Source organism: Kiloniella sp., from assembly GCF_048270245.1.
In the GTDB taxonomy this organism is placed as follows: domain Bacteria; phylum Pseudomonadota; class Alphaproteobacteria; order Kiloniellales; family Kiloniellaceae; genus Kiloniella.
In genome coordinates, this window is sequence record NZ_JBLWTH010000003.1 from 115,343 (window position 1) to 173,013 (window position 57,671).

Genomic DNA, 57,671 nt, shown 5'->3' on the forward strand with positions numbered 1-57,671 from the left:
TGAAGATGAACAAGGGGATTGCGGCCAAATCAGAGTTCGTCATCATGGGGAAAATACGTGACGGGATAATGTTCAACATGATCTGATCGCCAACCAGATACACAAAAACAACCCCAAGTCCCCCGGTGACAAAGGCCAAAGGTAGCCCCATCATCAACAGAACAAACAGACTGCCAAACATAATGTAGGTTAGTGTGCTGATATCCGTATCGGCCAAAATTCCCGCAGAACGGAAAAGAAAATATTCATCTTCATAAGGATCAAAGAAGAGAACATTAACGAGCTCCACACCTAATACAAAGAACGCCACAAGGGTTGAAACCACCATAAAAACAGTGCCGTAGCGTCCGATTGAATTGTTAAGTGGCGAAGGTGCACCCATTTTATTTTGCTGTGAAGAAATACCGTTAACATCAGCCATTAAGCTGCCCTCCCTGCCCTAATGAGCGAAAGGTCATGATGTCTTTTGTCAGTTTAGCTATACCAGCAAATAAAATCAGTACCCCACCCAACAACATCATTGCTTTCACAGGCCAGTACTGGATTGCCCATGTTTCAACGGTTGTTTCATTCATTTGATAAGACTGTTCAAAGAACGTCGCTGACGTACCAACCAGTGCAAGGATAAACACAAAGAAAAAGACGGATGTGAAAATATCCATCCCGACACGCCCCCTCAATGGAAGTTTGATGTAAAGAACATCCACCCGGACATGCCCCTCTTCTTTCAACGTAAATGCGCCAGATATCAAATATTGCATCCCAAATAAAAGAAAGCTGGCTTCATGCACCCAGATCGTCGGCATGTTAAAAAGATAACGCATAATAACTTCGTAAAAATACGCAATAACCGCGTTCACAGTCCAAAAAGCACAAAGATATCCCGAGGCAACGCTGATTTTATCTATGGTACGGGTAAAAGCATTTTCTTTATACTGAATGACCTCCGCCTCGTCCTGAGGAAGACTAACTCCATCTGTGTCTTGTCGTGGTTTTCCTTTGTGCTTTTCCTGTACATTTGCCCAATAAATCAAGACCAGCGGCATTACAGCCAACCACGTCCAGTAAAGCCAATGCGGCAACACGAAACCAAAATCTGGTCCGTCCGTCATGGGTACCTCCCAAATACTTCAGATAAAATGACGAGCTGATAATCAAGCCTGTGCGAACAAACAGAATAGTTGGCCCCTTCAGAACCAACTATTCTGTCGTCTGCATTGTCAGCAAGGATGACAAACTTAAATTAAGATTACAGGCTCTGCCCTTTAATATCAGAGGCAGAGATATACCCCATAATACCGTTCATCATATAGTCGAGCTGGATCTTGAACACAGCAGATGCATCAGCATCCTTTTTCGCCCACTTATACCAAATCGGGATCGCTGCTTGACGGAATTTGTCCAGATCGGCCTGTCCCATACGAGACACAGAACTGCCACTGTCTGTGAATTTCTTCAGAGCCTCTACATTACGTTTTTGGATAGAAACATAATGATCAAGGGAGTAGGTTTTAACCTGATCTTCGACAAACTGTTGCATGGCAGGAGAAAGCTTGTCCCAAGCCCGTTTATTAACAGTCAAATCCATCAAATCAACAGGTTGATAAACAGACATTAATCCCGGAGGGCCAAACAGGATATGTTTTGTAACCTGCCCAAAACCTAGATCCCAGTTGACCGCAGGCCCGACATAATCAGCCGCATCAATTGTACCTTTTTCCAGCGCTGGGAAAATATCAGACCCCGGTAGGCTTACAGTACTGGCCCCAAAAGATTGGAACACTTCTGAAACCATGCCACCGGGAACCCTTAGCTTCAGCCCCTTGAAATCTTCGACACTACTGACAGGCACTTTAGAATGAATAATATTTGCATCATGTTGAATAGGCCCGACATAGACCAAACCAAACTTGGCATAGATCTCTCTTGCCTTTTCCAACATCCCCAATCCATAGAACATCGTGTCCCACTGTGCTGGCTGATCAGGGCCAACTGGATAAGATGATAAGAAAACAGAGGCCGGAATTTTCCCTGCCCAATAGAGCGTAAAGGGGTTCATTCCCTGTAGAACTCCGTTTCGAACGGAATCAAACAAGGCATTATTATCAGCAGCAACAGATTTAGCGGCAAAAGGTTGAATAGATAATTCGCCACCAGAACGTTCTTCAAAACTTTTACACCACTCTTCAAACAAGGTGTAACCAGTCGTCCCCGCATCCCAAGTCGATTGTACTTTCCACTTGTGTCCTGCCGCCGCATTCGCATCACTGATAAATGGCGCTGATAGTGTAGCCCCACCCGCAACAGCCGCCGTCGTGCCCGCAAACTTTAAAAAGGAGCGCCGAGTTGAAGTGTTTTGGGTATCAGATGTTTTTCCCTTTGGTGACAGGTCTTTATTGATCTTATTGTTCACTTGTTAGTCCTCCCATTGATTCAGTTCAATTTTATTAGTTGCTTTTATAAATAATGTACTGAGCTTCATTTTTTAAATAAAGACTAGTATACCCACTTATAAATAGCTAGAAGGGAGCGATATTGTTAAAACAACAATGTCCAATAAAAATATCCAAAATTTTGCAATTTACTATCAATCAAATCAATAGAATATACCTTTAATAAAAATAAGTTTTTTTCTAAGACTAACCATTTAAATTACAAATGAATTCCTAATATAACTTGAAACTTAGAAATTGATTATTTAACACTTAAAATCAAATAATATGTGCCAAACATTCTCAAATAATGTTAATCAATACACATACTCAATTTTATGTACGCATTTTGATCTTCTGAAATCGTCCCATGAAAGCAATTTTGATCAAAACATACCTGCCAAATTGGGTATAATTCGCAACGCGGACCTCTATTTTCTATCTGCAAAGCTTCACCGATTATAAATAATTCCATTTCTCAAAGGATTTCCTTGTGAGCAACGCGTCTCAACCCCAGCAAAATTTCTTTCTCTCTGGTTCTTTGCCTCTTTTATTCGTTAAAACAGCAACGCCAATTATTCTGGTTATGCTGGTTAACGGCTTATTTACAGTGGTTGATGCTTATTTTCTCGGTGAATTTGTGGGGGCCGACGCCCTGACAGCAGTCACCATGATGTTCCCCGTTTTCATGCTCATTGTTGCATTATCAACATGGGTATCAGGTGGTTTCTCCTCTGTCCTTGCCCGTCTACTGGGGGCCAGAGAATTTGGCAAAGCCAGCACAGCTTTTACCAGCGCTTATATGCTTTCTGGGGTTGTCTGTCTTATTCTCATCGCCATTTTCAGCTTTGGCGGCGACCAGATGATCCAGTGGGTCACCAAGGGATCAGACACATTAAGCGCGATGGGATATACCTATATATCCATTCTTATTTATGGATCCCCACTCATCTTTATCCTAACCATCAGTGTCGATGCTTTCAGGTGCGAAGGCAAACTCGGCTTCATGACCTTTATCTCGGTTCTCTCGACCTTGTTAAATGTGCTGTTTAACTACCTGCTTATTGTCCAAATGGATCTGGGGGTCGCTGGCTCTGCTTATGGCACCTTGCTCGCGCAAACGCTTTCATTGATCGCGGTTATTCTTTATCGCTACAACACATCATCAGCTATTTCCCTTATATTCTCACCCGTTGAAAGAATTACATCCTTTTGGCGCGACTTCCTTGCCTTGGGTGCCCCGCAAAGTCTTTCCTATCTGGGGATTTCCTTGTCATCCGGCGCGGTATTTTATTCGCTTCAAAAGTGGGGTGGCAGCAATTACGAAGCCACCGTGACAGCCTATGGCATCACAACACGTATCCTCACCTTCAGCTTCCTGCCATTACTTGGGTTGAACCTTGGCTTTCAAACCATTGCCGGGAACAACCAGGGCGCGCAATTATTTCCGCGCGTTAATAACAGTCTAAAAATTGCCATCTTTACTTCTTTCACCTATTGCCTGTCATTACAATTGATCTTCCATTTTATGGCGGGGCCTTTGGGATCAATATTTGTCGATGCCCCAAAAATCATTGCCGAAACGGCACGTATACTACCGCTAATCACCCTGTTTTACTTCTTGTTCGGCCCTAGCCTGATTTTATCGGGTTTTTTCCAAGCTATTGGCGACGCGAAAAGATCTGCCCTTATCAGTCTGACAAGAACCTATCTTTTCTCTATTCCACTGACCTTTGTACTTCCCTTATATTTTGGCGAAGTGGGGATCTGGTATGTTGGACCCGTAACTGAAATTCTCATGACAATCCTGACCCTGATTATACTTTCTCATAATGCAACACGAACTGGATACAAGTTGGGGTTATTCAGAACAGATCCCGCACCTTCATAAGTTGAAATTTTCGTATAAAATTTAAATAATACCAGCCAAGGGGAGCCCAATTATTTGCGTTCCCCTTGTAACTTCTGTTACGTTTTATTTTCCTATTCAGGTACAAGCTCTTCCTCCTTCATTTAATCAAGAAAAGAGCTTTAAAAAAGTTTGTTGTTGTAAGAGGACGAGAATTGCCAAACCCGGAATCCTTATTCACGGACTTCAAGCTTGATTCAGCAGAGCTCCTGGAAGCTATCTTTACGGCTTCGGGTACTTATTTCGTCATCACCGATCCCCAAACTGGCCTAATCCACGCCATTAGTGATGCTTGGCTTAAAACCCTGAAGTACAAAAGGGAAGAGATCGTGGGACGAACATCTCAAGAGCTCAATATCTGGTTAGGTCCAGAAAAACGGGCCGAGATGATCCGACGCATAAAAACCGACAAAACTGTCAACCGTTTTCATGCTTGTTTAAGGGGCAAAGACGGATCATTACATGATTTTTCAGTCTCAATTCAATCCGTTGTTCTTAAGAAAAAAAACTACCTCTTATTTTGCGGGTATGACATTACCGAAGAAATAAAAGTTAAAAATTCGGCGGTATCTTCACGAAAAATGCTGGTTGATGCGCTGGAAGCAATGAGCGAAGGTTTTGTGCTCTACGATCCGAATGGGTTGTTGGTTATATGTAACAGTAAATTCAAAGAGTTTTATCACTACAGTGATGACGAAACAAAACAGGGTGTTGTTGGATACGAGCTTGGTAAGCTCGATATAGAAAGAGGCACCGTTATAGTTGCCGAAGAAAATAAAGCCGACTATCTCAACCGACGTGCTGACCTTGCCAAAGGCCCGCCACAATCAACCTTCGTCAAGCTTAGGGATGGTCGATATCTTCTTCTAAGTGATCGTGTCACGGAAGATGGTTACATCGTCAGCATACAAAAAGACATTACCGACATTAAAGAAGCTGAGTTCGCCATGATGCGAGCAAGGGACGAAGCCCACATTGCCAACAATACCAAGTCTGAATTCCTGGCCCACATGAGCCACGAGTTACGAACACCATTGAATTCCATCCTTGGCTTTACACAGGTCATGCGAGATGAATTACTTGGTGATCTCGGCCATCCCAGATACCGGGAATACATCAACGATGTTCACCATTCCGGCGAACACCTTCTTAACTTGATCAACGACGTTCTGGATATATCCAAAGTTGAATCAGGGAAGTTTGAGCTGAATGAAGATGTGCTGGACCTGAAGGATACCATTTCCGCGTGTATGCAAATCATACGTGGGCGACAGGATGCTGCAACACTGAACATCAAGATAACGGTTCCCGATGAAAAAATTTATTTTCGGGGCGATGAGCGCATCATGCGCCAAATCCTGCTCAACCTACTTACCAATGCCGTAAAATTCACCCCGAGTGACGGTAAAGTTCTTCTCGACCTTAAAAAGAACAGTGATCACAGCATCAAACTGATCATCAGTGATACCGGATGTGGCATTGAAGAGAACGATATTCCGGTCGTGCTCGCGCCCTTTGGGCAAGCCCGCATTAATGCTCGTACAGCACACGAGGGAACCGGGCTTGGCCTATCTCTCAGCAAAATGCTAACCGAACTTCATGATGGAACTCTGGGACTGACAAGCAAAATTAATAAAGGCACACAAGTTACATTAAGTTTTCCAGCTGAAAGGTATGTTGATCCTGCATCAATATAAGTTCTGGCTAAGTTTTGGCCAAGGTTATGAAAGATCCCTTCGTTTCCCCCAGCCATAACTATGACGATCGAATAAAAAACATACTTCTTTACTCATTATTTACAGAAAAAACTGGGGCAAAGTGTAAAGCGATATATATAATCATCTTAGAAAATACAAATACCTAACGTCACGGATAACAGCGCTTGCCAGTTTCAGATATTGTCCTAACCATTTCTGCCCTTCTTATCGTCATCGCCTGTACTCAGCCGTTGGCCAGAAGAACAGGTCTGCCCTTTACCGTGGTACTAGGCTTTATCGGTGTCATTATTGCCTCTGGTGCAAGCTGGCTTCTCCACACCCGCCTGACGGATCAGTTTAACGAAGTCGCTGCACTGGTCGTCAACATACCCGTCTCATCAGCAACGTTTCTCGATGTTCTATTGCCGATCCTGCTCTTTCAAGGGGCTATCACCATTGATGTCAGACGGCTGGCAAAAGACACTGTCCCCGTTATATTCCTTGCCGTTTTGGGTGTTTTTGTCGCGATTGCCTTAATCGGCGGGGCTGTATCCCTAGTATCTAGCGCGCCCCTTGTGGTCTGCCTTTTGTTCGGGGCCATTGTTGCCACCACTGATCCCAGCGCGGTTATCAGCCTTTTCCGGGATCTTGGTGCCCCTGAACGTCTGACCCGATTGGTCGAAGGCGAAAGCCTTTTGAACGATGCCACGGCCATTGCCGCTTTTGGCGCGTTTCTTACTCTTATTATTTCAGGTGGCGGCTATGAATCCGGTCTTCTCGTCCAACAACTTGGGTTTGCGTTTCTTGGCGGGATAATCACGGGTACAATCTGTGGCCGCATAGCGATCTCTCTGATTTCTTGGCTTAGCTCTTTTCGTTCTGCCCAGCTAACAATTACCGTCGCCTTACCTTTTGTAATCTATATTCTGGCCAAGAACTATATCGAGATATCCGGTGTTGTCGCTGTGGTCACCAGCGGCCTTGTCCTCAGCGCCATGGCACGTCCCCGGTTTGAACCGGAAACCTTCAAGTTCTTTCAAGAAACCTTAGAACAACTGGCATGGTGGGCAACCGGTCTGGTCTTTATTCTTGCCGCCCTTGTTGTGCCGGATCTGCTATCGGATTTTGCCTTTGCCGACCTATTGATTATTCTCACAGCAGTTATCGCTGCGCTGGTTGCAAGGGCCTTGATCTTGTTTGGATTTTTCCCGTTTTTAACAGCGTTAAAAATCACGCAGCCCGTTGATAACCCCACAAAAACGGTCATTGTCTGGGGGGGCCTACGCGGTGCTGTTACACTTGCCCTTGCCTTGTCCGTCACAGAAAACCCATTGATAGATCGTGAAACACAGCGCTTCATTGCGATACAGGCCACTGGTTTTGCTCTGTTTACCCTATTGATACAGGGGACAACATTAACGGCCTTGATGAAATGGCTAAAACTTGACCAGCTTGCCCCGATCGAACGGGCCTTTCGGGTTCAAGTCTTAACTCAATCCCTGTCAACGGTACAATCCAGCCTAAATAGTTTTGCCAGCCGTTTTCAACTCGACCCAAAATTGACCCGGCAAACAGCCGAACAATATATCAACCGCCTGTCACGCATCGCAGATGACAAATCATATGAACACGAAATTAACGACAACGATCGACTGATCATTGGCCTGGTGGCCTTAACCAATCAAGAAAAGTCGCTTTTATTTGATCAACGAATAAGCGGCATTCTCCGCCATGATCTTGTCGATAGATATTTACTTGTCATCGAAGACATGATCGATGCATCACGGGAAAGCGGCCGCGAAGGATATATTTCAGCAGCAAAAAAACCTTACCGACACAGCACACGGTTCAAGTTGTTAAGCTGGGCACATACTCATCTGGACTTTAATCGCCCAATCGCATCGCATATTGGTAAACACTTTCATTTTTTACTGATCAACCGCATTCTTGTATTAGAACTGAAAAGCTTCCTTGATCGAAGACTTCAAAGCCTGTTGGGAACACAGACTGTTACGCTGTTACAGGAAATCCTTGATCAACGACTGGGCAGCATTGAACGACACTTGGCGGCATTACGTCTGCAATACCCTAAATTTGCCCGAACCCTTGATCGACGAATATTGGAACGCATCGCCTACAGGGATGAATTGGAACAAATAAAAAACCTTCGCGAAGCCGGAATAATAAGTATTGATTTGGCACGAAGCCTGACAAGCGAAGCAAATTTCTTTCATGCCACAAGGCGATCGCAAACCCATGTTGATATCAAGGCAAAAACTGTTGAGCTTTTAACATCTTTTCCAGTATTCAAAGATCTGGACATTTCTGAATTAACCCAGGTAACGAAAGAACTACAAACCCGCGTTCTCGCTGATGGAGCCTACGTCTTCAAAAAAGGAGACCGCGCCGATGGCCTCTATTTCATCGAAAGCGGCGCAGTAGAGATTAGCGTAGGAGAAGACATTCACCGTCTTGGCCATGGCGATTTCTTTGGCGAAATGGCTCTTCTCAACGAAACCAGCAGAAGTGCATCGGTTAAATCCATTAGCTATTCCCATCTGCTATTACTGGAAAAAGATACGTTTCACGAATTAGCCCGAACTCATCCAGATTGGCGCAGCTCTCTTAGCGAGGTTGCCACAAAACGAAACAGCATGAATAGAGAAACAAAAACCGATTTGAAAACCGATTGATTTTTCTAATCGGCCCCTATGATATAGACCGACCAAGGAACGCCCCGAGAATTAAACAGAAAGTTTCCACGTGGCCAAAACCAGCATAAAAAGCCCCAAAAAGGCCCGGGAAAGAGACCTCGTTCGTGGCAGCCTGCCCGACCATTTCAAAGCCTTGGCAATTCCCGCTGGCACAGGGATGCTGTTTAATACCCTTTACAATGTCGTAGATACCTTTTTTGCCGGCATGATTTCGACAGATGCACAGGCCGGGCTGTCGGTTTCCTTTACCGTATTTTTTATCCTCATCGCCTTTGGCATTGGTCTGGGACAGGGTATTTCAGCCCTTGTGGGCACAGCCATCGGGGCCAGCCCCACCATTCGGACAGAAACCCAACCAGCCAACCATAAACCCGAAGATCATAAGCCCAAGGACCATAAATCACAGAATAGTAAGAACCTAAACCAGACAACTCGGGGCCAGATAACTGGGAATCACACAACCGAGGATCATGGTTTTCGCGCCCAAGATATTACCCCCGCCAAAAACACCTCATCACCCAAGGATATCGCGGCACAGGGTCTCAGCTTTGCCACTCTCTTCTCTTTCCTGCTCTGCGCGGTTGGTTATTACACCATCCCCCATTTGCTGGATTTACTCGGAGTTTTCAACGGCTATCGAGGTTTAGCCCATGATTACCTGATCCTTATTCTCTTTGCCGCGCCAGCCTTTATGATCGCGTTTGCCGCCAACGGTATCCTAAGCGCCCAAGGGGACACGGTGACAAACCGCAATGCCTTGATCGGGGGATTTGTTGCAAATTGCGCTTTGAACCCACTGTTCATTTTCGGTGCTTTTGGCATTCCGGGGCTTGGCTTTGATGGCCTCGCCATATCAACGGCTATTATCGAATGGGTTGTGGCCTTCTATCTTCTGTCTCATGTCTTGAAATCACGAGCAATGGCACTGACAAAGCTGTCCTGCTTCATCCCCCATCCGAAGATCATCAAAGACATCGTGGCACAGGGGGCACCCGCAAGCCTGAATTTCCTGACCATCACCGTGGGCGTTTTTGTGATCCAGTATTTCTTGCAGCCCTTTGGCGCAACCGCCGTCGCGGCCTATGGCATTGCCCTGCGTATAGAACAACTTATCCTGCTCCCCGGCCTGGGTCTGACAATCGTTCTCTTGCCCATCATTGCCCAAAACCACGGCGCCAAGGAACTCGACAGAGTGCGCTATGCCTTTTGGTGGTGCGTGCGAACAGGCATCGGCATGATGCTGATCGGTGCGCTGTTACTCCTGCTCGGCGGCAAGTTCTTGCTGGGCCTCTTCACTCAGGACCCAGACGTCATCTCCACCGGATTTGACTACCTACTCCTCGCCGCCCCCATGCTGCCCGCCTACCTGACCCTCTTTGCCATGATGTCCTTTTTCCAAGGCATCAAACGCCCGATCTGGACCGTATGGATCGGAATCTACAGACAAATCTTCGCCTCGGCAGGTTTCGCCGCCCTCTTCATCTATGTCTTGAACTGGGGCACATGGGGCGTCTGGGCCGCCGTCTTCACCGCCGTCTGGAGCGGCCTCCTACTCTCGTCGATTATCCTGATCATCGTTGCTAGAAAAAGCATTCAGGGATTGGGTGGGTCTGGGATATTGAGGACGTATGAGTGTTAGGTAAATCTAGAGTTTGATTTAGCCGCTTTGTACCAGAAGCGGACATTAAGTTTAGTTCAGAAGCAGTTGTTATTCAGAAATAGTGGATTAGCTAAAATTGGAGCTAGTAATCAATAAAATCCCAAGGAATCTCTTTTTTAAAAATAGCGATGCATTCTTGCATTAACTCAAGTGATATATCTTTCTTATAAGCCGTTATAGTCCTAGTTCTTTCGGTATCATCTCGAAATATTTCTACTACTAAATCATCGTCTCGATATACTTCAACGCCAATACCGTCGCGGTCCCTTACATCGCTCGCGATTTCTACTCTATCTTTCTTGAATTCCATTTAAAGTTTTTCTCACGCTACTAAGGTTCAGAACACTCAGGGAATATGTAATTATGTGAACATTCGTTTGATAAGAGCATTGATTAAAACTCTATTTCGGAATCCCCGCCCTTTATCGAACTCTTTATCATGTTCTTCAGGCTTCCATTCTACACCATCCCAGTGACGCCAAAGTAGCGTAATAACATCACTAGGATTATGATGTGAATTGGATAGTTTAGAAATGCGAAAAGGTAAGACTCCGGGCATTTTATTATATTCTCTTTCAACCCATTTTCTCACCTCTTTACATTCCATACTACCCCATTCTGTACAGGTCAGTATTGAATGTGCCCATTTATAATAACCATTGTCGAAAGTTACGTAACCAAGTTCAAGAAGGGCCTCAAATATATCTATCAGGTAATTACCGACTTCATTTTGAGGTTTCTCAATCATAAAAAAGGATAAATCTTCAGCAGTGGCAGATACCATGTGTCCTGGCCATTGTGACGAAATTTCAACAAAACTTGTTAAAGCCTCATAGAGATGGCGACGTGTAAAGTTTTGAAAGCCGTCAATATATGTCTTTACTTCTTTGAGAGCGATCCTAGCCCTGAAAATTTTCTCGTAGTCATCATAAAGAAAAATATCAATTTCGGTTAGATATTCGCAAGCCCACTCCCAATGTGCCGAGTGCCCATCATCAAATTCTCCGATTGTATCGGTTTTACAGCCCCAACAGATCTGGGTATAAAGATATTCCGTAAGAAGTACGCAGAGTTTTCGTTCCTTTTCAGAAATAACCTTTGGAATATAACTATCATCTGATGTGTAAGGTTCCCAATCGGGAAACTGCTGTCTCATACCTTTAAAGCCAAGATCATCCAATATAGGCCGTGGGCCGCGTATCGTGTTTGAGGAAGAAAGATCCAAGTGTGATTCATCTTTATGAATAGGTAATGAACCATCAGTGCTCTGCTCGTTAGCTTTGTTAATTCCGAATATATTTTGAATGTATTTTAAAATATTTGCCTCCTTACTCTGAAATAGAAAATAGCATATCTCCTACTAACATACTGTATTTCGGCTTGCGCCTAAAATCCGGTCATTGGCGCGGGCGCCGCGAGAGTTCACTTTGTCTGCATTGTTGCCATTCGACTTGGGTGACGTTTAGGACCGCTTTGGGTCGATAGCGGAAGCTCGAATAGCAAATTAAACATTATATAAAATAGCCCAATGCACAACCTTAAGTGTCATTGAAACATCTTTTAAAACAATAATCTTCTTGAGACTAAACAGGTTGATTCAGCTATAGCCATTTCCAAAACTGGATCAGTACACCTTAAACCTATCATCCGAACTGCTCGTCCCCCTACCCTCCAAAAGCACCACGGATATAGATCGCCAATTCTTCTGCCAGAACCTTATTCGGGCCGTCGGCGAGGTACATGTTGATGCTGCATCGGGGTAGGGTTGGGAGTTCGCCACGGTGGTCGATGACTTCGATGCTAGGGTCACTGAAGGTTGAGAGTTCGGGGCGGACTGCGAAGTCTGCGGCGACGGCGACCGAGGTGGAATCTTCGCTGTCCGTATCGACCGCGTCCAGCCAGGGAATATTCGCCTTTTCCAAGGCATCAATCATGGACCGCCGGAAGGCACAGCCGCGCACCATCGCGACGGGTAAAGGGCGCGCCATCCATGCATGGCCCTTTACTGCGCCCGTCCACAACAGCGGCTGCACAGTCAACAGTTCACCATTGGCAGGCAATTTCTGGTCTTTGTCATAGACCTCTGTCGTTAAGATCAAATCTTGCTGGCCGTGTTCGATTTCAGTGGCCAGATCAATTGATCCCGCCGTTTTCAGTTTGACCTGCACGCGGGGAAAATCACGGTTGAACTGTTTAAGAACACTTGGAATATGCGGTCTGATGACATCACCCGGCACACCAAGACAGATACTGCCTTCGTATTTGGGGGCCGTTAACCTGCCCCAGATTTCATCGTTCAATTCCAGCATGGACCGGGCATAGCCAAGCAACTGGTCGCCCTCTGCGGTCGGCCGGATGCCGCGCCCGCTATTACGATCCAGCAAGGGCAGACCAACACTTTCTTCCAATCGTTTGATCTGCATGCTGATTGTCGACTGCGTCATATGCAGCTTGTTCGCCGCGGCTGTCATACCACCGGTTTCACTGACCGCGATAAAGCTGCGTAGTGTTCCAAGGTCAAAATTTCTCAATCGACTGCCTTTCCCGTGTTCGTCTGATATTAGAAAATCACGCTATCAATTTTTGTGATGATATTCATCAATACTATTCACTTCCATAATACTAAACCCGTGACAATATATCAATAACATTGATCACAACCGCCAATACCATCACATTTTGTAATGGAGGATAAAATGCTAAAACAAACCGGTCATAGCTTGAGCACATGTCATACAGTGGGCACTAACGGCGCTTGCGGGGCTTCTTTTTCTCAAGATCAAAAGACCTTCTCATCAAGCACAAAAGAAGCGGCAACAGTATTAGATCGTCTCCTTGCCCGAACTCGTAATTGGTTGGCAACGGCTTTTGAAGTTCGGAAAGAGCGCCGCGTTTTGGCAGACCTGACACCCGAACAACGAGAAGATGTCGGCTTGACTAAAGAACAGGTTCATCAGGAAAGTAGCCGTGCCTATTGGGACCTACCAACGGATCGTGTGGAATAAACGCCTTATAAACACCGTACGATAAAAAAATTAGATCGCACTGCTTTCTTTGCGCTGAATGCCAGAGAGAACAGAATGATCTAATAGGAACAAGCGTTAAGTTGAACGGCAATACCTTGCCTTACCTTGCTTCACCTTGTTTTTGGGCTAAACAAACCTGCTGTTTGATTATGCTAAAACAAAACCCGATAGGATTTCTCCTATCGGGTTTTCTAAATATACACGGTATCGAAAACATCAAGCCTTGATCAACTGGCCTTAGAAACTCACCGAGTTTGATTAAAGAAGCTCTTCGTGATCTTCGTCTTCTGTCGTACCGCCTTTGAGCTTGGACGCCAAAGATGCTTCGAGGAACATATCAATATCACCGTTTAGCACAGCACCAGAATTACTGGTTTCGGCCCCTGTACGCAGGTCTTTCACCATTTGATATGGCTGTAGAACGTAAGATCTGATCTGCCGCCCCCAACCGATCTCGGTTTTTGAATCTGCTTCGGCCTGTGCAACTTCTTCACGCTTTTGCATTTCGTGTTCGAACAAGCGCGATTTCAACATGTTCATCGCAGTCGCACGGTTTTTATGCTGAGAACGGTCATTCTGACACTGCACCACGATACCCGTTGGTTCGTGGACGATACGGATTGCTGAATCAGTGGTGTTCACGTGCTGCCCACCCGCGCCGGAAGCACGGAAGGTATCAACGCGAATATCCTTGTCCAGAATTTCGATATCAAAGCTGTCATCAATAACCGGATAAACCCACGCAGAGCTAAAGGATGTATGACGACGGGCTTGTGAATCATAAGGTGAAATCCGCACAAGGCGATGAACGCCAGCTTCGGTTTTCAACCAGCCATAGGCATTATGCCCCTTGATCATTACTGTCGCAGATTTCAAGCCGGCTTCTTCACCGCTGCTTTCTTCCAGCCATTCGACCTTATAGCCATGCTGTTCGGACCACCGCGTGTACATGCGTAAAAGCATTTCTGCCCAATCCTGCGCCTCTGTCCCGCCAGCACCAGCATTAACCTGTAGGTAACAGTCATTGGCATCGGCTTCACCAGACAGCAAGCTTTCCAGCTGTTTTTTATCCGCCAGTTCTTTCAGGGCGAAAATCTGGCTTTCACCTTCATCAACAGAATCCTGATCGCCTTCGTCATCGCCCATTTCGATCAGCAAGGTGGCTTCTTCCACATCGCTTTCGATCTTGCGCACAGCCGCAATCGACTGTTCCAGATGGGTACGCTCTTTCATCAGCGCTTGGGCAAGCTGCTGATCATTCCAGAGTTCAGGGTCTTCAGCACGAACGTTAAGTTCGTCTAATCGTCTAAGTGCGGCATCCCAGTCAAAGATGCCTCCTCAGCAGGATCAGCGACTGTTCAATATCGCTAATCGCCGCTTCGATCTCGGCGCGCATGTTTATACGGCCTCCTCATCAGCTAGGTTTTAAAATAAATAGTTCGGTTTTTTCTAACCGTTTCGTCTTCTACCTGTTTCAGGCGGGTTAGTACAACCCCTCGGTTGTTAATCCATCGGTTACAGACAAAAGCGGATTGTCATTCTCTTCGTCAGCGCCTGAAAAATTAGGCGATGGCACGTTTCCTGGCTTGAAAGCCTCAACGATGACATTGCTATCATTCACCCCGGCAAGACGGCCTGTTTCAGCGTTAATTCTGACCAGCCTGATACCCGCCGGAACACGGAAAGGCGTTGCAGGGGCATCTTTCAAGGCTTCTTCCATAAAGGATTTGAAGATTGGCGCGGCAGCACTTGCGCCCTGTTCTCTGGCCCCCAGCGTTTTCGGGTTATCAAAGCCCACATAGGCCCCGACCGCCAAATCCGGAGAGAAACCAAGGAACCAGGCATCAAAGCTTTTGTTGGTTGTCCCCGTTTTCCCGCCTAGTGGTTTGCCAATAGATTTAATTCTGCGCCCTGTACCACGTTGCACCACACCCTCTAACATAGACACAACCTGATATGCGGATGCGGGATCAACGATCTGTTCACGTGTATCCGGCAATGTGGGGACAGACTGGTTCTGCCACTCACCGTCGCTAACACAGGGTAAACAATTTCGGGAATCGTGCCGGAAAACCGTTTTCCCGCGCCGATCTTGAATACGATCAACCAATGTTGGTTCAATCCGCTTACCGCCATTAACCAGCATTGCATAAGCCGTGGTCATCTGTAGCAAGGATGTTTCCCCGGCCCCCAACGACATGGACAGCACAGGTTTCATATTGTTCTCAATGCCAAAACGCCTGACATATTCAACAATTTTGTCCATGCCAACATTCTGGGCCAGACGAACGGTCATCAGGTTGCGGGATTTTTCCAAACCAACCCGCATACGGGTCGGTCCATAGAATTTTTTGGTATAGTTCGCTGGTTTCCATTTACCAAGACCTGCCCCCTGATCTAAGGAGAACGGTGCATCCTGAATAAGCGTTGCAGGGGTATAACCATTATCCAGACCGCTGAGATAAATAAACGGTTTAATCGCAGAACCCGGCTGTCTGATTGCCTGTGTTGCGCGGTTGAAAGAACTCCGTGCAAAGGAAAAACCGCCCGACATCGCCAAGATTCTACCCGTATGCGGATCAATAGCGATAAGTCCCCCGTTCACATCCGGGATCTGACGCAGGGCAAAAGTATTTTCGGGATAGTCATTTCCCTTTGGTGTCTTGGTAACACCCTCGACAAGAACAACATCCCCCAGTGACAACACATGCCCCGGTGTACTCGGCACGCCGCCAAAGCGTTGATTTTTGAGCCACTTACGCGCCCACTTCAACTCGCTCATAGGAATAGTGCCACGCGTACCGTCAACAAGACCGATGGAAACGGACTTTTTACCAACCTCTAAAACCGCAGCAAGCTGCCAAGGTTCAGCCCCCTTTGGTATGGGGATCGCTTCCAGCTGTATTTTCCATCCGTCCGGCGATTCCGGGTCATAAGTCGCAACCGGACCTCGCCACCCATGACGGCGATCGTATTCAATCAAGCCATCGCGCAAACTTTTCTGCGCAATCTTTTGCAGCCTTGGCTGCAACGTCGTGCGAACAGACAAGCCGCCTTCGTAAAGCCCGTCTTCCCCATAAAGGTCGATCAACTCACGGCGCACTTCTTCTGAAAAATAAGGTGCGTCAATAACTTCGGTTCGATCCCGCTTGATCACCTTTAACGGGGATTGCCATGCAGTTTCAGCTTCGGCCTGGGTAATTTTACCGTTTTCAAGCATGCGTCCAATAACCCAGTTACGCCGCGCGAGGGCTGCGCCGTGACGACGTACAGGGTGATAGTTGGACGGTGCTTTTGGTAGTGCAGCCAGATAGGCCGCTTCTGCAATTGTTAACTCATCAAGGGATTTGTTGAAATAGTTCAACGAAGCCGCCGCGACACCATAAGATCGATAGCCAAGAAAGATCTCGTTCAGGTACAAATCCAGAATACGCTCTTTTTCAAAAGCATGCTCAATTCGATAGGTCAGAATTGCTTCTTTGATTTTACGTTCATAAGAAACTTCGTTGGTAAGCAAAAAGTTCTTTGCGACCTGTTGTGTAATCGTCGACGCACCAATCAACCGTTTGCCTGACCCAATGTTTTTGATGTTGGTCAGCATGGCACGGGCAAGCGAAAAATAATTCAACCCACCGTGGGTATAAAAATCTTTGTCTTCCGCAGAAAGAAAGGCGTCTTTAACACGGGTCGGGATCGCCGTGATAGGGACATAAATACGCTTTTCCTTGGCGTATTCTTCCATCAAGCGTCCATCACCCGCATGGACACGGGTTACGGTTGGCGGATCGTAATCTTTAAGATCTGTATGTTCCGGCAGACCTTTGCCATATTCGTAAAAGGCATAGAGAACCACGCCCCCGCCAGCAATTGCCATCACAATTCCCAGACCAAACAAATAGCCTAATATCTTCAGAAACTTCACGCCTTAAATCCTAACCAGCATCAATGCATACTCGGCAAATCTGCCTCAAAACTATGACAATCATATGGCAAAATAGACAATCGCCTGCCACACTTTTTGCCCCCCACAACGTCAAACAGGAACGATCATGGGATAAATTCTTTCCCGTTATTATAACAGAAAGCGCAGAGAAGCCAGTTATTGCGCGTTATAACTTTCCAGTTTACCGAAATATTGATCGACTGCCCGGCCAATTGCGGCCACCAATTTTTCCTTGTGCTTGTCGCTTCTCAGTAATCGTTCTTCCTGTCTGTTCGACATGTAACCAAGCTCTACCAATACAGACGGAATTATGGGTGATTTCAACACGGCAAAACCTGCTGAGCGATGGGGACGTCCCAACAGCTTGGCTTCCCTTTTCATCTCACCGACCAAAACGTTTGCAAACTGCTTGCCTTGATTATTGGTTTCGCGTTGCGCCAGATCGATTAAAATTTTGCTGACATCTGCAGATTGTTCGCTCAAATCAAAGCCTATGATAATATCAGCTTTGTTCTCTTTTGCGGCCAAGGCTTCGGCTTCTTTATCCGACCCGTTTTCAGACAGGCTATAAACCGAGAAACCGCGAACCCGGCTCGACGGATGCTTGTTCGCGTGCAGAGAGATAAAAAGATCTCCATGGGCTTTTTGCGCGATTCCAACCCGTTGTCGAAGGGCCAAAGATGTATCCGTGTTCCGGGTCATAACAACCTTGTAACGCCCTTTACTCTCCAGAATTTTTTTCAGGCTTTGTGCATAACTCAGGGCGAGCTTCTTTTCTTGTATACCCGATACGCCAATAGCACCGGGATCAACGCCCCCATGGCCGGCATCAACAACGATGATCTTTTTTGCATTCTTCGGCTTTTTAGGGGCGGTCAAAGCGGGTGCGATCGGCGTTGCCGCCACCTGTGTTTCTTCCTTTAGCGGCGTCGCGGATGTCAGCTGACGTTTCTGTTCACCCGATGACTTATAGGTTGCCGCGGTAATACGTTTGATATCCACGACCAGCCGATGTTTATGCCCGTCTTTTGGCGGCAGCAAAAAGGCCGAAGTAATAGAAACAGGATATCGTGCATCCAGAACCACGCGACTAATATTCGGTTCAAACAAACCAAAACGGAGTGCCTGCACAGCCCCTGTTGCCCTAGGAACCTTGTTCTTAGGCACCTTCCAGTTCAATTTGGGAAGGTCAATAACAATGCGGTACGGATCAGGAAGCGTGAAAATCCGATAGGCCGGTTCTTCGGATAATTCCATTACAAAACGTGTCTTATCCGGATGCTTTCCGATTCGTATCGCATCCAGATCAGAACTCTGTGCACCCACTGTTACGAAAAGAGCAACCAAGGTCAGGAAAAGTCCCGCCAGTCTGGTACAGCTAAAAAACCTAACGTTCATGCGCTCTTTATCTCAAATATCACTGTTTAACACCAAGCTATTTTCGGTTTGATTCAAGTATGTTACTCGAAAAACATACTCAAAACAGACCCCTATTATCACGTAATTTTAAAATGAATCCAAAAAAGTGAAATTACCTTCTAGCACAGAGGGAGCGGTCCTGTTAGTCTACAGGCAGAAAATTCTACGCTGATAGCGGGACAATATCTCAACTTACAGCGTGTACTAATGCCTCAGGAGGCTCTGTTAGCCAGAAGCTTCAGATTTCGGTCTTTATAAAAGACGCCCTGAGAAGCAAGTACAACAAGCCAAACTGATGGGGCAAGGTTTTACAAAAACAACTACCCCCTCAACACTTTTTAACTTAATCGAATCACCTGAATTTTATGGGTGATTCTCAAGCGAGAGCGTTCCCGTTCTAAACTACGGATACGCAGGATAAAGAAACGGTAATGAACGCTCTTGGTCATATAAATTCATCGACAATGATGTTCCGTGCGCCGCCTTTGATACGGCTTACCAAAGGCGCAGGCCGCACGCTGGAGTTACTCACGAATGGCAAAGCGTATGCTAATCGATGCCACCCACCCGGAAGAAGTTCGGGTAGTGGTACACAACGAAAACAAACTTGAAGACTTTGATTTTGAAACCCAATCCAAGAAACAATTAAAAGGAAATATCTATCTCGCTCGTGTAACCCGTGTTGAACCATCCCTCCAAGCTGCATTCGTAGAATACGGTGGAAACAGGCATGGTTTTCTTCCCTTCAGCGAAATCCATCCGGACTATTATCGTGTTCCGGTTGCCGATCGCGATAGCATCATGGCTGAAGAAGCTGTTATTGATGTTCAGGAAGAAGATGAGAGCAATACGCCACCAGCAGAAGAAGATACTTCTGATGTTTCTTCAACCTCCCTCGAGAGTGTAGAAAAGCAACAAGACGACACCATTGAAGAAATCGCCGGGGAAACCTCTGTCGATAGCATCAATGAAGACGAGTCTGACTTTGAAACGAAAACGAAGTCTCGTGTAAACCTCATGAAGCGTTACAAAATTCAAGAGGTCATCAAACGTCGTCAGGTTATTCTGGTACAGGTCGCAAAAGAAGAGCGCGGCAACAAAGGCGCTGCGCTAACCACATACCTGTCACTTGCTGGTAGATATTCGGTTCTGATGCCCAACACCAATAAAGGTGGCGGGATTAGCCGTAAAATCAGTAATCCAAATGACCGTAAACGTCTAAAAGATATTCTTTCCGAATTGAAAATCCCCGAAGGGATTGCTGTGATCGTTCGTACTGCTGGTAGCCAGCGTACGAAAATGGAAATCAAACGCGATTACGAATACCTTATTCGCCTTTGGAATGAAATTCGCGAAAACACGCTAAAATCCGAAGCGCCGAGCCTGATTTACGAAGAAGCGAACCTGATTAAACGGGCGATGCGCGATCTCTATACCAGTGATATGGAAGAGATTTTGGTCGAAGGTGACCGCGGATACAAAATGGCCAAAAGCTGTATGCGTTCTTTGATGCCAAGCCATGCCAAGAAGGTTAAGCACTACAAGGGCATGCAGGTTCCGCTCTACCACCGTTTTCAGGTAGAGACACAGATTGATGCCATGCATAACCCAATTGTACAGCTTAAATCAGGCGGATATTTGGTTATCAACCCAACCGAAGCGTTGGTGGCCGTCGATGTCAACTCTGGACGCGCAACCAAAGAACGTCATATCGAAGAAACTGCTTTCAAAACCAATCAGGAAGCAGCCGATGAAGTCGCACGACAGGTACGCCTGCGTGATCTGGCCGGACTTCTGGTTATTGACTTCATCGATATGGATGACCAAAAACACAACCGCGAAGTAGAGCGGCGTCTAAAAGACGCCATGCAAGCGGATCGGGCACGTATCCAGTTGGGGCGGATCAGCCCCTTTGGATTGCTGGAAATGTCCCGCCAAAGATTGCGCCCAAGCATTGTTGAAAATTCAACTGTAGCTTGCCCGCACTGTGACGGGATAGGAACAGTACGAACCACAGAATCTGCGGCGCTTCATGCGCTTCGTGCGCTGGAAGAAGACGGCATTCGTAAAGGCAGCGGCAAAATTGCTCTCTACGTCCCGACCGAAGTTGCCCTTTACATTCTCAATCAAAAACGTTCACGCCTGATAGACATTGAACAACGATATAAGTTCGCCGTTGATATCAATGCTGATGACAGTATCGTTATTCCGAACTTCCGTTTGGAACGACTGGTTGCCAATAACGACGGGCCAGTTGATGAAATCATGCCGCTTGAGCCTGTAAAATCGACACAGGTGAAATCGACAAGAAAGCTTGATGAAGAGCGTTCGGAACGCCCAGAACGTAATAACGACCGTCAAGATGGGGACCTTAAGCGTCGACGTCGCCGCCGTCGCCGCAAAGACCGTCCTGAATCTTCGGATCCTGACGGCGAAATTAATCTGGATTCAAGCCTCGACGATGCCCAGACGGATGGCCAGATCGCTGATAGCGATCAGGATGCCGCACGTAATGAGGACGGATTTGACGATGATGGACGTCCACGCAAGCGCCGTCGCCGCGGGAAACGTGGTGGCCGCAGAAGAACCAGACGCCCTGAGGGTGAAGAAGAACTACAAGACGGTTCTGAAGCCCAGGAAAATGCGGGTGCTGTAGAATTTGACACCAGTCAGGGTACAGAGAACACGTCCGAAGTTAGCGCAGAAGCAACAAATGAAGCAGCTGTGTCTACGGAAGACAAAACATCTGATGACGAAAAACCAAAACGTCGTCGCGGCCCGCGTCGCAGAAAACCCGTATCAACGGACACATCTGTAAAAGAAGATGCACCGCAAGACAGTGTCGACACATCAGAACACTCTGCGTCTGATGCAGCATCTGCTGATACAGCATCTTCTGGCAAGGACGTCAGCGAAAACACTTCTTCTGACGAAGCACAGCCCACTTCCGATGCTGAAGAAAAGCCAAAGAAGCCTCGCGCACCACGCAAACGGGCGACGACGACAAGGCGCCCACGCAAGAAGGTCGAAGCTGAAGCCGCAGATACGCCAGCAGAGACAGCAACTGATGTGACACCGGAACCAACCGCTGCCGCAGAAGAAAAAGAGACTGTTGCTGCCGCCGCTGCTGTAAAATCTGAAAAGACATCAGAGGACGCGCCAAAGGCTAAACCACGACCCCGGGCAAAAGCCGCAACAAAAACTGGACGTCCCGTTGGACGCCCCAGAAAGAAAGCAGCTCCGGCAACCAAGGCAACGATAGAGAAGACAACAAAATCTTCTTCTAAAGTCAAAACCATTCCGATTGAAACCCCCGTTTCAAAACCGGAAACCAAGTCAGAGCCGAAAGCTTCAGCCCCCAAAACTGTCGCAGAAGTTGCCGTAAAAAGCCCCCCCGCTAAAGCGGAGACTGCCGCACCTGCTCAACCCTCTGGGCCCAAGAAAAAAGGCTGGTGGAGCAGAATAACTGGCAACTGATCCAGTTAGCGCTAACACATAGAAAAAGCCCCGGATTTATTAATCCGGGGCTTTTTATTTTCTGGTTACTCTCTGATTATTTCAGGTAACGCAACAAACAGCTTATCGCCAGCTTTTAAGGCGCTTCACTGCTTCAAGCATTGTTTGTTCCGTTCCGGCAAAAGAGAACCGCATAAAGTGGCTTCCATTAAAAGGGTCAAAATCAACCCCTGGTGTCGCCGCTATACCTGTTTCAGTCAAAAGGCGGGAACAGAAAGACTGACTGTCATTGGTACGCTTGCTGATATCAGCATAGATATAGAACCCGCCGTCAGCTGGTGCCAAATTATCAAAACCGACGCTTGGAAGCTCGTTCAACAATATTTCCCGATTACGGGTGTATTGTGCCACATAACTCTCGAGAACATCATAGCACTTAAAGACTGCAGCACCCGCTATTTGAGATAATGTCGGCGGGGATATAAAGAAATTTTGAGCAAGACATTCCTCTGCACGCAACATGTCTTCGGGTAGGATCATCCACCCCAGCCGCCATCCTGTCATAGAGAAATACTTAGAAAAGGAGTTGATGATAAATGCATCATCGGTGAATTTCAGAGCTGTCGTTTCCTGCGTACCATAACTAATACCGTGATATATCTCATCAGAAATCAACCGGATCTCATTCGCATCACAGTAATCTATAATGCTTTTCAAAGCCTCTTCACTCAGCATTGTACCTGCCGGATTAGATGGGCTGGCAATGATAACACCATCCAATTCGCCTTGCGCTGCCAACAGCTCGGCCGTTGGCTGAAAGCGTTCTTTTGGACCGACCTCAATCAGGACAGGTTCGATATCCAGCGCGACGAGGATATTACGGTATGCAGGATACCCCGGTGCTGCTAATGCAACCCGGTCACCGGGGTTAAACGCAGCAAGAAAAGACAACAGGAAACCCGCCGAAGATCCCGTCGTCACCATAACACGTCTGGGATCAACTTTTTGCTTGTACAGATGCATATAGTGATCTGCAATTCCCTGTCGCAACTCGGGAATCCCCATCGCATCTGTATAGCCAATCATCTCAGTATCCAGGGCTGATTTGACTGTCTCTAGAACATAATCAGGGGCTGGTGTTGCTGGCTGACCAAGAGAAAGATGAAGAATGTCTTCACCCGCCGCAGCACGTTCATTTGCTGCGCGTAAAACATCCATCACAATAAAGGGGGGAATATCCCCCCTGTTCGAAAGCTTCAATGCCATACTTCTGTCCTATCGTGCCAAACGGCTCAAACCATACCCGCGTTTATCCGCGGCAGAACTACAGGTTTCAGGATTAAACTTTAAACTTTTTGCACAATGGCTAGAATTAACACGGCCAAATTCCGGGGCTGGTCTTGCATCATGACCCTTGCTTTTAAGGCTTTCAATGATGTCACTAGGACTATCTTTCTCGTAAAACACAACATCCGGCTTACCGCTATGATGTAATCGGGCAGAAGACTCAGCTTCCCTTAGCGCGACTTCCCCCAACAAGGTATCCGCCATGACTTTCCCCAATGCAGAGGCACTGACAGCTCCGCCCGCAGATGTACCGGCATATCGGGAAAAAGTGGTTGGATCGTTTGCAACAACAACACTAACAACCGTATCCAAACCATCCGCAGCAGACCTAGGTGGTGAAGGTAAAACAACCCCCATGTCCTGAAGCATACGGCCCGAACCGAACAGGCCGTTCAAGGTAAAGCTACAGGCAATAGCATTGTTATATTTATCAATAACAGAAAAACCAGCTGCATAGGGATTTCCAGACGCAGCTATTGGCTGGAATGGCAATGCAGATACTGGTGTCGACTTACCCGAACTATAGCTTTCAAATACATTTTCCAGCGCTTCTTCACCAAGGGTTGCCTCTACGGGAATTTGCCCCGAGGCTACACCAGCACGCACAACGTGCGCTCTTTTCAATGCTTCGACAAACATGTGCGCTCTCTCACCTTGAGAAGCCTCACCGTAGCTATCGCTCACATGCAGTTGCCCCAACAGGTTTGCCGTCACAAGCGCACTACCGGAATAGTCACCAGAGAAATAGGCCAGATCATCTTTGACCTGTACGGTAAGTGGCTCTTCAAAAGTTGGTAGATAATTTCGAATTTCATCACTGGTTAAGGGCAGACCTGCATTTGTTGACGCTTCGGCATAGCGCCTGGTCAACGCCCCGGCGTACAAATATCCTGCCCCCTGAGCTCTCAATCCCCCAAGAAGTCCTGATAATTCAGCTTGGACAAGTTTATCGCCTTCGCGCGGCAGCTTGCCGTCTTCGCGTGCAAACTTGCTCAGAAGTTCTGCATTAACACCCAGTCGTTGATTAGCAAGGGCCAGATCATAGGCAAAGGAACGGCTAACAGGGTTTCCAAAGCGTGCCAGATTCTCTCCGTATGCAACAAGCTGCTGCCAACGAACAGACCCGTATTTAGCATGCAGCGCAGCCATTACACGGGGGGCTTTTGGAATCACACCACCAGACGCAGACGATTTCGGAAGAAAATTCAAGGCAACAGCTTTGTTTTCTTCCTTGTCATAATAAGAACACGCCCCGCCCGCAGCAATACCAACACGCGATGGCATGGTAACCGCCATGGTAAAATACATTGCAACAGCTGTATCCGCAGCAGTCGCGCCATTGCCCAACAGCTCGCGTCCAACCTGCGCAGCCCTTGGCTCATCTGCTGATACAACGCCAGCAAAACCTTCGACAACTTGAAGATTTCCTTTTGCAGTTTCATCCGCAGTTTCACAAGCTGAGAGTAGCATTCCCCCCAAACATGCTGTTAAGATAGCGGAATGAAGTTTTGTTTTACCGAAAAAGGTGTCTTGCATTACTGACGCTTTGCCCCCAATTGACTATACGAAATCTTATAAACTTGTGAGAACTGTCCGTTGAATGAACGACCAGCCCGCCTGATTTTACGCATCATTGCTTTTATTGCCACTGTTACTTTTACCTTTCCGGCAAAAGCACAGGGGTTGAACCTGATCCGTGACGCAGAAACAGAACATGCTCTGAGGGTTTATTCCACCCCAATCTTCCAAGCTGCTGGTATCAGCCCGCAAAGTGTAAGTATTTTCATCGTCAATGACAAAAGCCTTAATGCCTTTGTTACATCAGGTAACAAGATGTTTATCAATACGGGCCTGTTAATCAAGGCCAAAACACCTTCGGAAGTAATTGGCGTGATTGCGCACGAAACCGGACACCTTGCCGGTGGCCACGTTGCATTCCGTGGCGACAGCGTGGACAAAGCGCTGGTTACAACCTTTGCCAGTTACTTGCTGGGTGTTGGGGCCGCACTGGCCACAGGCAAAAGTGAAGCAGCTGGCGTTATTATTGGGGCGGGGCAATCATTGGCCCTTAGAAACTTCCTAAGTTATACCCGTCAACAAGAATCCGCCGCTGATCAGGCCGCAGTAAAGTATCTACGCGCAACAGAGCAATCCGCCGCAGGTCTTCGGGATTTTATGGGTGTTCTTCGAGGGCAAGAAGTACTCCTCAGCCAAAATCAGGACCCGTACCTGCGTAGTCACCCCCTCTCACAGCAAAGATACAACTTTCTGGATAATGAAGTTCTGAAATCACCATATTCTGATAAAGCCGATTCGCCAGAAATCATCCAGCTTCATAAAAGGATTGTTGCCAAACTTGTCGGCTTTTTAGATTCTTCAACTAAAGTGCTCCGAAAATACCCGCCGGAAGACATGTCGCAAGAAGGGCGATATGCCCGTGCTATTTCCTATTATCGCTCTACGGATATAGACAATGCCCTGAGGGAACTCGACAGCTTGCTGGTTGATTATCCGAACGACCCTTATTTTTTGGAACTCAAAGGTCAAATCCTGTTTGAGTTTGCCCGTGGACAAGAAGCCGCCCCCTATCTTCAAAAGGCTGTGGAACTGGCCCCGGATGCAGCACCAATAAAAACGTTGTACGTGCGCGTACTTGTTGAAGAGAATAATCCTGAAAAGGACACGATAGCCCTGGAACATATTCAAACCATTCTGGCACAGGAACCGAATAACGCAGGCGTTTGGCGACAGGCGGCAATCATCTATGGACGCCGTGGTGACAAGGGCATGACAACACTGGCCCTCGCCGAAGCCGCCTATGGCAGAGGAAAATATGCCGAAGCCGTTATCCAGTCGGGACGCGCACGCGATTTGCTCCCCAAAGGATCACCTGCTTGGTTACGCGCTTCGGATCTGAACAGCACGGCTGAACGTAAAGACAAGAAGCGCAAGAACAATTAACCGAATTCAAATATCCTCACACACAAGCGCAGAACGTTATCGCTCCAACTAACGTTCTTTGCCGTTCACATTAAAGTTCTTTGCATGTTCGTAGGGATTTCATCATTATCGCCACATTATGTGTCATTAAGAAAAGTCGAAACCAATGTTCCTAAGTAAAAAAAATCATCCGTCCTATAACTGGGCAACTCTTCGCAAATCAGTTTTAGCTAGCAGTATTGCCCTATCCACAACAATTGCCCTGGGAACAATTGGCCACGCACAGGACGCCACAGATAGTTCAACGGTTTTTCCCTTGAAAACGGAAGAACAAACAAAGGCCTTTGAAGAAGCTGTCAAAGAGTATCTCTTGCAAAACCCAGAGGTCATAATCGACTCACTTACCCGCTATCAAGAGCTACAGGCCCAACGCGAAGAAGAGCAAAAGCAGTTTGCGATTACCAGCAACGTAGAAGATCTCCACAACTCCCCGACGTCTCCCGTCTTAGGGAACCCTGATGGTGATGTTGTACTTGTTGAATTCTTTGATTACCGCTGCCCCTATTGCCACAAAGCAGCCTCTATCGTTAAACAACTTGTCGAGGATGATCCCAACCTGAAAGTTGTTATGAAAGAATTTCCGATCCTCAGCCCGGAATCCATGATTGCCGCTCGTGCTGCACTGGCCGCGATGAAACAGGGGAAATACGACGCATATCACTTTGCTTTGATGGACAGTGCTTCGGACCTTTCCCAAGACAGACTTTTTGCCCTGGCAGAAGATCTTGATCTGGACTTAGATCAATTCAAGGATGACATGAAAGCCGAAGAAGTTGGGCAGGAAATCCTTAGCACCCGTGCTCTAGCACAACGAATTGGCGCAAACGGCACCCCCGCATTCATCGTCGGAACAACAAGCGTCCCGCCGAACACCAGCTTCGAAGAATTCAAAGCACTCATACAGAGTATCCGCACAAAAAAAGCTAGCTAACCCTGTATTCCAGCTAACCCCGTATTAATGATACACTCCCGTTAAGGGGAGCATCTCACGGGACGTTTGCCCGTATAATTCCCCTGGATAACCCCCCGGGGAATTCGCCCAGATTTCTCCCCTGTGGCCGCCCCGTGAACCATACGGGACACATACAGAAATTACCCTGAAAATCGTATGGACAGCCACACCTGATTTTTGTTGTCTCTCTTACGGTTAAGTTAATCTAACGGATTGAAAAAAAGCGACAACAAATGACGCAATTGATTGCACGATCTGCACTGCTATGTTACCCCTAATCAATTCATTTAACTGAAATGAATGGTGCATACCTTTGCCGTCAGTGTTGCTTTTAAACGGACCCAATTTGAATTTGCTGGGGACCCGTGAACCAGAAATTTATGGTTCTGAAACCTTAGAAGACCTTAATACGCTTTGTCACAAACGTGCCAAGGCTCTTGGGCTTTCTTTGGCGTGCAAGCAATCCAATTGGGAAGGTCAGCTTATTGACTGGATCCACGACGCGCGTGATACACACAAAGGTATCATCATCAATCCGGGTGCACTTACCCATACATCAATCGGATTACTAGATGCTCTAAAGGGTATCGGGTTACCCGTTATTGAGGTACATATCTCTAACATCCATCGTCGCGAAAGTTTTCGACATCAATCCTATGTATCACAAGCAGCCCTTGGGGTTATTTGTGGTCTGGGGCGTCAAGGCTATCTTTTGGCTATGGATGCGATGGCTAACGTTTTAAACAGCGAACAAGATTTATAATGTCTAAACTTGAAGTAAATGAGAAGGTTATCCGTACCCTCGCCGGCTTGCTGGATGAAACGGACCTGAGCGAAATTGAATATGAAGCAGACGGTCACCGTATCCGCCTTGTCAGAGGCGGAACAGTTGTTCACGCTGCTGCCCCAGTTGCTGTTGCACCTGCCGCCGCTGCCGCTGCACCTGCAGCAAGTGACGCTGGCGGCGTACCTGCAAACGCCATTACCTCACCAATGGTTGGAACGGCTTATCTCTCAGGAGAACCTGGCGCCCCGACTTTTGTAAAGGTAGGCGACAGCGTAACAGAGGGTCAGACGCTTCTTATTCTCGAAGCAATGAAAGTCATGAACCCGCTGCCTAGCCCTAAATCAGGCGTCGTAAAACAGATCCTCGTCAGTGACGGTCAGCCAATCGAATTTGGCGAGCCACTGATGGTTATTGAATAATAGCTGACACAAGAAGGCTTCATGTTCAAAAAGATCCTCATTGCCAATCGCGGCGAAATTGCCCTTAGAATTCTTCGGGCTTGTCGCGATATGGGCATCGAAACTGTTGCAGTCCATTCCACAATAGATTCCGACGCAATGCACGTTCGCCTTGCCGATGAGTCCGTTTGTATTGGCCCAGCACCAAGCAAAGACAGTTACCTCAACATTCCAGCGATTCTTTCTGCTGCAACAATGACTGGTGCTGATGCGATTCATCCCGGCGTTGGCTTTCTTTCAGAGAATGCTGATTTTGCCGAAATGGTTGAAGAGCACGGTTTTACCTTTATTGGTCCCTCCCCCGAACACATTCGGATTATGGGTGACAAAGTTGCTGCGAAAGAAACTGCAATCAAGCTGGGTATTCCGGTAGTTCCTGGATCAGATGGCGCACTTGAGAGTGCCGAAGATGGTATTAAAATTGCCAAGGAAATAGGCTATCCTGTCCTAATCAAAGCCCGTTCTGGTGGCGGTGGTCGTGGCATGAAAGTCGCCAATAACGATGATGAACTTCGTCAAGGTTTCCGGCTGGCACGTACCGAAGCAAAGTCTGCCTTTGGCGATGACGTTGTCTATATGGAAAAATATCTGGGTACACCCCGGCATATTGAAATCCAGTTACTAGGTGATGGTCAAGGCGGCGCGATCCACGTGGGTGAACGCGATTGCTCTCTTCAACGGCGTCACCAAAAGGTTCTGGAAGAAGCTCCATCACCGATGCTGACCGATGAAGAGCGTGAGCGTATTGGTAAAATCTCTGCTGATGCGATGCTCGGCTTCGGCTATAAAAGTGCTGGCACCATTGAATATCTCTATGAAAATGGTGAATTCTATTTCATCGAGATGAATACACGTATTCAAGTAGAGCATACGATTTCAGAAGCCATCAGTGGCATTGACCTTATGCGGGAAATGATCCGCGTTGCTGCTGGCGAAAAGCTGAGCCACACTCAAGAAGAAGTTGTCCTGAAAGGGCACGCGATTGAGTGCCGGATTAATGCTGAGCACCCCTTCAACTTTATGCCATCCCCAGGTCTGATCAAAGGTTACCATGCCCCTGGCGGCCTTGGTGTTCGTGTTGATGCAGCGATCTATGCAGGATATAAAATTCCACCAACATATGATAGCATGATCGCCAAGCTGATTGTTCATGGGGACGATCGTGCTGATTGCATTATGAAAACAAGGCGTGCCCTGCAAGAGTACGTGATTGATGGTGTAAACACGTCAATTCCACTACATATGGAATTGGTAAATAACGAAGAGTTTCAATCCGGTGTCTATGATATCCACTGGTTGGAAAAATTTGTTGATAGCTTGAATAAAGGGTAAAAACTGGACAGGCATTCCCCGAATAAGTGTTGAAGCATAATTTTCTGGGCATAGGTGTTCATGGAGATCACAGCAGATCTACTCTTAAAAGCATATACCATTGGGGTATTTCCAATGGCAGAAAGTCATGATTCTCTGGATTTACATTGGATAGATCCAGAGAATCGCGGCATTCTTCCTCTGGATAAAATCCACATCTCTCGCTCTTTGCGAAAAATACTAAAAAAAAATCCTTTCGAAGTCCGCTGCAATACATCTTTCGCAGATGTATTGGAAATGTGCGCCGCAACAACATCACAGCGACCAGATACTTGGATCAATCCCCTTATTAAGAAAATATACACTCAACTTCACGAACGCGGGTTTGCGCATTCTGTGGAATGTTGGCTTGATGGCAAGCTTATCGGCGGCCTTTACGGCGTCTCACTCGGTGGTGCTTTTTTTGGTGAAAGCATGTTCTCTCGCCGTAGTAATGCCAGCAAAGTTGCTCTTATTCATCTGGCAGCCCGCCTTGTGAAGGGGAACTATACCCTGCTGGACACACAGTTCACGACAGAACATCTAAGCCAGTTTGGCACAATTGAAATAGATCGTGAGATTTATAAAAAATGCCTATTTGAAGCGATGCAAGCCCCCGCTCGTTTTCCCTTGGAGCTTTCAGAGGATGAACTGTCAGGCTTTATTGAAAGCTGCAAGGGCAATCGTCCAGCCATTTTCACAGACGAATAATCTTATTCGTCACAATTGAAAACACCCATTTCTAACTTTAGATAGCTATTATCTTAGCAAGATAAGTCCTACCCTTGGAACCAAGATGTAAAAAATGAAGTACATCTAATTCTGCCACGAATACAATGGCTCTCTTCGCACAGGTAAAAACTAGTATCTACATCCTCTGCGAGAAGTATGATTACTATAGGTTATTTATTCAACTGCTGCATTTGGCGTTTTTTTGTTCACGAGCATAACGGCCAAAAAGATTAATCCAGTAGCAAAATAATCAACCATTCGAATATCCTCACCTACGATTACAGCCCCGATAATTAAAGCAACCACGGGCGGAATATAGGTTACAGAAGACGCAGAAATGGCTCCCAATTTATCGATGATGTAATAATAAATAAGATAGGCAAGGCCCGTTCCAAGCAAGCCCAGACCAACAACAAGACCAATCGCGACATGTAGATCACCTCGAATATTTCCAATACCTTCATAATCTGTAATCGCACACAGGACCAGCAATGCCACCCCTAACTGATAAGTGGTTAATGCCGCTGAAGATATTTTGAGTGGCAAGACGTATCTTTTGGCATACACAAAAGATGCCCCGATACTCAGCGACCCAAATACCATGTAAATTACACCTTCAATATTCGTTGAAGCTAGGTCGCCAGAAAAAGGGTTCGCAATGAGGAATACGCTAAGTAACCCTAAGAACAGGCCAATGGTCCTGTTCATTGAGATACGCTCTTCGGAAATAAAGAACAGTCCTAATAAGAGCGCAAAAATAGGAATCGTCCCACTAAGTGCACCAGCCACACCGGAAAGCAGAAGAGACGATCCTTTGGCGAAGCCATAATAATAGGCTACAGTTGCCAATAATGACATCACAAAAAAATGCCCTATGTGTTTCATATGAGATAGTTTTATTGCTTTTGTCACATAGGCATAAAAGAAAATTGGCAGGAACCCAAATAAGACCCTTAGCAGAACAATTTGTGAAGAAGTAATCAGCTCAGAAGCCATTTTCATATAAATAAAATTACTGCCCCAAATAACTCCTAGTGCCAAAAAAGCTATCATAGGTAAATATTTCATACACTTCCCCTCAATGACTCGCCAAGAATCATTCACACTGTTGGAATTGCCTTCACTTTTATAGATTTGCAGAATTACGACAAACGATTTATCCTACCCGATAAAATAGTTTTTCTATTTTATCTTAAGAGCTAAAGAACACATGATTTACAAGTCAATGCCTCCACTAAGATCACTCGTTGCCTTCGAAGCTGCTGTTCGACACGCAAGCTTTAAGCTGGCTGCTGAAGAGATGTGCGTCACACCAGGCGCAGTGTCTCAACAGGTTCAAAAATTGGAACATTGGCTAGGACATCGGCTGTTTGTGCGTGAAATCCGCCAGCTAAAAGTAACTGACCAAGGTATGAGCTACTACAGTCGTGTTGCTCCGGCGTTAGAACAGATAAACTCAGCTAGCAAGAGCTTTCGAGAGAAGCAGTCAAATACTGTTTGTCTATCTTTATCACAAACTTTGGCTGCCAAATGGTTAGGGCCTCGTTTAGAGGATTTTGTCAGTCAACATCCCAACATTGAAGTTCACATAAATGCCTCAAATACCCCTGTAAATTTCAATGAAGAATCCGTAGATTTAGCGATAAGGCACTTTGACGGAAAGGATTCATCACTAAATATACAATTAGTTCATGATGATGAAGTGAGATTATTTTGCACCCCCCAATACCGTGAAGCGGTCGGGCTTAAACACCCGAACCAGCTCACCAAAACAACAATTATCATTACCAGCCCATATCCGTTCTGGGACGATTGGTTAAGCGCGTTTACGTCTATCGATACAGAAGCCAGAAAAGAAATCACAGCATTACATTTTGACCAAACCTTATTGGCCATTGATGCAGCGAAACGAAGCCAAGGAGTGATCTTAAGTAATGCTTTGATGGTACAAGATGAACTGAAGCAAGGGGAGTTAATCGAGCCCTTTCCGCAAAGACTTTCATTGGAAAAAAGCTACTACCTCGTTCATCCGAATAATCCGCCGCTTAGTAATACAGGCCGCGCCCTCAAAAATTGGCTGCTTGAAAAATTTTCCACATCGGATGCGAACAAAGGTCTTTGAGACTGTTTGGCATGACGACTTAAATAGATTAATAAACTGCCCCAAAAGCGACAAAAATAATCATTACTGCATACGTTGAGTGACAACAAACCTGACAAAGCAAAACAGAAACCACGAGATACACAGAGGTTTTACCTCTCAATCATCGACTAAAACGTATTACGATCAGAGAATTATAGGCTTAAGCGGCTATTCAGTTGCCTGAACGCCTTCAGCCTTGCCTTCTTCTTCAGCCTTTTTTGCTTCAGCGGCCCGTGCCTCATCCAATGACATACAGTTCACCACCCATATATCGTAAACTGGGTGTTCCATTGCCGACACGGCAGGGGATGACGCAAACATCCATCCGGTAAACATCCGTGTGGCTTCGACATTTTCTTTATGATCATCAATTTCAAGGAAGGATGCTGATTCAGGCATTTCTTCCGGCCGGCTTTTACGACACTCTCTTGCTGTAATCTCGAGAGACCCAAAACGTACTGGCTGGTTTACTGGCACATGCAATTCTGAAACGCGCGCTGTAATCTTGTTGAGGCCTTGTAGGACAGCAACTTCATGAGAAATCATTTCAGCACGTGCAGATAGAGGCGACAGCCCTATGAGTGTTGCGGCAATTGCACCGCTTAAGGATGCTATAGCTGACAGGGACGCAATTCGAACCGTCGTTATTTTTTTCGCGATCAGTAACAAGCTACAAATTTCCCTCTGATGATCCTATCAGTGTTTTTTTGAGGCGTAAGGATTAACCAGGTCATCAACAATTGCCCTTAGGACTTCACGAAGTTGATCTTCATCCCCCCCCATAAGAACCGCGTCTTCCAACGCATCTTGTGAAAGTTCTCTTATTTCTTCGAGATTTTCATTCAAGACTTTGATCTTTTCAAGGCAAGAAAGAGGCTCGCCGTCGGGTTGACGCCAGACAGTTGTCGATTTGCTCTTATCCGTCATGCTGAAATTCCCTCAGGACATCTTTTGGGATACTGACCGTTTTTAACTGTTATCTTTTAATTGTTGTCGGCCGAAGAAAAAACAAAACGACCGAGAAGATCCATAAGATTTACAGATCCCTGAGTATCGATAATAAGGCCACCTGCTTCGATGTAATCATCTTCACCGCCGGGCTCAAGACTAACAAAATTCCCCCCCAACAGGCTATCTGATAAAATACGTGCAGACGTCCCCTTGGGAAGCTTAACGTCTTCATCGATCAAAAGTGTGACAACAGCAAAATACGTATCTTTATCCAGTTCCTGACGAAGAACTGTCCCAACCTTTACACCCGCAATTTCGACATCTGTGCCCGAGACCAGACCATTGGCATTATCAAACTCGGCAACCACCTCGTACCCATTAGAAGAGCCACCAGAACTACTGCTAAAGGCAAAGAAGCCAAAGGAAACAGCAACAAGCAAGACAAGCCCGCCAATAATCGTTTCAACAATACTTCTATTCATCAAGCTCACCTACAGGGGAAAGTTAAGTTAAAAAGTTAGCGGCAAAGATCACGTCAATTTAATCTCTACCTAAAAAAGGACCAGAGTTTATTCAGGCTGCCAGGCATCGTAATCACTAGAAACCCGCGGGCGCTCACCAGCTTTTAGCATACTGCCTTTTGGGCGGTAAGCTTCTGCTGTTCCAGTTTTATTTGGCTGGTGCTCTTGCTGCCATTCATGTTTGGCATAACCACCTTCAGGTGGAAGTTCATCCGTTGTATGATGAATCCAGGCATGCCAGTCAGCAGAAACACGACTGGCTTCCGGTTCACCATTATAAATAACCCAGCGACGTTCGGACCGCAGGCTATTTTTATGCACTTCACTGCCACCCTTGGTGCGATAGAACTTGTTGCCGTCCTGATCTTGTCCAACCAGCTCGCCTTTGAGCCATGTGAACAGACGAGTTCCAAGAGGAGTTCCAGCCATATCTCTTCCTTAATTGAATTGGGTTCAACCCTATTCTTATATATCTGTCTTATGAACAGCTACTTAAGGTAACTGATCTTTTTCGGTAAATAATAAGTAGCGCCATCAAAACACGACTTATCTTTCTGCGCTGAATATTACACTGCAACCCCTTTCAGTCCAGTCCAAAGGGCGCAAAAATGACGTAATTTTTACTCAGCTATGCCTCTTGGTCATCTTTTGGGACGACAGTAAGCCCTTCAGGTTCACAAATAGCTTTCCAGTCCCCCTCTTCAACCTGATAACCTTCTTCGGCAATATCCTGATTTCTTGCTATCTGATCGGCGGGGTTAAATAGCCTTGCTGGTACAGAAGAAACACCAGCTTCAAGAGCTTTGATCATATCAGGGTAAAGCTGTGGCAGATCCAAAACCAGTATTGTACAGCCAGGGACCTGTTTGTCCGTTTTGGTTAAGGCACTCACAACCAGCTCACCAATATTCCCCGGTGTAATTCCTTGGACAAAGGCGTCATGACTGACAGGAAGACCATACAGTTCAATATACAAATCTTCTTCGGCTCCGGGGACGCCAACAATCCCCCGGCTACTGCCATAAAGCTCTGTCAGGATCTGACCTTCGTCAGAAACCGGATCGACAACAAAGGTAGCAAAACAGGCCAAGCCATCTTCCACGGCGTCTTCAACAAGCTGACCTAACCCGACGAGATCACAAACATTTGTGATAACGGCAAGTCCCATTCCCTGTTCACGTGCCTTATGTGTTGCCTTCTCGACGGCCTGAATACCCGCGACTGCCAGCGACTGCCAATTCGCATCAAGAAACGCAGCATTATCTTTCTCGGACAGCAATTCAATCTTTGTCATGTCTGTCTGGCTATAAGCGGATTTATTTTTAGCCAGAAAGCGAATGCCACACCGATGAAGGCGCTCTGCCCATTGCACCATAGCAGCGGCACGATCAAGTGTAATTTCCTGCGCGCCTCTGGCTTCCAGACAATCTTCAAGTCTGTCACGAAAATCTGATAAACTAACTCTCATTCAGTCGTCTTTCATCCCGGTCTTTGGACCTTATTGATACCCTGTTTTTATCTCAGCCCTAAATAACATAGAGCGTCAAACGATACACGCCTCTATATTGAGTTAAAAAAATGCTCCCCCCCAAAAAATGCCGCCCAAAGGCGTTTATTTAGCGGATTTAACTTTCCACAACGGCTTTCCCCTGACCTAATCATGATGAAAACATGCCATGACCAAGAAAAGTATCAAGCGAAGACTTTCTAGGGTTAAATCATATACCTTTACCCTAACGCCTCATAAACACTGACAGAATCTGAAGAGCAGAACCGTGAGCAACATAGCAATTAAAAAACCTCCCCTCTTCGGGATCCTCACAGGCCTTGTTGGCGGAGCCTCTTTTGGGCTGATCACCCCTATTTTTCCCTTTGCCTACACGATCGGGGTAACAGCTAGTAGCGCAACCATCATTAGGTTTGTTCTTGGCAGTATCATCATGATCACAATCCTGCTTGCCAGCAAAACGACATTTTCCGTGCCCAGAAATAAAATGATCCCACTTTGCATGATGGGCCTTTTTATCTTCAGCGTCACAGTCTGTTATCTTTCAGCAGTCATTTATATCCCGGTGAGCTTGGCTGCGATCCTGTTTTATACCTACCCGGTGATTGTCACCGTTATCGACCCGCTTTTGCAAAGGCGGTGGCCCAACCCTGTACAACTGGGACTTTCTCTTCTTGCTTTTATAGGGATTACAATTGCATTAGGGCCAAACATCAATGAACTGGATTGGCGCGGAGTTTTCTTCGTTCTTGGCGCATCCCTGTCTATAACAGGAACTCTGATTGTGAGCAGATCAGTCGTGACACACGTTCCGAACCTGACAATTGTCTTCTATGTCAATATCGTCGCAACCGCGCTGACCTGCCTGTACCTTCTTGTTGATGACAATATCACCTTACCGCACGAGTGGACAAACCTGACAGTTGGCTGGTCTTTGTCCATTGCAATTGCCTTGCTTTATCTTTTGGCCACCCTAGGACAAATCGCGACGGTCAATTTTGTCGGCCCGTCCCGGACAGCGATGCTCTTTAATATAGAACCTGTTGTTTCTATTATTACAGCAGTTCTTATTTTGAACGAAACGTTAAACCTGTCTCAAATTATAGGGTCTATTCTTGTTTTAGCAGCCGTAGTTATTTCCTGTTACCGCCCCGTCAGGGTTCCCACAGCTTAGGCTATATACCCAACACTTCTAATCACAGGCACCTGATCCTCTCACCAAAGCTATTCACTTAAATTTTATGTAATTACAACCTATTGGCATTAGCTAGAAAATTCAGATGCTTATCACTTATCGGGCCAAGAACAGATCGTTCTTAGATAAATGTAATCTTATATTTTTCTTTTTCCTGACACGAATCGGTAATGAAAAAACGTTAAAATTATTTCTGAATTAAGCGACTTAGATTCGAAGTTGCCCGAGATCTTTTTTGCACATTTTTAAATAAATAAAATAGCATTTTATATATCCTTCAAAGAGTTTGATTTTCCCGCCACTTTTCAGCCACAATAGATTTTCTCCTCTACTCATCAACAGATTTATCCACAGGCTTATGCCAGACCGTCGGCACAAAAAATAGTGTGTCAATACGCAAAATACGGGTGACGACAACCAAATATTGTGGTTAAATCACTTCAGATCAACAAAATGTGCTTTTACTCGCAGAAACCCGCAGAGTCCTAGACTTGTGGGCAACGCGATACGAGCGAGCTTCGGGATAGGATATCAACACCCCTATCTTCGGGATTTTGTCAATGAGTTTTGTATTATTAAAAGGGGATACGGCATGCGCATCGCACGTCGCTTTACAGAAGCCGGAAAAGACGTCTACGACGCAATTGAATTTCGCTATACAACCAGTGAAATCAAAAATCCGGATGGCTCTATCGTCTTCCAGGCTAAGGATATTGAGGTCCCGGCCAGTTGGAGCCAAGTGGCTTGTGACATTATTGCGCAAAAATACTTCCGCAAGCGCGGTATCCCCCAAAGACTAAAAAGAATAGAAGAAAACTCTGTCCCGTCATGGTTGTGGCGCTCAGAACCTGATCATGATGCAATGTCTGACATCCCCGAAGACGAACGCATCATTGGCGAAACTTCTGCCAAACAGGTTTTTGACCGTCTTGCAGGCACTTGGACTTATTGGGGCTGGAAAGGTGGCTACTTCGACAGCGAAGAAGACGCCCGTACATATTTTGATGAAATGCGCTACATGCTCACCAATCAAATGACAGCGCCAAACTCTCCACAGTGGTTCAACACTGGCTTGCATTGGGCCTATGGTATTGATGGTCCCGGGCAGGGCCACCACTATGTAGATTACAAATCAGGCAAACTCACCAAGTCAAAGTCATCTTACGAGCATCCACAACCACACGCCTGTTTCATTCAGTCTGTTGATGATGATCTCGTAAACGAAAACGGGATCATGGATCTTTGGGTTCGTGAAGCGCGTCTGTTTAAATACGGTTCTGGTACTGGCACAAACTTCTCACGCGTTCGTGGCTCGGCAGAACCTCTTTCCGGTGGTGGTAAGTCTTCCGGTTTGATGAGCTTTTTGAAAATTGGTGACCGCGCGGCGGGTGCTATCAAATCAGGTGGCACCACACGTCGCGCTGCTAAGATGGTAACCGTTGATCTGGACCACCCGGATATCGAAGAATACATCAACTGGAAAGTTGTAGAAGAACAGAAAGTTGCTGCACTGGTTGCTGGTTCTAAAATCTGCCAGACACACCTGACCAAAATCATGGCTGCCTGCAATACAGATCAACTTTCAGGCAAAGACCGTGTTGATCCGCGCAAGAACACGACACTGAAGGCAGCCATTAAAGCAGCACGCAGTCACGAAGTGCCCATGAGCTACGTTCAGCGTGTTCTTCAATTCGCGGGACAAGGCTTCACAAACATTGAATTCGAAACCTACAACACAGACTGGGATTCTGATGCTTATCTGACAGTATCCGGCCAGAACTCAAACAACTCTGTGCGTGTTGCCAACGGCTTCTTCCAAAAGCTAGAAGAAGACAGTGACTGGGACCTTATCCGCCGTTCTGATGGAAAAGTACAAAAAACCGTCAAAGCGCGCGATCTTTGGGATCAAATTTCACACGCAGCTTGGGCCTGTGCCGATCCCGGCATCCAATACGACACCACGATTAACGAGTGGCATACCTGCCCTAAATCTGGTCGCATCAACGGTTCTAACCCGTGTTCCGAATACATGTTCCTGGATGATACTGCTTGTAACTTGGCATCCATGAACCTGATGACCTTCCTGCGCGAAGATGGCAGCTTTGATATCGAAGCTTACACCCACACAACACGTCTGTGGACCATCGCACTGGAAATCTCTGTTTTGATGGCACAATTCCCATCAAAAGCCATTGCTCAATATTCTTATGAATTCCGTACACTGGGCCTTGGCTTTGCCAACATCGGCGGCATGTTAATGTCCGCGGGCGTTTCCTATGATTCAGACGAAGGCCGCGCCATCTGCGCAACCCTAAGTGCGATCATGACCGGTACAGCCTATGCCACATCCGCTGAAATGGCGGGTGAACTCGGCGCGTTCAAACGCTATGATCTTAACAAAAAAGACATGCTGCGCGTGATGCGTAATCACCGTCGTGCAGCTTATGGCGAAGCCGCTGGTTACGAAGAACTCGAAGTTCTGCCCGTGCCAATCGTTGCCAAAGACTGCCCAGATCAAAACATGGTCGAAGCTGCCAAAGCAGCTTGGGATCAGGCGCTAGAGCTTGGTGAGAAACACGGTTATCGTAACGCACAAACCACTGTGATTGCGCCAACAGGGACAATCGGTCTTGTTATGGATTGCGATACCACAGGCATCGAACCTGACTTCGCCCTCGTGAAGTTCAAAAAACTTGCTGGCGGTGGTTATTTCAAAATCATTAACCGCACAGTACCGGGTGCTTTGAGCAACCTTGGTTACAGTGAAGAACAAATCAGCGAGATCATCAAGTTTGCAGTTGGTCACGGTACGCTGAAAGATGCACCGGGCATCAACCATAAAACTCTCAAAGCCAAAGGCTTTACAGACGAAGCCATCGCAGCCGTTGAATCCGGCCTAGGTAGTGCCTTTGATATCAAGTTCATTTTCAACAAATGGACCCTTGGTGATGACCTTTGCAAAGATGTATTGGGCTTCAAGGAAGAACAGCTCAATGACATGAACTTTGACATGCTTGTTGAACTTGGCTTCAACCGCAAAGACATTGAAGCTGCCAACATCTATTGCACAGGGGCCATGACCCTCGAAGGTGCACCGCACCTTAAAGACGAACACCTACCGATTTTCGATTGCGCGAACCCATGCGGTAAAACTGGCAAACGTTTCCTTTCAGCCGAAAGCCACATTCGTATGATGGCGGCGTCACAACCATTTATTTCTGGTGCGATTTCCAAAACAATCAACATGCCGGCAAATGCAGTCATCGATGATTGTAAAGACGCTTACATGCTGTCTTGGAAACTCGGCCTAAAAGCCAATGCGCTGTACCGCGATGGGTCCAAACTGTCTCAGCCTCTTTCTTCTGGTGTTCTTCTTGAACTCGATGAAGACGAACAGGATGAAATGGAAGAAGCATCTTCCGCTAAGCGTGTTGAGATTGTTGCCGAACGCATCATCGAACGCGTTATAGAGAAAACCATTACCGAGCGTAAAAAGCTTCCATCTCGTCGTAAGGGCTACACACAAAAAGCCATCGTTGGTGGCCACAAAGTGTATCTGCGTACAGGCGAGTACGAAGATGGTGAACTTGGTGAAATTTTTGTTGATATGCACAAAGAAGGCGCGGCCTTCCGTAGCTTGATGAACAACTTCGCCATCGCGATTTCTATCGGTCTGCAATACGGTGTTCCATTAGAAGAGTACGTCGAAGCCTATACATTCACTCGCTTTGAGCCATCAGGTATGGTCGAAGGCAACGACGTGATCAAAATGGCAACGTCTATTCTTGATTACCTCTTCCGCGAATTGGCTGTTTCCTATCTTGGCCGTAATGATCTGGCCCATGTAGAACCAGCAGACATCACACCAGATACGCTGGGCAGAGGTGACGGCCAAAGCACGCCACCAAAGCCGGAAGATGCCGTGGCAGAAACTGTCCGTCGCGTTGCTTCCACCGGATATGTTCGGAACAAGCTCGTTGTTGTGAACGGTGGTCGCCCAGCGGAAGAACTCGTGGCCTCTGCGGCAACAGCCGAAGCAACACAAGAAGTAGCAGCCCCGGCGCAGACAGAAACTGTTGTGCAAACCACCACAACAAAATCTGCCAACCCACGCATGGAAAAAGTTCGTGAAGCCCGCATGAAAGGCTACGAAGGCGACTCTTGCCCTGAATGTGGAAACTTTACCCTTGTCCGTAACGGTACTTGCCTAAAATGCGACACCTGCGGCGGGACAACAGGTTGCTCCTAACGGAGCAGTTTTTCAGTCATCACGGTGGGGGGCATCGTGTGGGATGACTGATAGAGGTACGGTGAGCGCGACAAGATCCAGATCTCTCTTGTCGCTTCCCGCTTCTTCGCAGCAAAAAGGGTGGCTTAACGCCACCCTTTTTGTATTTTACGTTTCGTATCAAGATGATAAATTTTAATCGTTGCCTAAATCTGCTTTCTTGAATATTTCAACAGCCCAATCAACAAAGACTCTTACACGCGGAGAGAGTTGACGATTTTGCGGATAAAATGCAGCAAGCGGCATCGGAGAAGGAGGACAATCAGACAGCACCTCTTTCAAATTCCCCTGTTTAATATCATCAAAAAATCGATACCGAGGAGCCTGTACCAGACCGTATCCCATAAGTGCTAATTCATGAATAGTTTCAGAATCATTAGCTACTAACTGAGATTTTAACAGCACAGTTTTTATCCCTTCAGATGTTTGAAACTCAAGTGGCAAAGGCTTGCCCGTACGCGATGACATAAAAGCAATCATACGGTGCCCATCAAGATCATCCAGCGTTTTGGGAACTCCATATCTGTCCAAATATTCAGGACTCGCACAGGTGGTTTCAGGAAGATGTGTCAACTGGCGCATGATCATTCCGCTTTCATCAGGTATTCCCGCACGGATCACACAATCAACACCTTCTTTAACAAGATTTACCAAGCGATTACTTTGTCCGAGATGCAGTTCTATTTTAGGATATTTTGCGAAAAAATTCGACAAATGTGGTAAAAGAAAAGTACGCGTCAGTGTTCCATGCGCATCTATACGCAAAACCCCCGAAGGTTCATCACCACGTAAAGCATCCTCTGCTTCTTCTATATCCGCCAGAATTAATAAGCATCGTTCATAATAGGCTTTACCATCAAGTGTTGGCGAAACGTGCCTTGTAGTTCGATCTAAAAGTCGCACACCCAGATCTTGTTCCAAACGTTGGATAACATCAGTCGCTGTTGAGCGCGGAATATTTAAATCTTTTGCAGCAGCAGTGAAACTGCCTCGCTCAATCACCCTGCTGAGCAACCGCATTGCATTTAGTCGATCTGCCATTTGTTCAGAATAACCGGATTATCATTTCAATAATACCCTAATTATCCAGCTCTTAAATTTATTTATATTAAACAAATAGAAGGAGGAAACATGACGACAAAACAAAAAACAGCAATCGTAACTGGAGCAGGCAAGGGGATAGGAGCGGAAATTGCACTACAACTTGCTGCTGATGGATATTCGATCATCGTAAATTATATCCACGATCAACTAACAGCTCAGAAAACGATTACCAACATTATCGAAAACAAAGGTAAAGCGATAGCCATACAGGGCGATGTCAGCGACACACAGATGATGATCAAACTTTTTGATGCGGCAGAAGAAAATTTTAGCCAAGTAACCACTCTGATTAACAATGCAGGGGTCATGCGAAATTCAACAATAGAAGAGGCAAGTGATTCAGATTTCGACCTTCATTCCCAGGTGAATTTTGGGAGCACCTTCAGAGGTATGAGAGAGGCTGCTAAAAGATTAAGCGATAAGGGACGTATCATCAATATTTCCTCTAGCGTTGTTGGATTATATCAACCCTCATACGGTCTTTATGCTGCTTCTAAGGCGGCAATAGAAGCGATGACCCCAGTATTGGCCAAAGAACTTGCCCCAAAAGGAATTACGGTAAACACCGTTTCGCCAGGTCCTATTGAAACTGATTTTTTAACGGCAGGAAAATCAGACGAGTTGATTCAAAAGATAATTCAATCAATTCCATTGGGGCGACTTGGTACGCCCAATGATATTGCCGCTATCGTTTCATTTCTTGCCGGACCAGATAGTGGCTGGATTACTGGACAAACCATTCGCGCAAACGGTGGCGCAATTTAGACACAAAAACATCTACAACAAAAAAAGAACTAGAATATACCATTTGCAAACTTCAAATTATCAGAGTCATCTCTGACTATCAGGCAGAAAGAGGATCTGGTCCATAAAACAACCGATCTATTAGTCAGCTATTTCGGGGAAAGTTGTCAGACCGACGACAATGGTACTCATCGAAGAAGTAAAAGACGGAAGATATGGACGAGCGGATGAAGTCTTTATCATGCCAGATGAATATCGCGTAGATAAATAAAATAAGCCCAGTGACAGAATAAGTTACTGGGCTTATTTTTACGCTGTTAACAATAAAACTATTAGAAACGTGAAGAATATATTTTTCTTATTCACAAGGTTCAAAATGATGAGTAATAAAATTATTCTCACATTTACGTCCCTTTATTTACCCCCTAAGATTCGCAAAGATCAGTAGAACATAAACGACACAATGTTCCTCAAATGCGATAACTGAGTTTAAAAAACCTATTTTTCTGTGCTCTTTTGCGAACTTTGCTTGCGTCTCTAAGCAGGAGCGATAAAATTCGCGCAGTTTTTAAAGTTGGGAAGAGCAAAATACAAATTACGTATGGGAAAACCATGGATCTGTTTGCTCTTGTACAGGCTTAAGAACACGTCCCCGGAATTAAACGAGATCCCTGTGTAAAGGGGCGCGTTCTTAGAAGATAACATTAAAAATCATAAGGATAGAGCCATGACTGGTACAGTTGATGCCCGTTTGAAAGAACTTGGAATTGAAGTCCCTCAGCCTGCGAAAGCAGTTGCAAACTATGTCGGTTACGTAACATCCGGCAACACCGTTTTTATATCTGGTCAGATCACGATCAAAGATGGCGAAGTCCTCTACAAGGGTAAGCTTGGCGACACCATGTCTGTCGAAGAAGGCCAGGAAGCGGCCCGTCTTTGCGGTATCAACATCATTGCCCAGCTTTACGCAGCAACAGATGGCAATCTCGATCGCGTTAAGCGCATCGTCAAACTTGGTGGTTTTGTAAACTCCACACCTGACTTTGTTGATCAGCCAAAAGTCATCAATGGCGTGTCGGACTTGATGGTTGAAGTCTTCGGTGACAAAGGTGTTCATGCACGTGCCGCCGTTTCAGCGCCTAGCCTGCCACTTGGCATTGCTGTTGAAGTCGATTGTGTTGCTGAAATCGACTAAGCTATTCATTACTAGCTAAAAGCTTTATCGGCTAAAGGCTAAAGAAGAAATCACGATAGCAAAAGGCAGGCTTCGCAGCCTGCCTTTTGCTTATTAAAAGCTCAGAAAGTCGAGATCTTAATCAAATTCCTCTCTTCTCCGTCTAAAGCCTTGTATCCACAAGCCTATCTTCCTATTTTTAGCGAACTGTATTTTCTTACCCCGCCTTGATTAACCAGGTCTTGAATGAGCCAATTGCGTGTTGAAGTTCACCCCGGCATAAATAGTATTCCCTCAGAAGCTTGGGATCGCTGTGCCCAGAACGATGCGCCGGATAATAATCCCTTTATTTCCCACGCCTTCCTATCTGCATTAGAAGAAAGCGGCTCGGTCAGTGCCGAGACTGGATGGCAACCTCAGCACCTCACGATCATGAACGATGACGGCGTTATCATTGCCTGTGCGCCACTTTATCTGAAAAGCCATTCTTACGGCGAATACGTCTTTGATTGGAGCTGGGCAAATGCTTACGAGCGTGCGGGACGCGCCTATTACCCAAAACTGCAATCAGCGGTTCCCTTTAGCCCGGTAACAGGCAAACGATTGCTCATCGCCCCGACCACATCAGAAGAGGTGAAAGAACTTCGCCTATCCCTCATCAACGCCATGCTGCAAATTCTACAACAGTACGAAGCGTCATCCCTGCACCTGACTTTTACCACAGAACAGGAATGGCACGAGCTTAAAGACGCCGGACTACTCGCACGCACCGGAATGCAATATCACTGGGAAAATAACGACTACCAGAGCTTTGATGATTTCCTTGCTGCGCTGTCTTCCCGCAAGCGTAAGGCCATCAAAAAGGAACGCCGCGAAGCACACAGTCACGGTCTGGAAATTAAGACCCTGACGGGGGGGGATCTGACGCCAGAAATTTGCGATCAGTTCTATCAACTCTATCTCAGCACAGTCGATAAAAAACACGCACACGATTACCTCAACCGCGATTTCTTTCAGCTTTTGGGATCAAAACTGGGCAACAAAGTTATCTTGAGTACCGCATGGGACCAATCATACGCCAGCCCAATAATGGTGGCTGGTGCCCTCAATCTGGTCGGCGGCGATACACTCTATGGCCGCAACTGGGGGTCCCACGGTCATTACCCAAACCTGCACTTTGAGCTGTGTTACTATCAGGCAATCGACTATGCCATCACCCATGGCCTCAAGCGGGTCGAAGCCGGGGCGCAGGGAGAGCATAAAATACAGCGTGGTTACCTGCCGACTAAAACGTACAGCCTCCACGGCATTTCCGATCCCAATTTCCGCGATGCCATCGCCCGCTTTTTACAAAGTGAAAACCCGGCAGTTGACCGCGAAATCGAAATGCTCAACGAAATCGGCCCCTTCAGAAAGTAACAGCGTTACTTGTTCTAATAACGAATAGATACTCAATTAGAACAAAGTAAAAGTTTGGATTTTAGCGCTTTATATAGCGATAATGCCCCGTCATTTTGTAATCGAACAACATATCTTCAATTTGTGGTCCGAAACCGATGTTGTGAACGACCAGGGGCACACCCTTGGATGATTTTTGATTACTGATAATACCGATATGCGGCAGTAATCCGCTTTTATTCAGGTTCCATGTGACCAAATCGCCCGGTAAATAATCTTCAGGTGCTTCTGACAAAGGTAAGGATTGACCATCGCGGGTAAAGAAAACTCGTAAATTTGGAACACGGCGATGGTCGATGTTTCGATCCGTTGTTTTCAATCCCCATATCTTGGGATAGCTGGCAAAGTTGGCCCGCATATCTTCGTGTACCAGCTTTTGCAAATCAATCCCTAGCGCCCGATAGCTTCGGATCACCACATCGGTACAAACACCAATGTTCGCAGGCACATCACCACCGGGATAGGCAATTGAGTGATAGCTACCATCATAAACAACATTCTGTGTTGTGCGGTCCAAAGCAGCCTCGGCAAGACTTTGTCCCGTCATGGTCTCGGCCCAGACAGAGCTAGAGAAAATCAAAGACGCGCCAATACATACAGTTGAAAGAACACCCCGCGTTATCATCATATCCCCCTTCAAGTTTGGTGTCGGTTCAATCTCACTAGAAAAAGCCTGGCCGATAGATTTGCTTAAACTGTGGCAAGTTTGCGCCATTTTTCCTTGGATTGCCCCAATCAGTTCAAACAATCAGCCCAAAGCCCTTCTATCTCTTTCTTCATTACTTCTTTTTATCAATTTTCAGTGCGTCTTTTGAGATGCTCCAATTGCAGATTTCCTTTAAGGGGGAGGAAAAATGATCGACTTTACCACTGTACTGGTCATTCTGGCCGTCGTTCTATTTTTAGGTGTTTGCGCCATCATCGGACTGGTCTGTCTGCGCTGGCTCTATGGCCGCTATGCGCAACAGGCTTCTGGATTAACGGGAGATCTAGGAGGAAAAATTGCCAATAGTAATCCGTTGATGATCAAAGCTGTTATTATCGGGTTCCTGACCTTGATGATGCTCATCCCCACCGCGCTCGTTCATGATCTAATGCAGGAAAGGCACAGCCTTTATCGTTCGGTTCTTCATGAAACCGATCAGGAATGGGGACAGGAACAAACCCTTGCCGCGCCCATTCTTGTTATTCCCTATACAACAGAAACCCGTATTACAGACAGCAACGGTAAGGACCGGATTATCGCTGGCCAGGACAAACTGGTTGTACTCCCCGATCAACTAAAACTCGACAGTGATCTCACCCATGACTTTAGAGAGCGTTCCATCTATAAAAGTCTTGTTTATACCGCTGACATCAAAGGGTCAGCAAACTTTCGTCTCGATCCACCACCGATAAAGAACCTACAAAAAATTCACTATGACCAAGCCTATATTGCCATTGCCTTAACGGATAACAGCGGTATCGGTTCCTCACCAGCAGTTCGTGTGAATGGTAAAAAACTAGAGCTGATGCCCGGTACTGGCTTGCAAACACCTTATCTTGTCAGCGGTTTTTCTGCCAAGCTTGATCCATCACAGGATCTCACTGATTTTTCCGTACAATTTGACACCTCGCTACGCGGTAGTCGCAATATCAGGGCAATTCCTTTGGGTATGAACACCCAGATAAACATTTCCGCTGACTGGCCCCACCCAAGCTTTCGACAGTTCCTGCCCAAAAGCCGTGATATCACCAATGATAGCTTTAATGCCACCTGGGAAGTCAGTCACCTGTCCCGAAATTACCCTCAGGTTTTCCGGGCATCAGATGATATAAACTTGGGCGAAATCATTGCCGAAGCACAGCTTTTTGAGCCAGTGTCCCACTACGGCACGTCTATACGTGCAGCGAAGTACGGTATTATGTTCGTTGCCCTGACATACCTTATGTTGCTGGTGTTCGAGTTCACCCGTGGTATCCGCTTGCATCTGGTGCAGTACCTATTGGTCGGGGTTTCTCTGTCCGTGTTCTATCTAATACTACTGACGCTGTCCGAGCACATCAGCTTTAGCTTGTCATATTCCCTCGCCGCAGCTGTGACTGTCATATCGATTGCCAGTTATATCACCGCAGCCACCAAAGGTCGCACCAACGGCCTCGCCATCGGCTTCCTACTATCTGCCCTCTATGGCTTCCTCTATTCAATCCTTCAAATGGAAGACTACGCCCTGACGATGGGCAGCGGCTTACTTCTCATTGTTCTGCTGGCCATGATGTACATGACCCGAAATTTGAACAAAGGCTCTACCCTTGATCCAGTCCTTGATAAGGAAGATCCTGCCATAGATAACTCACAGCAAGTTATGGAAACTTAGGCATCTAGCTGGAACGGGGGAAAGCCCCCCTTCCAGCGACACTAAAGTGCACAGTCTTCGTCGCTAGAAAAAACACAATATAGAAACCATAAAAAAAGGCCCCGCAAATGCAGGGCCATTTTTATAGCAGAAACTTCTAAGCCTTTTGCTTACGCCGAGACTTCTTTGCTCCTGGCTTTTTTGTTTCATCCGGGAAGCTAAAGCTTGGTTTATTGTCCTTGATATCAATGCGGACAACACCACCACGGGTCAGCTTGCCAAACAGAAGTTCTTCGGCCAGCGGTTTTTTGATTTCGTTCTGGATAACACGGGCCAGTGGCCGTGCCCCATAGAGCGGATCATACCCTTCCGTTGCCAGCCACTTCTTGGCTTTCGGTGACAGCTCAAAGGTAACCTGACGGTCAGCAAGCTGGGTTTCAAGCTCCATAATGAACTTGTCGACCACCTTGGCCATAACCACAGGGGATAGGTTCTTAAAGGGAATGATTGCATCCAGACGGTTTCTGAATTCCGGTGTGAAGATCTTGTTCACAGCCTCTTCATCATCCCCAATACGCACTTCTCGGCCGAAACCAATCGCGGGCTTTGCCATATCCGCTGCACCAGCATTAGAGGTCATGATCAGGATCACGTTACGGAAATCAATGGTCTTGCCATTGTTATCGGTCAATCGACCGTTATCCATAACCTGCAACAGGATATTGAAGATATCCGGATGCGCCTTTTCAATTTCATCCAGCAACAGAATGCAATGCGGCGTCTTATCTATAGCATCAGTCAGAAGACCGCCCTGATCAAATCCGACATAACCCGGAGGCGCCCCGATCAAACGAGAAACTGCATGACGTTCCATATATTCGGACATATCAAAACGCGTTAACTCAACACCCAGTGAATGAGACAGCTGTTTTGCGACCTCTGTCTTACCGACACCAGTTGGGCCAGTGAAAAGATAACTACCAATCGGTTTTTCCGGCGTACGTAACCCAGCACGGGCCAGCTTAATCGCAGACGCAAGAGAGGTGATCACCTGATCCTGTCCGTAAACCATGGTTTTGAGATCACGTTCAAGGTTTTTGAGGACAGATTTATCATCTTTCGAAACTGATTTCGGTGGGATGCGGGCAATCTTGGCCACAACGGCCTCAACGTCCTTCACACCTAGCGATTTTTTACGTTTGTCTTCGGGCAACAGCATCTGTGATGCGCCGACCTCATCAATCACATCAATCGCTTTATCCGGTAGTTTTCGATCACCAATGTAACGTGCGGAAAGTTCCACAGCCGTACGCAAGGCTTCGTTAGAGTATTTAACCGAGTGATGTTCCTCGTAATAAGGCTTCAGGCCTCGTAAAATCTTGACAGCATCTTCAATTGAAGGTTCAGCGACATCGATTTTCTGGAAACGACGTACCAAGGCGCGATCTTTTTCAAAATGATTGCGATATTCTTTATAGGTCGTTGACCCAATGCAGCTCAAACCGCCGTTCTGTAATGCTGGTTTAAGAAGGTTCGACGCATCCATAGATCCGCCAGATGTCGCCCCAGCACCAATAACGGTGTGGATTTCATCAATAAAGAGGACGGCACCATCCATGGCTTCGACTTCTTTAACCACGCCCTTAAGTCGTTCTTCGAAATCACCACGATAACGAGTTCCTGCCAAAAGCGACCCCATATCGAGAGAGAAAATTTTAGTTTCTTTGAGAACTTCCGGCACTTCGCCATCAACAATCTTCTTGGCAAGACCTTCGGCAATAGCGGTTTTACCAACACCAGGGTCACCAACATACAACGGATTGTTCTTGGTTCTACGGCAAAGAACCTGAATTGTGCGTTCCAGTTCCTGCTCGCGACCAACCAACAGATCAATTTTACCGTCTTTGGCTTTCTGGTTCAGATCAACACAATAAGCGTCGATTGCTTCGCGCCCTTTGGTTGCTTGGCTTTCACCCTCATCCATTAAATCGTCAGCACCGTGAATAGTCCGGGTTTCTTCCAACCCTTCGACCTTTGTGATGCCATGGCTGATATAGTTCACCGCATCCAGCCGGCTCATTTCCTGCTCTTGCAAGAAAAAGACAGCATGACTTTCCCGTTCCGAGAACATGGCGACCAACACATTGGCGCCTGTCACTTCTTCGCGGCCAGATGACTGAACATGTATCGCGGCACGTTGTAAAACCCGCTGAAACCCAGCTGTTGGTTTTGCATCGCCCAAATGGACAGTGGTTAGATTAGAAAGATCGTTATCGATGTAATCCAGCAGATCTTCGCGCAGCGTTTCAATTTCAACACCGCAAGCTCTAAAGACTGAAATGCCATCCTGATCTTCTGTGAGCGACAGCAACAGATGCTCTAGCGTGGCATATTCATGCCGACGCTCATTGGCATAGGCCAAGGCTCTGTGCAGTGTCTGTTCCAGATTGTTTGATAGCATTGCCATAAATTAACTTCCCTTCACAACCATCGTGATCAGATTGTTTGAGTTGACTTACCAGCGTCCCAAAATGCAAACGGTCTATGCTTACAAAATACCAAGACCCCAGTACCCTAATATCAACCCAATCTCTTTGACCATTGTTACAAACTATACCTAGGGAGAGTATGTTCGCTCAACAAGACGTTAGATAAATAACATTACCTTTATCGCCCTTAATAATGGCCAAATTAGGTACATTTCCCTTAAATTATATACTTTTTCAGGATGTTACCTAAATTGTACAAAATTATTGTAGAGGTAAAAAAAAGAAGAAAGGGTAAATATTAAAAGAAATCTGATTTTTTTTGGATTTTAGATATTTTAGATTTTAGAGAAATGGGGGCAGATTGCCCCCGATTTATGGATCATTCCTGTATTATTCTTTTTCGATAGTACATTGCAACGGGTGCTGATTTTTACGAGCAAGATCCACCACTTGTGTTGCTTTTGTTTCGGCAACGTCATAGCTGAACACGCCGCATACACCAACACCTTTTTGATGTACCTGTAACATAATACGCGTGGCGTCATCCTGTCCCTTGCCAAAAAACTGTGTCAGGACATGAATAACAAATTCCATCGGCGTGTAATCATCATTCAACAACAGAACCTTGTACATCGACGGACGTTTGGTTTTCTCGCGTGGTTTTACGAGAATGTCGTCCGACGTGCCAAAATCATCATCACGCTCTTTTCCACTCATAGAGAAACTACCTAATCATTTCTAATCTTCAGAGATACACTTTTCCAACAACATCACGTTCTCGCATCAAGGTATCTACAATTTTATTATATCTCGGTAAACAGGTGACAAAGTTCAGCATGACTAAAATTTTCGCGCTGGTGAAAAACAACCAACCCCTTACAGCATACGTAAAACTTTATTACCAACAGCATTATTATAGGGCGCCTGCATTCCCTGTTCAAGATGGCTATGTTCAAGATAGGGGGCTTTATTCACACAAAAAGCCCTGCGTTAAGCAGGGCTTTCGGCGTTACTTATAAAAAAGCGTGCTTTTAAAACTTAAGCAGCAGCTTTTGTCATTTTCTCAACAGCTTCAGAAACCTGCTTGCGAACTGGCTCAACAGCCTCAGTCGTCAGCTTGGTTGTCAGTGTTGTTAGCTCATTGCCGTTTTTTACCATGGCATCAAAAGATTCACGTGCATAGCTAGACTGAATGTCTGTTACTTCGTTGAAATCTTTTGCGCCAAGAAAAGCTTCTGCAACTGCAAAGTTCTTTTTCATAGCATCCTGTGCCATGCCCATGAACATTGAGTTTAGCTTCTGATAACCTTCAGAAATACTGTTGCCTGACTTAGCAGCCAATTCAGCACTTTCTTTGTTCAATTCAGCAGCGCTTTCGCATTGCTTATAAAGAGTATCCATAACTTTTTCTGCTTGAGCTTGAGAAAAAGAAAAAGCTTGCTCATAGCCTTTAGTAGCAGCGTCCATACTTGATTTCATCATATTCTCCACGGTTTCAGTTCCGTTAATGACAGTATCTTTACCAGTATTCTTGGCGTTAGCTTGTGTTGCCTTCGCCTTACTTTCGGTCGTTTCTGCCAACTTTTTCTTAGTTGTTGTTGTCACCTTAGTCTCCTAGGATTAGTTCGTTTTCACGGCGTTCCGCCTGCATTTACCCGCTTATGGTAAAAATTAAGGCTGCCTTCGCTCTTAATTCAGGGCGGAACCTTCATCCTCCCCAACCGACAACTCACTCATGCTGCAATGCAACATAAACACTAACATACACATTTAATTTGAGATTTCAAGGGCAATGCTGCAATGCAACAAACACATAACGCGATTGCAACCAAAATGACACACCACAACCAACGCGAAAAGAGACAGAAAATCACAATCTCTTTGCCTGTGGAAACCATAAAATCTAGTACAGCACATGTAAAAACAGGTGAAGCTTTCGCGCCACCTGTTGGAAAAACAAGCTAGGACCTTTTGGATCTAAGATTAATGATCGGCTTTAAAAGGCGGTCAAAAGGCCATTATCGCCGACTTCAAGGTCAAAATGTTTTCGTTGTTCTGCTTTTGACTGATGCATCCGCGCCGCATTTTTTGTCCCAACGTCACGAACCGGATTTACGTCTATACCTGTTTCATCATGCTTGAGTAAGAAAGGTATAAAGGCCAGATGCTCAAACCCTTCGGATGTTTTCTTCCAGCCGTTATAAACAAAAGCACCGTCATAACAGAGTGCTGATACCCAATAAAAATCATCAGATCGCAATCGGTTCCCTTTTGTATGTGGTTCGCCTGCGCCCGATACTTTTAAAAGCCCCTCTAGTTCACTCACTTCTGCAGCAGAAAGTCTTTTGATAGATTTCTCCCAACCAAACTGGGCCAAAGGATCGGAAAGAGAGATTTTAGATCCCCTAAGACCATGACCTTCCTGAACTCTGGAAACCATCTCGGCAGAGCCACCTGGCTGACCTTTAATTTCATAGCTGCGAATCTGCTCATCATATACAGCGTTATAAACCAATCGATATTCAGTAACACCCGGAACACAACGTTCACGGATATCATCCCCGCCAACATAACTGAACCAAGTCGCCTTTTGTGTGTAAGGCTTATCGATATTTCCTTGATAAGTGCACCCCACGGCAAGCAACAGCGGTGAAAATACCAATGGCACGAATTGAGCTAGACGCATTTTATCCTCAATATGTAAAATTAAACAATTTTCCGCCATTTTTGCCATTTATTAACATTGGCATTGTATCTTTACACATTCTCAAGATAAATATGTCATCCTGATGGCAGATGGTTAATGGCAACTAGACAGAAGAATCGATTTTATGTAGAATCCTTCTGTTTTAAATGGTTAGTAGACGTATTTGAGTTATAACATTCGATAAATCGCCTAAAATTTATCGACAAGCCCATTTAAAGGGGGGAATTAATGAACCTAGGACTGAAGCTCATTTCCACTATGCTTCTGACCCTGTTCGTGCTTATGGCACCGGCACAGGCCAAGTACGCATCCCTTGTGATTGATGCACATACTGGCGAAGTTCTATATAGTAGAAACGCAGATACGCGTAATTATCCTGCCTCCCTAACAAAAATGATGACCCTCTACATGGCATTTGATGCCTTGGAAAAGGGCAAATTGACCATGAAACAAAAGCTCCCCGTATCAAAGAGAGCTGCTGGTATGGCACCGTCAAAACTTGGGTTGAGATACAAAAGCACCATTTCGACCAAAGATGTGATTATGGCACTGGTCACAAAGTCTGCGAACGATGCAGCTGTTGTTATGGCCGAAGCCATCGGCGGAAAAGAAACAACTTTTGCCAGAATGATGACCAAAAAGGCACATGCCTTGGGTATGACCAGAACAACATTCCGTAACGCGTCTGGCTTGCCAAATCGTGGCCAATTGAGCACAGCACGCGATATGTCAAAATTGGCTATCGCACTAAAGCGTGATTTTCCACAGTACTATCACCTCTTTTCAACACAGAGCTATAAGTACAAGAACAGATCCTATCGAAACCATAACAAGCTCCTTGCCAGTTATCAGGGAACTGATGGTATAAAGACAGGCTACACCCGCGCTTCAGGCTTTAACCTGGTTGCATCCGTGGTACGTAACGAACGTCGTTTAATCGGTGTTGTTTTTGGCGGAAAGACCGGTCGTTCCCGTGACCGTCATATGAAAGAAATTCTAGATAAAAGCTTCAAACGTGTTGGCATCACTCAGGTTGCAAAGTTACCTGCTGCGCCAAAGCGGAACCCCCGTCGTGAAAGTGTTATCGTCTCCGCACCGCCACAACCAGCGCCTCAGCCTATCCTGACCGCATCTGCTGGTCTGTCTCTTCCCGGACAGATTGCTCCAGAACAGATTGCAGCGGTGCAACCTGTCGGTAGTGCCGTTCAAGAAATTACGGATTGGGGAATTCAAGTCGGTGCATTCAAAAACTACGAGCCCGCAAAAATGGCCGCAGACCAAGCCTTGGCCCAAATCAAATCAACACCTACAAGTACTCAGGTGCACATTCAACAAGTTGATAAGGCAGAGGGTTCACTCTATAGAGCTCGCCTAAAAGGTCTTGATGAGGTTGCCGCCCGTAATGCCTGTAGAGAACTTAAACAACAACGGATGTCATGTGTCGCTGTTCCTCCTGGGTTGTTTTAGAAAACCTGAGAACAGCGCCTTCTCTCTGTTCAGTTAAGAACAAAATGTAAAAAAAAACCGGACAAAAGTTTTGTCCGGTTTTTTTGTTCTGGATTGATAGCCCTTAACAGCCATCAATACTTTAATTCGGAATAGCAACGTCGCTCTTCAATAATTGCTCAGCAAGCTGTGCCTGTAATCGCTTCAACCCCTCTTCGCTGGATGCCTCACAACGGGCAACCAGAACAGCCTGAGTATTAGAAGCACGTAACAGCCACCATCCATCAGCTGTATTGACCCGAACCCCGTCAACAGAAACTACATCAGCTTTTTCTTCGGCCAGACGTGCAGCAACTTCGTCAACAACGTCAAATTTTCGGGTATCAGAACATTCAAACCGCATCTCAGGTGTATTCACTGCCTTTGGAAGTGATTTCCTAAACTCCGCAAGCGACAAACCTTCTGTTTCGAGAAGGTTCAAAACACGAACAGCAGCATAGAGCGCATCATCATAACCATAATAACGATCGGCAAAGAAAAGATGCGCTGACATTTCCCCGGCAAACGGCGCACCAAGTTCAATCATTTTTGATTTAATATGGGAATGACCCGTTTTCCACATAACAGGCTTTCCACCTGCGTTTTCAACCTCATCAAAAAGAACCTGGCTGGCTTTTACATCGGCAATGACCGTAGCACCGGGAAGATCTTTCAATACGCCCTTGGCAAGGAACAGCATAATCTGATCCCCCCACAAAATTTCGCCTTCGGAATCAACCAGACCAATCCGGTCACCATCACCATCAAAAGCAATGCCTAGGTCTGCTTTGTTCTCAGAGATCCCTTTTTGCAAATCAATAAGGTTTTCCGGAACCGTCGGGTCGGGATGGTGATTTGGAAATGTTCCATCGATTTCAGCAAACAAAAGTTCATGCTGTCCGGGCAGTTGTGCCGTAAGTGCAGTCATGGCTTCGCCCGCTGCGCCATTGCCTGCATCCCAAACAACTTTCAAATTACTTTGCTTGAACTGTACCTCTTCAAGAAGTCGGGCAATATAAGAATCAAAGATAGGATGTTCGATATACGCACCTTCCCCTTCTTCAAAATCACCAGACTTTGCGACACGATCAATTTCTTTGATCTGTTCTCCAAAAAACGCCTGTTTGTTCTGTACGAGCTTAAAGCCGTTATGATTCCCCGGATTATGAGATCCGGTGATCATGATACCGCCATCGACAGGCAAGGTATAGGCAGCGAAATACAGCATCGGTGTTGGTCCCTGACCAACACCATAAACACTAACGCCTGATGCTCTCAAACCTTGCGACAGCGCCTCAGCGAGAACGGGGGAAGATGTCCTTCCATCATAGCCAACGGCAACCTTGTTTCCACCAGCGCGGCGAATAATGGTCCCAAAGGCCCTTCCTATCGCTGTTGCATCAGCAGTAGAAAGTGTTTCACCGATGATACCTCTGATATCATATTCACGAATGATGGTTGGATCAAAATTATACAAGGCGATCTCGTCAGGTTTAGAGTTTTAAAATGTAAATTTTATTTAACAGAAAATGCGGAAAGCGGGCGACCAACACAAAGGTAGTCAAAACCAGCTTCTTTCATCTCGTCCGGATTATAGATATTGCGCAGATCAATCATAATCGGCGAGGTCAACAGCCCTTTGACACGCTCCAGATCAAGCCGACGGAATTCATTCCATTCTGTCACAATAACCAGTGCATCCGCATCTTTCATAATCTCATAGGCGTTCTCGCCATAATCGACATCAGACAAGAGTTCAGCAGCCTCTGCCATACCTTCGGGATCATACGCGCTAACCTGCGCGCCATTTTCCTGTAAGTGCGGAATAATATCCAGGCTCGGCGAATCTCTCATATCATCTGTATTTGGCTTAAACGTCAGCCCCAGAACAGCAATTTTTTTGCCTGAAACAGAACCGCCACATTGGGCAATGATCTTTTCAGCCATTTGACGCTTTCGCGCACTGTTATAGGAGATAACGTCCTCAACCAGACTGACAGGCGCACCATACTCCCGCGCTGTATAGGCGAGAGCTTGCGTATCTTTTGGGAAACAAGACCCACCATATCCAGGACCAGCGTGAAGGAATTTTCGACCGATACGACCATCCAGACCAATGCCTTTGGCGACCTGATGCACGTCAGCGCCGACTTTTTCACATAGATCTGCCATCTGATTGATAAAAGAAATCTTTGTCGCAAGAAAAGCGTTCCCCGCGTACTTAATCAGTTCCGATGTTTCCAACTTCGTAAACAAGATAGGCGTTTCGATTAGATATAACGGACGATAAAGTTCCGCCATCACGTCTTGCGCACGTTTGGTTTCGGCACCAATCACAACCCGATCAGGGCGCATAAAATCATTGATCGCCGCCCCTTCGCGTAAGAATTCCGGGTTAGAAACAACATCAAAATCTGCGTCAGGCCGCGTTTCACGAATAATGCGCTCAACGGCACGGCCTGTTCCGACTGGTACTGTCGATTTTGTTATGATGACTTTATAACCATCAATCACTTCTGCTATTTCTTTCGCGGCCTGATAAACATAGGAAAGATCGGCCTGGCCATCATTTTCACCGGGCGGCGTTCCCACAGCGATAAAAATAGCATCCGCATCTTTAGCCGCAGCAGCAAGATCAGTAGAAAAAGTCAAACGGCCTGCTTCGGCATTATTTTTGACAAGCGTAT

46 protein-coding genes (2 of these 46 running past the window's edge) are annotated in these 57,671 nt (G+C 46.2%); 21 read left to right on the top strand and 25 right to left on the bottom strand.

The window, feature by feature from the left end; translation table 11 throughout:
• From ACN0W5_RS08340 to dctP, 3 genes are all read right to left on the bottom strand, one after another.
• Positions 1-421, bottom strand: the 5' portion of a protein-coding gene (locus ACN0W5_RS08340; RefSeq protein WP_417453692.1) for a TRAP transporter large permease. 1,145 nt of this gene lie to the left of the window's left edge; 421 of the gene's 1,566 nt are visible here — the first part of the coding sequence; its start codon is at positions 419-421; its stop codon lies beyond the left edge, outside the window.
• The gene (locus tag ACN0W5_RS08345) at positions 414-1,112 is read right to left on the bottom strand and encodes a TRAP transporter small permease subunit (protein ID WP_417453693.1); all 699 of its coding nucleotides are present in this window, start codon (positions 1,110-1,112) and stop codon (positions 414-416) included. The genes ACN0W5_RS08340 and ACN0W5_RS08345 overlap by 8 nt, the downstream gene beginning before the upstream one ends.
• A 137-nt stretch (positions 1,113-1,249) precedes the next feature.
• A complete protein-coding gene (gene dctP, locus ACN0W5_RS08350) occupies positions 1,250-2,413 on the bottom strand; it encodes a TRAP transporter substrate-binding protein DctP (RefSeq protein WP_417453694.1) in 1,164 nt (387 codons plus the stop codon).
• A gap of 512 nt (positions 2,414-2,925) precedes the next feature.
• Between dctP and ACN0W5_RS08355 the strand changes: the two genes are divergently transcribed.
• The 4 genes from ACN0W5_RS08355 to ACN0W5_RS08370 all read left to right on the top strand — a co-directional run bounded on the left by ACN0W5_RS08355 (position 2,926) and on the right by ACN0W5_RS08370 (position 10,391).
• A complete protein-coding gene (locus ACN0W5_RS08355; protein ID WP_417453695.1) occupies positions 2,926-4,323 on the top strand; it encodes an MATE family efflux transporter in 1,398 nt (465 codons plus the stop codon).
• Positions 4,324-4,496: 173 nt separating this feature from the next.
• Positions 4,497-6,038, top strand: a complete 1,542-nt coding sequence (locus ACN0W5_RS08360; protein ID WP_417453696.1) for a PAS domain-containing sensor histidine kinase — start codon at positions 4,497-4,499, stop codon at positions 6,036-6,038.
• A gap of 185 nt (positions 6,039-6,223) precedes the next feature.
• A complete protein-coding gene (locus tag ACN0W5_RS08365) occupies positions 6,224-8,731 on the top strand; it encodes a cation:proton antiporter (protein ID WP_417453697.1) in 2,508 nt (835 codons plus the stop codon).
• Positions 8,732-8,801: 70 nt separating this feature from the next.
• Positions 8,802-10,391, top strand: coding sequence for an MATE family efflux transporter (locus ACN0W5_RS08370; protein ID WP_417453698.1), 1,590 nt, complete (start codon positions 8,802-8,804; stop codon positions 10,389-10,391).
• Between the two features lie 103 nt (positions 10,392-10,494).
• On the opposite strand, the gene ACN0W5_RS08375 is transcribed toward ACN0W5_RS08370, so the two are convergent.
• From ACN0W5_RS08375 to ACN0W5_RS08385, 3 genes are all read right to left on the bottom strand, one after another.
• Entirely contained in the window at positions 10,495-10,722 is a 228-nt protein-coding gene (locus ACN0W5_RS08375) for a hypothetical protein (RefSeq protein WP_417453699.1), read from the bottom strand.
• Positions 10,723-10,773: 51 nt separating this feature from the next.
• Positions 10,774-11,637 (bottom strand): hypothetical protein, encoded by an 864-nt coding sequence (locus ACN0W5_RS08380; RefSeq protein ID WP_417453700.1) that lies wholly within the window; start codon positions 11,635-11,637, stop codon positions 10,774-10,776.
• Between the two features lie 439 nt (positions 11,638-12,076).
• On the bottom strand, positions 12,077-12,943 hold the full coding sequence (locus ACN0W5_RS08385; RefSeq protein ID WP_417453701.1) for a LysR family transcriptional regulator: 867 nt from the start codon (positions 12,941-12,943) through the stop codon (positions 12,077-12,079).
• Positions 12,944-13,108: 165 nt separating this feature from the next.
• On the opposite strand from ACN0W5_RS08385, the gene ACN0W5_RS08390 reads away from it, so the two are divergent.
• The gene (locus ACN0W5_RS08390) at positions 13,109-13,417 is read left to right on the top strand and encodes a hypothetical protein (RefSeq protein WP_417453702.1); all 309 of its coding nucleotides are present in this window, start codon (positions 13,109-13,111) and stop codon (positions 13,415-13,417) included.
• A 279-nt stretch (positions 13,418-13,696) separates the two neighbouring features.
• Here the strand turns inward: ACN0W5_RS08390 and prfB are convergent.
• The 3 genes from prfB to ACN0W5_RS08405 form a co-directional block, all read right to left on the bottom strand.
• A protein-coding gene (prfB, locus tag ACN0W5_RS08395) for a peptide chain release factor 2 (protein ID WP_417453703.1) occupies positions 13,697-14,834 on the bottom strand; the annotation gives its coding sequence in 2 pieces (ribosomal slippage) (positions 13,697-14,764 and positions 14,766-14,834; 1,137 coding nt in all).
• Between the two features lie 87 nt (positions 14,835-14,921).
• The gene (locus tag ACN0W5_RS08400; protein ID WP_417453704.1) at positions 14,922-17,360 is read right to left on the bottom strand and encodes a penicillin-binding protein 1A; all 2,439 of its coding nucleotides are present in this window, start codon (positions 17,358-17,360) and stop codon (positions 14,922-14,924) included.
• 177 nt (positions 17,361-17,537) lie between these two features.
• On the bottom strand, positions 17,538-18,779 hold the full coding sequence (locus tag ACN0W5_RS08405) for an N-acetylmuramoyl-L-alanine amidase (protein ID WP_417453705.1): 1,242 nt from the start codon (positions 18,777-18,779) through the stop codon (positions 17,538-17,540).
• Positions 18,780-19,334: 555 nt separating this feature from the next.
• On the opposite strand from ACN0W5_RS08405, the gene ACN0W5_RS08410 reads away from it, so the two are divergent.
• Positions 19,335-22,277, top strand: a complete 2,943-nt coding sequence (locus ACN0W5_RS08410; protein ID WP_417453706.1) for an Rne/Rng family ribonuclease — start codon at positions 19,335-19,337, stop codon at positions 22,275-22,277.
• Positions 22,278-22,379: 102 nt separating this feature from the next.
• Here the strand turns inward: ACN0W5_RS08410 and ACN0W5_RS08415 are convergent, their stop codons facing one another.
• Both ACN0W5_RS08415 and ACN0W5_RS08420 read right to left on the bottom strand, forming a co-directional pair.
• On the bottom strand, positions 22,380-23,522 hold the full coding sequence (locus ACN0W5_RS08415) for a pyridoxal phosphate-dependent aminotransferase (RefSeq protein ID WP_417453707.1): 1,143 nt from the start codon (positions 23,520-23,522) through the stop codon (positions 22,380-22,382).
• Positions 23,523-23,531: 9 nt separating this feature from the next.
• Positions 23,532-25,139: a gamma-glutamyltransferase gene (locus ACN0W5_RS08420; RefSeq protein WP_417453708.1), complete on the bottom strand. Its 1,608-nt coding sequence runs from the start codon at positions 25,137-25,139 to the stop codon at positions 23,532-23,534.
• 60 nt (positions 25,140-25,199) lie between these two features.
• Here ACN0W5_RS08420 and ACN0W5_RS08425 point away from each other — a divergent pair, with 60 nt between their 5' ends.
• The 6 genes from ACN0W5_RS08425 (at position 25,200) to aat (ending at position 30,861) form a co-directional block, all read left to right on the top strand.
• Positions 25,200-26,564, top strand: a complete 1,365-nt coding sequence (locus ACN0W5_RS08425) for a M48 family metalloprotease (protein WP_417453709.1) — start codon at positions 25,200-25,202, stop codon at positions 26,562-26,564.
• Positions 26,565-26,709: 145 nt separating this feature from the next.
• Entirely contained in the window at positions 26,710-27,534 is an 825-nt protein-coding gene (locus ACN0W5_RS08430) for a DsbA family protein (protein ID WP_417453710.1), read from the top strand.
• Between the two features lie 328 nt (positions 27,535-27,862).
• Positions 27,863-28,318 carry a type II 3-dehydroquinate dehydratase gene (aroQ, locus tag ACN0W5_RS08435; protein WP_417454027.1) on the top strand — a complete coding sequence of 152 codons (456 nt, stop codon included), beginning with the start codon at positions 27,863-27,865 and terminating at the stop codon, positions 28,316-28,318.
• Positions 28,318-28,761 carry an acetyl-CoA carboxylase biotin carboxyl carrier protein gene (locus tag ACN0W5_RS08440; RefSeq protein ID WP_417453711.1) on the top strand — a complete coding sequence of 148 codons (444 nt, stop codon included), beginning with the start codon at positions 28,318-28,320 and terminating at the stop codon, positions 28,759-28,761. Before aroQ ends, ACN0W5_RS08440 begins: the two co-directional genes overlap by 1 nt.
• A gap of 21 nt (positions 28,762-28,782) precedes the next feature.
• Positions 28,783-30,132 carry an acetyl-CoA carboxylase biotin carboxylase subunit gene (gene accC, locus ACN0W5_RS08445; RefSeq protein WP_417453712.1) on the top strand — a complete coding sequence of 450 codons (1,350 nt, stop codon included), beginning with the start codon at positions 28,783-28,785 and terminating at the stop codon, positions 30,130-30,132.
• A 60-nt stretch (positions 30,133-30,192) separates the two neighbouring features.
• Positions 30,193-30,861 carry a leucyl/phenylalanyl-tRNA--protein transferase gene (aat, locus tag ACN0W5_RS08450; RefSeq protein ID WP_417453713.1) on the top strand — a complete coding sequence of 223 codons (669 nt, stop codon included), beginning with the start codon at positions 30,193-30,195 and terminating at the stop codon, positions 30,859-30,861.
• A 195-nt stretch (positions 30,862-31,056) separates the two neighbouring features.
• Here the strand turns inward: aat and ACN0W5_RS08455 are convergent, their stop codons facing one another.
• Positions 31,057-31,950, bottom strand: a complete 894-nt coding sequence (locus ACN0W5_RS08455; RefSeq protein ID WP_417453714.1) for a DMT family transporter — start codon at positions 31,948-31,950, stop codon at positions 31,057-31,059.
• 142 nt (positions 31,951-32,092) lie between these two features.
• Between ACN0W5_RS08455 and ACN0W5_RS08460 the strand changes: the two genes are divergently transcribed.
• Positions 32,093-33,004 carry a LysR substrate-binding domain-containing protein gene (locus ACN0W5_RS08460; protein WP_417453715.1) on the top strand — a complete coding sequence of 304 codons (912 nt, stop codon included), beginning with the start codon at positions 32,093-32,095 and terminating at the stop codon, positions 33,002-33,004.
• 189 nt (positions 33,005-33,193) lie between these two features.
• Here ACN0W5_RS08460 and ACN0W5_RS08465 read toward each other — a convergent pair whose 3' ends face one another.
• From ACN0W5_RS08465 to ACN0W5_RS08485, 5 genes are all read right to left on the bottom strand, one after another.
• The gene (locus ACN0W5_RS08465) at positions 33,194-33,694 is read right to left on the bottom strand and encodes a DUF2155 domain-containing protein (RefSeq protein WP_417453716.1); all 501 of its coding nucleotides are present in this window, start codon (positions 33,692-33,694) and stop codon (positions 33,194-33,196) included.
• Positions 33,695-33,721: 27 nt separating this feature from the next.
• Complete coding sequence (locus tag ACN0W5_RS08470) at positions 33,722-33,952, bottom strand: hypothetical protein (RefSeq protein ID WP_299381044.1); 231 nt, start codon at positions 33,950-33,952, stop codon at positions 33,722-33,724.
• 56 nt (positions 33,953-34,008) lie between these two features.
• Positions 34,009-34,458 (bottom strand): outer membrane lipid asymmetry maintenance protein MlaD, encoded by a 450-nt coding sequence (mlaD, locus tag ACN0W5_RS08475; protein ID WP_417453717.1) that lies wholly within the window; start codon positions 34,456-34,458, stop codon positions 34,009-34,011.
• 87 nt (positions 34,459-34,545) lie between these two features.
• Positions 34,546-34,926, bottom strand: coding sequence for an NADH:ubiquinone oxidoreductase subunit NDUFA12 (locus ACN0W5_RS08480; protein ID WP_299381046.1), 381 nt, complete (start codon positions 34,924-34,926; stop codon positions 34,546-34,548).
• 199 nt (positions 34,927-35,125) lie between these two features.
• The gene (locus tag ACN0W5_RS08485; RefSeq protein WP_417453718.1) at positions 35,126-35,965 is read right to left on the bottom strand and encodes a hypothetical protein; all 840 of its coding nucleotides are present in this window, start codon (positions 35,963-35,965) and stop codon (positions 35,126-35,128) included.
• 307 nt (positions 35,966-36,272) lie between these two features.
• On the opposite strand from ACN0W5_RS08485, the gene ACN0W5_RS08490 reads away from it, so the two are divergent.
• On the top strand, positions 36,273-37,178 hold the full coding sequence (locus tag ACN0W5_RS08490) for a DMT family transporter (RefSeq protein ID WP_417453719.1): 906 nt from the start codon (positions 36,273-36,275) through the stop codon (positions 37,176-37,178).
• A gap of 613 nt (positions 37,179-37,791) precedes the next feature.
• A complete protein-coding gene (locus ACN0W5_RS08495; protein WP_417453720.1) occupies positions 37,792-41,448 on the top strand; it encodes a vitamin B12-dependent ribonucleotide reductase in 3,657 nt (1,218 codons plus the stop codon).
• Between the two features lie 174 nt (positions 41,449-41,622).
• On the opposite strand, the gene ACN0W5_RS08500 is transcribed toward ACN0W5_RS08495, so the two are convergent.
• On the bottom strand, positions 41,623-42,528 hold the full coding sequence (locus ACN0W5_RS08500) for a LysR family transcriptional regulator (RefSeq protein WP_417453721.1): 906 nt from the start codon (positions 42,526-42,528) through the stop codon (positions 41,623-41,625).
• A 90-nt stretch (positions 42,529-42,618) separates the two neighbouring features.
• Between ACN0W5_RS08500 and ACN0W5_RS08505 the strand changes: the two genes are divergently transcribed.
• From ACN0W5_RS08505 to ACN0W5_RS08515, 3 genes are all read left to right on the top strand, one after another.
• The gene (locus ACN0W5_RS08505; protein ID WP_417453722.1) at positions 42,619-43,356 is read left to right on the top strand and encodes an SDR family oxidoreductase; all 738 of its coding nucleotides are present in this window, start codon (positions 42,619-42,621) and stop codon (positions 43,354-43,356) included.
• A gap of 706 nt (positions 43,357-44,062) precedes the next feature.
• Positions 44,063-44,530: a RidA family protein gene (locus ACN0W5_RS08510; protein ID WP_299373167.1), complete on the top strand. Its 468-nt coding sequence runs from the start codon at positions 44,063-44,065 to the stop codon at positions 44,528-44,530.
• 225 nt (positions 44,531-44,755) lie between these two features.
• Positions 44,756-45,928: a GNAT family N-acetyltransferase gene (locus tag ACN0W5_RS08515; protein ID WP_417453723.1), complete on the top strand. Its 1,173-nt coding sequence runs from the start codon at positions 44,756-44,758 to the stop codon at positions 45,926-45,928.
• Positions 45,929-45,989: 61 nt separating this feature from the next.
• Here the strand turns inward: ACN0W5_RS08515 and ACN0W5_RS08520 are convergent, their stop codons facing one another.
• Positions 45,990-46,715, bottom strand: coding sequence for a DUF1287 domain-containing protein (locus ACN0W5_RS08520; RefSeq protein WP_417453724.1), 726 nt, complete (start codon positions 46,713-46,715; stop codon positions 45,990-45,992).
• A 106-nt stretch (positions 46,716-46,821) separates the two neighbouring features.
• Between ACN0W5_RS08520 and creD the strand changes: the two genes are divergently transcribed.
• Positions 46,822-48,324 carry a cell envelope integrity protein CreD gene (creD, locus tag ACN0W5_RS08525; protein WP_417453725.1) on the top strand — a complete coding sequence of 501 codons (1,503 nt, stop codon included), beginning with the start codon at positions 46,822-46,824 and terminating at the stop codon, positions 48,322-48,324.
• 136 nt (positions 48,325-48,460) lie between these two features.
• Here creD and clpA read toward each other — a convergent pair whose 3' ends face one another.
• From clpA to ACN0W5_RS08540, 3 genes are all read right to left on the bottom strand, one after another.
• Positions 48,461-50,764, bottom strand: coding sequence for an ATP-dependent Clp protease ATP-binding subunit ClpA (gene clpA / locus ACN0W5_RS08530; protein ID WP_417454028.1), 2,304 nt, complete (start codon positions 50,762-50,764; stop codon positions 48,461-48,463).
• Positions 50,765-51,182: 418 nt separating this feature from the next.
• Positions 51,183-51,509, bottom strand: coding sequence for an ATP-dependent Clp protease adapter ClpS (gene clpS / locus ACN0W5_RS08535; protein ID WP_299380750.1), 327 nt, complete (start codon positions 51,507-51,509; stop codon positions 51,183-51,185).
• A gap of 321 nt (positions 51,510-51,830) precedes the next feature.
• Complete coding sequence (locus ACN0W5_RS08540; protein ID WP_417453726.1) at positions 51,831-52,397, bottom strand: phasin family protein; 567 nt, start codon at positions 52,395-52,397, stop codon at positions 51,831-51,833.
• 195 nt (positions 52,398-52,592) lie between these two features.
• Here ACN0W5_RS08540 and ACN0W5_RS08545 point away from each other — a divergent pair, with 195 nt between their 5' ends.
• Positions 52,593-52,757, top strand: a complete 165-nt coding sequence (locus ACN0W5_RS08545; RefSeq protein ID WP_417453727.1) for a hypothetical protein — start codon at positions 52,593-52,595, stop codon at positions 52,755-52,757.
• A gap of 31 nt (positions 52,758-52,788) precedes the next feature.
• Here the strand turns inward: ACN0W5_RS08545 and ACN0W5_RS08550 are convergent, their stop codons facing one another.
• On the bottom strand, positions 52,789-53,478 hold the full coding sequence (locus ACN0W5_RS08550; RefSeq protein WP_417453728.1) for a hypothetical protein: 690 nt from the start codon (positions 53,476-53,478) through the stop codon (positions 52,789-52,791).
• A 249-nt stretch (positions 53,479-53,727) separates the two neighbouring features.
• Here ACN0W5_RS08550 and ACN0W5_RS08555 point away from each other — a divergent pair, with 249 nt between their 5' ends.
• The gene (locus tag ACN0W5_RS08555) at positions 53,728-54,966 is read left to right on the top strand and encodes a serine hydrolase (RefSeq protein ID WP_417453729.1); all 1,239 of its coding nucleotides are present in this window, start codon (positions 53,728-53,730) and stop codon (positions 54,964-54,966) included.
• Between the two features lie 121 nt (positions 54,967-55,087).
• Here ACN0W5_RS08555 and pgmG read toward each other — a convergent pair whose 3' ends face one another.
• Both pgmG and ACN0W5_RS08565 read right to left on the bottom strand, forming a co-directional pair.
• Entirely contained in the window at positions 55,088-56,467 is a 1,380-nt protein-coding gene (gene pgmG, locus ACN0W5_RS08560; RefSeq protein WP_417454029.1) for a phosphoglucomutase/phosphomannomutase PgmG, read from the bottom strand.
• A gap of 32 nt (positions 56,468-56,499) precedes the next feature.
• On the bottom strand, positions 56,500-57,671 hold the 3' portion of the coding sequence (locus ACN0W5_RS08565; RefSeq protein ID WP_417453730.1) for a UDP-glucose dehydrogenase family protein. It continues 154 nt past the right edge of the window; the window shows 1,172 of its 1,326 coding nt (coding positions 155-1,326); its start codon lies off the right edge, out of view — the gene reads right to left on this strand; it ends in the stop codon at positions 56,500-56,502.

Coding starts and splice junctions, on each gene's coding strand:
- ACN0W5_RS08505 (WP_417453722.1), top strand. CDS start 42,619: ATGACGACAAAACAAAAAACAGCAATCGTAACTGGAGCAGGCAAGGGG.
- ACN0W5_RS08375 (WP_417453699.1), bottom strand. CDS start 10,722: ATGGAATTCAAGAAAGATAGAGTAGAAATCGCGAGCGATGTAAGGGAC.
- ACN0W5_RS08345 (WP_417453693.1), bottom strand. CDS start 1,112: ATGACGGACGGACCAGATTTTGGTTTCGTGTTGCCGCATTGGCTTTAC.
- ACN0W5_RS08485 (WP_417453718.1), bottom strand. CDS start 35,965: ATGAGAGTTAGTTTATCAGATTTTCGTGACAGACTTGAAGATTGTCTG.
- ACN0W5_RS08460 (WP_417453715.1), top strand. CDS start 32,093: ATGATTTACAAGTCAATGCCTCCACTAAGATCACTCGTTGCCTTCGAA.
- ACN0W5_RS08545 (WP_417453727.1), top strand. CDS start 52,593: ATGCAACAAACACATAACGCGATTGCAACCAAAATGACACACCACAAC.
- ACN0W5_RS08500 (WP_417453721.1), bottom strand. CDS start 42,528: ATGGCAGATCGACTAAATGCAATGCGGTTGCTCAGCAGGGTGATTGAG.
- ACN0W5_RS08405 (WP_417453705.1), bottom strand. CDS start 18,779: ATGAACGTTAGGTTTTTTAGCTGTACCAGACTGGCGGGACTTTTCCTG.
- clpA (WP_417454028.1), bottom strand. CDS start 50,764: ATGCTATCAAACAATCTGGAACAGACACTGCACAGAGCCTTGGCCTAT.
- ACN0W5_RS08455 (WP_417453714.1), bottom strand. CDS start 31,950: ATGAAATATTTACCTATGATAGCTTTTTTGGCACTAGGAGTTATTTGG.
- accC (WP_417453712.1), top strand. CDS start 28,783: ATGTTCAAAAAGATCCTCATTGCCAATCGCGGCGAAATTGCCCTTAGA.
- ACN0W5_RS08430 (WP_417453710.1), top strand. CDS start 26,710: ATGTTCCTAAGTAAAAAAAATCATCCGTCCTATAACTGGGCAACTCTT.
- clpS (WP_299380750.1), bottom strand. CDS start 51,509: ATGAGTGGAAAAGAGCGTGATGATGATTTTGGCACGTCGGACGACATT.
- ACN0W5_RS08515 (WP_417453723.1), top strand. CDS start 44,756: ATGAGCCAATTGCGTGTTGAAGTTCACCCCGGCATAAATAGTATTCCC.
- ACN0W5_RS08470 (WP_299381044.1), bottom strand. CDS start 33,952: ATGACGGATAAGAGCAAATCGACAACTGTCTGGCGTCAACCCGACGGC.
- aat (WP_417453713.1), top strand. CDS start 30,193: ATGGAGATCACAGCAGATCTACTCTTAAAAGCATATACCATTGGGGTA.
- ACN0W5_RS08415 (WP_417453707.1), bottom strand. CDS start 23,522: ATGGCATTGAAGCTTTCGAACAGGGGGGATATTCCCCCCTTTATTGTG.
- ACN0W5_RS08495 (WP_417453720.1), top strand. CDS start 37,792: ATGCGCATCGCACGTCGCTTTACAGAAGCCGGAAAAGACGTCTACGAC.
- creD (WP_417453725.1), top strand. CDS start 46,822: ATGATCGACTTTACCACTGTACTGGTCATTCTGGCCGTCGTTCTATTT.
- ACN0W5_RS08555 (WP_417453729.1), top strand. CDS start 53,728: ATGAACCTAGGACTGAAGCTCATTTCCACTATGCTTCTGACCCTGTTC.
- ACN0W5_RS08480 (WP_299381046.1), bottom strand. CDS start 34,926: ATGGCTGGAACTCCTCTTGGAACTCGTCTGTTCACATGGCTCAAAGGC.
- ACN0W5_RS08390 (WP_417453702.1), top strand. CDS start 13,109: ATGCTAAAACAAACCGGTCATAGCTTGAGCACATGTCATACAGTGGGC.
- ACN0W5_RS08410 (WP_417453706.1), top strand. CDS start 19,335: ATGGCAAAGCGTATGCTAATCGATGCCACCCACCCGGAAGAAGTTCGG.
- mlaD (WP_417453717.1), bottom strand. CDS start 34,458: ATGAATAGAAGTATTGTTGAAACGATTATTGGCGGGCTTGTCTTGCTT.
- ACN0W5_RS08420 (WP_417453708.1), bottom strand. CDS start 25,139: ATGCAAGACACCTTTTTCGGTAAAACAAAACTTCATTCCGCTATCTTA.
- ACN0W5_RS08440 (WP_417453711.1), top strand. CDS start 28,318: ATGTCTAAACTTGAAGTAAATGAGAAGGTTATCCGTACCCTCGCCGGC.
- ACN0W5_RS08550 (WP_417453728.1), bottom strand. CDS start 53,478: ATGCGTCTAGCTCAATTCGTGCCATTGGTATTTTCACCGCTGTTGCTT.
- ACN0W5_RS08510 (WP_299373167.1), top strand. CDS start 44,063: ATGACTGGTACAGTTGATGCCCGTTTGAAAGAACTTGGAATTGAAGTC.